Source organism: Pseudomonas sp. FG29 (assembly GCF_057809355.1).
In genome coordinates, this window is sequence record NZ_JBMDJU010000003.1 from 227993 (window position 1) to 281940 (window position 53948).

Below are 53948 nucleotides of genomic sequence, written 5' to 3' on the forward strand. Positions count from 1 at the left end.
CCGGCACAGGTGCTGACAGCCGAGCAACGGCGCCGCAGTTACTTGCTGGAAAGCCTGGCGCCCAGCCAGAAGCAACTGCTCGATCAGGCCTGGGCGCGGATCCGGGCGGGGCATCACTGAACGAGGCGCAGCCTGGCAGGCATCTACAAGAAGCTGTCCGCCATGATCAATTCTTTCTGCCGCGCCGCTGCTATGAATAGCGCCCAGATATCCCCGGGGCCGGATGTTTCCGCCCCGTATGCCCCCCGTTGGCCGTAGAGGCACAGAACCTCTGGGCCCCACACTCCGGAGCCTTCCATGAGCGAAATCCAGTTACTGCCTCAGGTGCGCGAATTTCTCCAGCGCCAGCATGCCCATTTCATCGACGGCCAATACCGTGCCAGCACCTCGGGCAAGCACGTCGTGATCGTCAACCCGGCCACCAGCGAAGCCATCGCCCAGATCACCTGCGCCACGGCTGATGAAGTCGATGTGGCCGTCGCCGCGGCCCGCCGCGCCTTCAAGGGCGAGTGGGCGCAGACCTCGCCTTATCAGCGAGGTGTGATTCTCAACCGCCTGGCTGATCTGATGGAAGCCAACGGCGAGGAACTGGCGCAGCTGGAAACCCTTTGCTCGGGCAAATCCATCCACCTGTCGCGCATGTTCGAAGTCGGCCAGAGCGCCATCTTCCTGCGCTACTACGCCGGCTGGACGACCAAGATCAACGGCGAGACCATGAGCCCGTCGTTCCCGTCCATGGCGGGCGAGCAGTACACCGCCTTCACCCGCCGCGAGCCGGTGGGCGTAGTGGCCGGCATCGTGCCGTGGAATTTCTCGGTGATGATCGGCGTGTGGAAAATCGCCGCCGCCCTGGCGACCGGCTGCACCCTGGTGCTCAAACCCAGCGAGTTCACCCCGCTGACTCTGCTGCGCCTGGCCGAATTGGCGATCGAGGCCGGTGTGCCGGCCGGTGTGTTCAACGTGATCAATGGCACCGGCGAGGTGGGCGCCAGCCTGATCGAACACCCGCAGGTGGCCAAGGTGTCGTTCACCGGCTCGGTACCCACCGGGCTCAAGGTCGGTCAGAGCGCCATGGCCGCCAACCTCACCCGCGTGACCCTGGAGCTGGGTGGCAAGAACGCTGCCGCGCTGCTGCCCGACGCCGATATCGACGGCGCGGTGGCTGGCCTGATCCAGACCGGCTACGTCCATCAGGGCCAGGTTTGCGCCGCGCCGGAGCGCATCTACGTACACCGTTCGCGTCTTGACGAAACCCTGGCCAAGTTCAGCGCGGCTCTGCAGGGCATGAACATCGGCTCGCCGCTGGATGAGAGCGTCAACTTCGGCCCGCTGGCCAACAAGCCGCAATTCGACAAGGTTTCACAGTTCCTGCAACTGGCTCGCGAAGAGAGCAAGGTAGTCTGCGGCGGCAAGCCGCTGGCCCGCGCCGGCTACTTCGTCGAGCCAACCGTGGTGCTGGCCAATGGGCCACAGGATCGCCTGCTGCACGAGGAAACCTTCGGCCCGATTCTCTGCGTACTGCCTTACGACGAAGTTGAGGAGTTGCCAGGGCTGATCAACGACTCGCCGTTCGGCCTCACCGCCAGCATCTGGACCAACGACCTGTCCCGCGCGTTGCGCCTGATCCCGCAGATCGAAGCGGGCACGGTGTACGTCAACATGCACACCTTCCTCGACCCTTCGGTGCCCTTCGGTGGCATCAAGGCCTCGGGCACTGGCCGTGAATTCGGCAGCGCCTTCATCGACGACTACACCGAGCTGAAGTCGGTGATGATCCGCTACTGACTGCCTGCAAGCGGGCCGCCTTCCTCGGCGGCCCCTCTCTCCCCGCGCCACCCACCTCTCCAAACGGCTCTCCGGCCTGCACCGGAATCGGCATTCGGCCGTCTGCGGAAAACCGACCGCTGATCTCACAGCGACATCAGCAGGCGTTTTCTGGCTCAAAAAATGCTTGAACATTCACGTTATTTGCCAAGTGTGCAGAAACAACACACACCGCGCACCAAAACATAAAAAATAAAGTGAGGCTGCCTCATGAGCGTGCATACATCCCGTGATTTCGAACGCTGGAACCACAGCGTTCACAGTGTTTGCGGGCGCTTCGAAACCCGACCGGCCTGGCATGACTCAGCCTTCATCGGCGAGATAGAGCGCATCGACCTGGGCGGCCTGGAAATCGCCGACATCAGCACCAACGCCCTGGCCATCCATCGCCAGCGCGGTAACAATGCCCGCGCGGATGATCGCTACTACTTCCTGGTGATGCAGCGCGAGGGGGTGATGGCCATCGACCAGGGCGATCAGGAGTTCGTGCTCTACCCCGGCGATATGGCCCTGCTGGATTCGGCACAGGCGTTCGAGATGAAGCCGCAGGGGCTGATTCGCCAGCTTTCGGTGCACCTGTGCCGGGATCTGGTCGACCCGCTGCTACCGGTGGCCGCACGCCGTTTCGGCAAGTTGGAGCAGGAGAGCCCGACCGGCCACCTGCTGCAGGGCATCCTGCAGCAGATCGCCAATGGTGAGCTGAACTCGGCCACCCAGCAGCACTACGGCTCGGCCTTGCAGAACGCCCTGATCGCCCTGCTGCCGCCAGCCTTTCACAACGAGCAACTGCTCGAGCCGGGTCGGCCTTTACGCCGCCTGGCGGAGAAGATCATCAGTGACTCGCTGCCAAACGCCCCGACGCCCGCCGAGCTGGCGGCGAAACTGAACGTGTCGGTACGCAAGCTGTACAGGCAGTTCGAGATCGATGGCGACAGCATCTGCCGCTACATCCAGCGCCAGCGCCTGGAACGCAGCGCGCGGGAACTGGCCGACACCGGCAGCCAGGCTCTGCCGATCACCACTATCGCCTACAAATGGGGCTTCACCGACTCGGCGCATTTCTCCCGCGTGTTCAAGCACTGCTACGGTGTGTCGCCCCGCGCCTACCGCGCTGATGCACTGGAACGCCAACAGAGCCATGCCCGCCTGAATGAATGAGCGGATGCCGCTCAGCTTTCCGAGAGGTTATCGAACATGGTCGCCAGGGTCTGGTTGAGCTTGCGAATCTGCGCCTCGGTCATGCCCTTGAAGCCGTCATGGAACACCTGCGCAGTGGCCTCGTGCATGGCGAAGTAGGCCTCACGCCCCTTGTCCGTGATGGAAACCTGGGTCACGCGGCCATCCTGCTCGCTCTGCCGAGTGTCGACCAGGCCGTCATCCTTCATGCGATAGACGATCTTGGTGATGGTCGACAGCTTGGCCACGGCGAACTCGGAAATTTCCGAGATGCTCGCTTGCTGAGCCTCATAAAGGATGTTGAGCACACGCCAGCGCGGAATGTCGAGATCGATCTTCTTCAGCAGCTTTTCCATGCTCAGCGTGTAACGGGCATGCACGCGCACCAGCCAATAAAACGGGAACTCTTCCTTGTGGAACTCTTCGCTGATCGGGTTATAGCGATTGCGACGTTTCTTCGGCACCTTCATGGACTGACCGCTGCGAGGGAACAAGCCGAGATAATAGATAATTCCCGTATTTGTTGCACCGTGACAGAGCGCCTCACAACTCCACAGGCCTTGCCGACAATGATCGGCAAGGCCTGCGTTCACGAGGCAGCGGGCGGTGCTGTCACGCCTCAGAAGTGGAAGGCGAAGACCAGTTGGCTGTACAGATTGCGGTCGTCGTTACCCAGCTGGGCACCACCTTCCTCGGCGCTTTTGCTGGGCTGGTAAAGGCCCACCACCGGCATCACCACCAGATTCTCGGTCAGCCCCAACTCGGCGTAGAAATCCAGCTCGCGCCCGGAGAAGTCGCCACGCGTCTGATCGATCGTGTCGAAGTCGAACCACAACGCACCGATGCTGAGATTCTCCAGCGGCGTGGCACGCAACCCGACATGGTGCACACGACTATTGGTGTTGAATGGGCCGGCGTAGTTACCCGCGACCTCGCCCTGGAACCAGGTACCGAAGCCACGACTGAAGCCGTAGAACAGCGGATCGAAACCTTCCGAGAAGCGGCTGTAGCGATAGGTCAGCGTCGGCGACCAGGCCACGTCGGCGAAGGTCCAGCCGGCCTCCAGGTACCAGGCCTTCTCGTCAGCACCCTGGTCGCGATCCTGCCAGGCGTACTCACCGGACAGCGACAGGTTTTCCACACCCGCATTGCCCGCTGCGCGCAGGCTGTAGGTCTCCATGCCCTTGCGCTGGAGCTGCGAGGGCGAAGCGTAGCGCTCGTCGACATCGCGAGTACGGATGTAGGTCAGCCCGACGGTACCGGCATCGGCCACGTGCTCCAGGGTGCCTACATACAGCTCGGTCTTGGCCTGCGCGCGGTTATCGGACTTCAGCCACATCAGGTCGCCACGCCAGCCCTGCTTGCCACCCAGGCGCAGCACAGCGGTCTGGTCGAAGGCCTTGCGCGGCGCCAGGTAGTAGCCTCCCCCGCGGTTGAATTCACCATCGTTCAGGCCCTTACCGATGTTCAGTGCATCACCGTTGATCAGGAAGCCATCGCCGACCATAACGTTCTGTCGGCCGAAGGAAACATCCACGCCGTCCTCTCCGAGCACCTCGAAGAGATTGCCCGAACGCCAGCCGAGATAGGCATCCTCGATCTTCGTGGTGCGCTCGGAGCCATCGGAGAAGCCCGCCGCGTCACCGTCGCCCCAACTCGCCGAGCTGAGCAGGGAGAAGGCGCCATAACTACTGCCCATGTTGCCCAGCCCCTGATCGAGACTCAGACCATACTTGACGTAGCCTTCGCGCCAGGACGAGCTGCCTTCCTGCAGGCGACCACTCGGCGCGTAGTTCTCACGGCTATGAAAAATGCCGAATGCGCCTTCGAGGCTGCCTTGCAGGTGCGTGTCGTCATCGGCATAGAGTTCGGCTGCAGCGGCCGGTAATGCGGTACCGATCAGCAAGGCAAGGGTGGACAGATGAAAGGATGGCAATTTGCGCATAACGGTCCCCAGTGTCATGAGTGGAGTTGGCGAAACTCGACGCTATGTCCTCTCCCCCTCGCGAACTTTCATCTGCCTGCCATTCATTTGCCGATGCCTGCCAGATCGTGCTGGGCAGTCGCCAGATGACTGGAGACTGGCAGGCAAATACAAGTTTCGTGCAGGCGCTTACAAGTCACGAGGCAGCGTTTTTAGGATCGTTGTGATGCCCATTCCCCAACATTCGCCTTCGGAGAAAGCCCGTATGTTCAGCATCCGCCCGGCCCGACCTTTGCAGCCTCCGAGGGCAACGCCTTGCATGCCCAAGAACAAGGAGAACTCCATGCGAACCCCCTGGATCATCCGGCAGACTGCCCTTGCCCTGGGTCTGTCCCTGGCAGGGCTCAGCGCCCATGCCGATCTGCCCAATGACACCATCGGCCAGGAAACTCTGCCTTTCCCCCCGTCACCTCATCGCGCCTATATCGTCGATGCCGAGTTCGAGAACCTGGTGACGGGCCGCATCACCGTGGTCGACCCCGAGAGCAAGCGCATGCTCGGCATGATCAGCACCGGTTTCGCAGCGCCCTCGACCCTGGGCCGTGACGGCAAGTACCTGTATACCGCCGACCTCTACTACTCGCGCGGCGTACGCGGCACCCGAACCGACGTACTCACTGCCTGGAACACCAGCACCCTGTCACCCGACTGGGAAGTGGTGATCCCCAGCAAGCGCGGCGTCATGCTGCCGGAGCCGCACGCACTGGGCACCAGCGCGGACGACCGCTTCGTCTACATCTACAACTTCACTCCATCCACCTCGGTCACGGTGGTCGACACCCAGGCCAGAAAAGTGGTCAGCGAGATCTCGATCCCGGGCTGCGTACTCAACTACCCGGTGGGCAAGCGTCGCTTCGCCTCGCTGTGCGGTGACGGCAACCTGCAGGTGGTGACGCTGAACGACGAAGGCCAGGAAACGGCCCGCAGCCACACCGCGTTCTTCGACCCCAACGCCGAGAAGCTGGTGGAACGCGCCTACGCCGTGGGCGACACCTACTACTTCGTCAGCACCACCGGCACCGTGCGCGCCGTGGACTTCTCCGGTGAACAACCGAAGATCATCCCGGCCTGGGAGCTGGTGACCGACGCTGCCGACAAAAAAGCCGGCTGGGCGCCCGGTGGCTGGCAGTTCGTCGCCGTGTCGCCGAAGCTCAACCGCCTCTACGCGCTGATGCACGACACCCATGAGTCGATGAAGTGGGAAGACCCGAGCCCGGTCATCTGGGTCTTCGACCTCAAGACGCACAAGCGCATCGGCACCCTGGAAGCCCCTGCCCCGGTCTGGAGCCTGCGCGCCACCACTGACGACAAGCCGCTGCTGCTCGGCGCCAACGTCACAGGTGGCCTGGAAGTCTTCGACCTGACCAGCGGCAAGCACAGTGGCACCGTGGAAAAGATCGCCAAGACCTCGATTTACGTCCTCAGCCACTGACGAGGTGCCGTCATGCAACCTGATCCGATCTTCGTCATTGCCGCCGCGCTTGCGGTAGCGGTGATCCTGGCCAGCGCCGCGACCCACAAGTTGCGTGCGCCGGCCCGCTTCGCCGGTCAGTTGGAGAACTACCAGCTACTGCCACAAGCCCTGGTGCGCCCGGTGGCACGGACGCTGCCCTGGCTCGAAGCGTTGCTGGCCTTCACCCTGCTGGTACCGGCAGGCCGCCACCTGGCGGCACTCGGCGCCGCAGCACTGCTCGCCGGTTACGCGCTGGCCATCGCCATCAACCTGTGGCGCGGCCGGCGTGACATCGACTGCGGTTGCGCCGGGCCGCAGCAGGATCAGCCGATCCGTCCGCTGCTGCTGGCACGCAATGCCGTTCTGGTGAGCCTGGCCCTGGTCGCCAGTCTTGCCCCACTGAGCCGCGACCAGGGCCTGTTCGACGGATTCGTCGTCATCGCCGCCAGCGCCGTGGCCCTGCTCATCTATGCCGCCGCTGATGGCCTGCTGGCCAACAGCCCCCGTCTGCTCAAACTCATCGGAAGGTGAATCATGGAAGCTCTGATCGTTTCTAACATCCTGTTGTGGTGCCTGCTGATCGCCCTGGCCTTCGCCGTCATGGGTCTGGTTCGTCAGATCGGCGTTCTGCACGGCCGCCTGGCGCCTGCCGGCGCGCTGATGGTCGACAAGGGCGTGGCCGTCAACGAGCCAGCCCCACAAGTGACCGCCGCCGACCGTAGCGGTCGCCCGGTCAACTTCGGCTATGCCGGCGAGAAGGCGCAACTGCTGTTCTTCCTCTCGCCGACCTGCCCGATCTGCAAATCGCTGCTGCCAGCGATCAAGTCCATCGCCAAGGAGCAGGCGCATCGCCTCGACGTGGTCTATGTCAGCGATGGCGACATGGACGCGCAGAAGGCGCTGATCGCCGAACACAAGCTGGAAGACGCGACTTACGTGGTCGGCCCGGAAGTGGGCATGACCTACCAGATCGGCAAGCTGCCCTACGCCGCCCTCATCGACAACGCCGGCGTGCTGCGCGCCAAGGGCCTGGTGAACTCCCGCGAGCACCTCGACAGCCTGTTCGAGACCGAGCACCTGGGCAGCGCCACCCTGCAGCAATACCTGCACAACAGCCAGCACGCCCACGGCGCGCACAACCACTGAGCCAGGGAGCCCTGACATGAAATTGCTAGACCGCCTGTTCGAACGCTCCACGCGCCATGTGGCCGACACCACCTCGCGGCGTAACTTCCTCGGTCGCCTCGGCTCGCTGATGGTGGCCGGTGCCGCCCTGCCCGTACTGCTGCCAATCGACCGTACCAGCAAGGCGCTGGCCGCCGAGGCCCCAAAAGCCGGTGATCCAGGGGATCCCAACAGCTGTGACTACTGGCGCTACTGCTCCATCGATGGCTTCCTCTGCAGTTGCTGCGGCGGCTCCGTCACTTCCTGCCCGCCGGGCACCGAGGTGTCACAGGTCAGCTGGATCGGCACCTGCCGCAACCCGGCTGACGGTAAGGACTACGTCATTTCCTACAACGATTGCTGCGGCAAGCACAGCTGCACCCAGTGCGCCTGCACCCGCAACGACAGCGAGGAGCCGCTGTACCGCCCCTTCAACAACAACGACATCAACTGGTGCCTGGCTGCCAAGTCGAACATCTACAACTGCACCATCGCCGTCATTCGCGGCGTCGCGATCTGAGTGGAGACGCCCCGCATGCGCGCGCTCATCATCGGACTGGCCTGCGCCATGGTCGCCCCCCTGGCCATGGCGCGGGCCATCCCAGATCCTAACCAGAAACACGCTCCGGGCAACGAGGCGCCACAAATGCCTATTGCCCAGGCCGGCTACAGCACACCAATCAACTACCAGTTGCAGTGTGCCGGTTGTCACCTCGGTGACGGTACGGGCTCGAAGGCCAATGACACGCCGAAGATGAAGGACTTCGTCGGAAACTTCCTCAAGGTCGAGGGGGGGCGTGAATTCCTGGTGCGCGTGCCGGGCATGTCGCAATCGGCGCTCAACGACGCGCAACTGGCCGATCTGCTCAACTGGCTGCTGCGCGAGGACGGCATGGCCGGCAAGAGCATGCCGGCTCATTACCAGCCCTACAGTGCCGAGGAAGTCGCCCGCCTGCGCAAGGTGAGCATGCTCAACCTGCCGGATACGCGCGCCCACCTGATCGAGCAGATGCGCGAACAGGGCATCGCGATCGATGACGGTATGAGCGACAAAGCACCCTGAGCCAATGGTCGGGCTGGCTGCATGAGAGACCAACTCTTATGCTGCACTCTTTTTGTGCGAGCCTGCCCGATGACTCTGTTCGATCTGCTGCTGTTGGCCCTCGCCGGTTTCGCCGCTGGGGGCATGAATGCCCTGGCCGGCGGCGGCACCTTCTTTTCCTTCCCTGCCCTGCTCGCCGCCGGCCTGCCGCCGGTGACGGCCAACGCCACCAACGCCGTGGCGCTGTGGCCGGCTAGCCTGGCCGGTGCCTGGGCCGCGCGCGCCTCGCTGCGGCCGTTGGGGCGTTATCTGATTCCACTGCTGTTGGCCGGGTTGGCCGGTGGCCTGCTCGGCGGTCTGTTACTGCTGGCCGGTGGCGACGATGTGTTCCGTGTGCTGATCCCCTGGTTATTGCTGGCAGCCACCGCCCTGTTCGCCGCCAGCCCCTGGCTGGGTCGCTGGCTGGCCGCACGGCGCAAGGAGTCAGAGCACCCGCCGCATACGCCTCTGTCGCTGGGCGCGCACATCAGCGTGTCGATCTATGGCGGCTACTTCGGCGCTGGCATGGGCATTCTGCAACTCGCCGCGTTCTCCATCGAAGGTCACCCGCTGGCCCGCGCCAATGCCCTGAAGAACCTGATCTCGGCCGTGATCTACAGCATCGCCACGCTGACCTTCATCATCGCCGGTCGGGTCAGCTGGTACGAGCTGGCCATTCTGCTGACCGGTGCCACACTCGGCGGCTATGCCGGCGGCGCGCTGGGCGAGAGACTGCCGCCGGCACTGCTGCGCAGCTTCGTCATCCTGGTGGGGAGCACGATGACCCTGTACTACTTCTGGAGCACTTACTTCTCTGCGTAATAAAGCGACTCCTTTGTAGGAGCGGCTGAAGCGGCATGCCGCCCAGCCGCTCCTACAAGCGCCTATCGATCAGCCCGCTGATTTGCCCGAGTGGCGCGCCTCTGCTAGTGTCGCGCGGTTTCCAAGCTGCCCGAGACCTGCCGCCATGGCCCGCAAGAAAGCCGCCCCCGACTTCGAACACTCCCTCGCCGAGCTGCAGGCTCTGGTCGAGCGCCTGGAGAGCGGCGAGCTGTCGCTGGAAGACTCGCTGACCGCCTTCGAACAGGGCATCGGCCTGACCCGCGAGTGCCAGGCCGCCCTGGCCCAGGCCGAGCAGAAGGTGCAGATCCTCCTCGAACGCGATGGAGAACTGCAGCCTGCTCCCTTCGAGGCAGGCGAGCCGACATGATCAAGGCGTACCAGACACGCTGCCAGGCGCGTGTCGACTCGGTGCTCGACCACCTCTTCCAACCGCCACGCGCCGAACTCGAACGCCTCTATCAGGCCATGCGCTACAGCGTGATGAACGGCGGCAAACGCGTACGCCCGCTGCTGGTCTATGCAGCCTGCGAAGCGCTGCAAGGCGATATCGAGCGCGCCGATGGCGCCGCCTGCGCCGTGGAGCTGATCCATGCCTACTCGCTGGTGCACGACGACCTGCCAGCCATGGACGACGATGACCTGCGCCGCGGCCAACCGACCACGCACAAGGCCTTCGACGAAGCCAGCGCCATCCTCGCCGGCGACGGCCTGCAGAGTCTGGCCTTCGAGGTGCTTGCCGACCGCCGCCGCAACCCGCACGACGCCGAGACGCGCCTGCAGATGATCAGCGCGCTTGGCGCCGCCGCCGGCCCCGCCGGCATGGTCGGCGGCCAGGCCATCGACCTCGGCTCGGTCGGCCTGCAGCTCGATCAGCAGGCGCTGGAAGTCATGCACCGGCACAAGACCGGCGCACTGATTGAGGCCAGCGTGCTGCTCGGCGCCCTGGCCAGCGGCAAGTCCGACGATCTCAGCCTCAAGGCCCTGCTGCAGTATGCCCGCGCTATCGGCCTGGCCTTCCAGGTGCAGGACGATATCCTCGACGTGGAAAGCGACACCGCCACGCTCGGCAAGACCCAGGGCAAGGACGAAGCCCACGACAAGCCCACCTATCCTGCCCTGCTCGGTCTCGACGCAGCCAAGCAGTACGCCATCGAGTTACGTGATCTGGCCCTGCATGCCTTGCGCCTGTTCGGCGACAGCGCCGAACCGCTGCGCGAGCTGGCGCGCTATATCGTCGAACGACGCAGCTAGGCCGTTCTTGTGGGAGCGGCTTCAGCCACGATGGCCGCCCCGCTCCATCATCATTTGCATCTATGTCGGCATGATCGCCGCATAAGGCTTGCTTTACCCCTGAGACCAGCCTCCTAAGATGGCTCCATAACGACAAGACGTCCGGAGCCGCCATGCCCTTTCCCGCCCTGCTGATCGCCAACCGTGGCGAGATCGCCATTCGCATCGCCCAGGCCTGTGCCGACCTAGGCATCCGCAGCGTTGCGGTGTACGCCGAAGACGACAGCACCTGCCTGCACACACGCAAGGCCGACCTGGCCGTGGCGCTGGTCGGTCGCGGTGTCGCGGCCTATCTGGACATGGATCAGCTCATCGCCATCGCCCGCGAACAGGGCTGCACGGCCATCCACCCCGGCTACGGTTTTCTCGCCGAGAACGCAGAATTCGCCCACCGTTGCCACAATGCCGGATTGACCTTCGTTGGGCCGACGCCAGAGACACTACAGCTGTTCGGCGACAAAGCCGCCGCCCGCGATCTCGCCGAGCGCTGCGACGTACCACTGGTGCCCGGTATCAACCAGGCGGTGACGCTGGAGCAGGCCGCCGCCTTCCTCGCCGAACACGGCAGCGTGATGATCAAGGCCCTGGCTGGTGGCGGCGGGCGCGGCATGCGTGCGGTGGACGAGCCAGCGCAACTGGCCGAGGCCTTCGCCCGCTGCGCCTCCGAGGCTCAGGGTGCCTTCGGCAGTGGCGCGCTGTACGTGGAAAAGCGCGTGCGCCGCGCCCGGCATATCGAAGTGCAGGTACTCGGTGACGGCAGCGGCGCGGTCAGCCACCTGTGGGAGCGCGACTGCAGCCTGCAGCGCCGCCACCAGAAGCTGGTAGAGATCGCGCCCAGCCCCGATCTGGATGCCGCCACCCGTGACGCCATCATCGCCAGCGCCCTGCGCCTGGCGGCCGAGGTGCAGTATCGCGGCATCGGCACCTTCGAATTCCTCCTCGACCTCGACCAGCCGGGGCGCTTCTATTTCATGGAGGCCAACCCGCGCGTGCAGGTGGAGCACACCGTTACCGAGCAGGTCACCGGCGTCGATCTGCTGCACACGCAACTGCACCTGGCCGCCGGCAGCAGCCTGGCCGAGCTGAACCTGCTCACGCCACCCACGCCGAACGGCTATGCCGTGCAGGTGCGTCTGAATCTGGAAACCCTGCTCGCCGATGGCAGCGCGCGCCCGGCCAGCGGCGTGCTCGGCGCTTACCAGCCGCCCTCCGGCCCGGGCCTGCGTGTGGATGGCTGCGGCTATGCCGGTTATGCCGTCAGCCCGGCCTACGACTCGCTGATCGCCAAGCTGATCGCCAGCGCCAGCGACTACCCCGGCGCCCTGCGCCGTGCCTACCGGGGGCTGTGCGAGTTCCGCCTCGACGGCGTGGCGAGCAACCTGCACCTGCTGCAGAACCTGCTGCAATGCGAGGCGGTGATCGCCAACCAGGTCGACACCACCTATGTCGAGCGGCATCTGAGCGAGCTGCTGGCTGCCCGCGAGCAGGCCCATCCACATCGCTACTTCGCCACTGACGCCTCGCTGCAAGGCGCCAGGGCCGCTGTCGACGCGCCGCCCGGCACCCTGGCGCTGAATGCGCCCAGCGCCGGCGTGCTGGTCAGCCTGGAGGTGGCCGAGGGCGATGCCGTGGCCGCTGGCCAGCGCATCGCCGTGCTGGAAGCGATGAAGATGGAATTCGAGGTCAAGGCCGAGCACAGCGGCATCGTCCGTGCGCTGGCCGTGGCCCCCGGTGACGCCATCGGTGAGGGCCAGCCGCTGGCGTTCCTGCAGCCTGCCGAGGTGGATGGCCTAGACACCCATGGCGAGCAGGCAGTCGACCTGGCGCATATCCGCGCCGACCTGGCCGAGGTGCTCGAGCGCCACGCACGCCTGACCGATGCACGTCGCCCCGAAGCTGTGGCGAAAAGGCGCAAGACCGGCCAGCGCACCGTAAGGGAAAATCTCGCGGACTTGCTCGATACCGACAGCTTCATCGAATACGGTGCCATGGCCCTGGCCGCCCAACGCCGGCGCCGTTCGCCCGAGGAACTGCTGGAGCTGAGCCCGGCCGATGGCCTGGTCGCCGGTATCGGCACGGTCAACGCCGCGAGCTTCGGTGCCGAGGCCGCGCGCTGCATGGCCATCGCCTACGACTACACGGTGTTCGCCGGCACCCAGGGAGTGATGAACCACAAGAAGACCGACCGCATGCTGGCCCTGGCCGAGCAGTGGCGCCTGCCCGTGGTGCTGTTCGCCGAAGGCGGCGGCGGGCGGCCGGGGGATACCGATTTCGTCGGCGTAGCCGGGCTGGACTGCCACACCTTCGTCGCCATGGCCAAACTCTCCGGCCTGGTGCCGACGGTGGGCGTCGCCTCCGGCCGCTGCTTCGCCGGCAACGCCGCGCTGCTCGGCTGCTGCGACGTGATCATCGCCACCCGCAATGCGAGCATCGGTATGGCTGGCCCGGCGATGATCGAAGGTGGCGGTCTCGGCAGTTTCACCCCCGAGCAGGTCGGCCCGACCAGCGTGCAAGGCCCCAACGGGGTGATCGATGTGCTGGTGGAAGACGAAGCCGCAGCAGTCGCCGTGGCCAAGCAATACCTGGGCTATTTCCAGGGCCCGGTGGCCGACTGGCAGTGCAGCGATCCCCGCGAGCTGCGCCATGTGATCCCGGAAAACCGCCTGCGCGTGTACGACATCCGCCAGGTGATCGAGCTGCTGGCCGACGACGGCAGCGTGCTGGAACTGCGCCGCCAGTTCGCCCCCGGCCTGGTCACCGCGCTGATTCGCATCGAAGGCAAGCCCTTCGGCCTGATCGCCAACAACCCCGCGCACCTGGGTGGCGCCATCGATGCCGTGGCCGGCGACAAGGCCGCGCGCTTCCTGCAACTGTGCGAGGCGCATGACCTGCCCATCGTCTCGCTGTGCGACACCCCCGGTTTCATGGTCGGCCCGGAGGCGGAGAAGCAGGCCACGGTGCGCCACGTCTCGCGCCTGTTCGTCACCGCCGCCAGCCTCACGGTGCCCTTCTTCACCCTGGTGCTGCGCAAGGGCTACGGCCTCGGCGCCCAGGCCATGGCGGCCGGCAGCTTCCATTCGCCGCTGTTCACCGCCGCCTGGCCCAGTGGCGAATTTGGCGCCATGGGCCTCGAAGGCGCGGTGCGTCTGGGTTTCGCCAAGGAGCTGGCGGCCCAGCCGGACGAGGCCGCGCGCCAGGCGCTGTTCGACAAGCTGGTGGCCAAGGCCTACGACAACGGCAAGGCGCTGAACATGGCCAGCTATCTTGAGATCGACGCAGTGATCGACCCGGCCGACAGCCGTGCCTGGCTGCTGCGCGGGCTCAATGCGGCGCCACGCCCGCCGCGACGCGACGGCAAGAAACGTCCCTTCATCGACACCTGGTAAACACCCATGCATATCGATCACCGCCTGCTCGCCGTCAACGGCATCGAACTCAGCCTGTACAGCGCCGGCCCCGAGCACGGCAAGCCGGTGTGGCTGCTGCATGGCTTTCCCGAATGCTGGTACGCCTGGCATCCGCAGATCGAGGCGCTGGCCGCCGCCGGCTATCGGGTGTTCGCCCCGGAAATGCGTGGCTATGGCGCCAGCAGCGCGCCAGCCGATCCGGCAGCCTATGACCTGCTCACCCTGTGCGGCGATATCCAGGCGGCGATGGACATGCTCGGCCAACGCGAAGTGGCGGTGGTCGGCCATGATTGGGGCGCGCCGGTGGCCTGGCACCTGGCGCTGCTGGAGCCCGAGCGGGTCAAGGCGCTCGGCGCGCTGTCGGTGCCCTTCGGTGGCCGCCCCAAACGCCCGGCCATCGAGATGATGCGCGAGGCCTACGCCGGGCGCTTCCACTATATCCTCTACTTCCAGCAACCGGGGCTGGCCGAGGCCGAGCTGGACGACGACATCGCCCGCAGCCTGCGCCTGCTGCTTGGTGGCCTCGGCGATGCCCTGCTGGCAGCGGACAAACCGGCCGATGCGCGGCTGTTCGATGGCATGCCGGACGACCTGCCGCTGCCGCCCTGGTGCAGCGAGGCGATGTTCGCCCACTACCTGCGCACCTTCGAGCGCCACGGCTTTCGCGGCGCACTGAACTGGTACCGCAACTTCGAGCGCAACTGGCAGCGCAGCGAGCCCCTGGCGGGTCTGCAAATCACGCAGCCAACACTGTTCCTGCTCGGGGAAAACGACCCGGTCGGCCGCTTCGAGGCACCGACGCTGAAACGCATGGGCGACAAGGTGCCGCACCTGGAACGCCACGACCTGCCCGGCGCCGGCCACTGGCTGCAGGCCGAATGCGGCGAGCGGGTCAGCGCCCTGCTGCTGGATTTCCTCGCACGCAACTACCGGTAACGCCGATGTGGTCAGCAGATTGGGCTGTTTTCCTGGCATCAGGTAAACTGCCGCATCTTTTACGCCTATAACGATTCGCCTGATGCCGACCACTTTCCACGAGATCCCCCGCGAGCGCCCGTTGACGCCGCTGCTCGACAGCGCCAACACGCCGGACGAACTGCGCCGCCTGGCCGAAGCGGACCTGGAAACCCTCGCTGACGAACTGCGCCAATACCTGCTCTACAGCGTTGGCCAGAGCGGCGGGCACTTCGGTGCCGGCCTCGGCGTGATCGAGCTGACCATCGCCCTGCACTACGTCTTCGACACCCCCGATGACCGCCTGGTGTGGGACGTCGGCCACCAGGCCTACCCGCACAAGATCCTCACCGGCCGTCGCGAGCGCATGGGCAGCCTGCGCCAGAAGGACGGCCTGGCCGCCTTCCCGCGGCGCAGCGAGAGCGAGTACGACACCTTCGGCGTCGGCCACTCCAGCACCAGCATCAGCGCAGCGCTGGGCATGGCCATCGCCGCCCGTCTGAAAGGCGAGAAGCGCAAGAGCGTAGCGGTGATCGGCGACGGCGCACTGACCGCCGGCATGGCCTTCGAAGCGCTCAACCACGCCACCGATGTCGGCGCCAACATGCTGGTGATTCTCAACGACAACGACATGTCGATCTCGAAGAATGTCGGCGGCCTGTCCAACTACCTGGCCAAGATCATCTCCAGCCGCACCTACGCCAGCATGCGCGAGGGCAGCAAGAAGATCCTCTCGCGCCTGCCCGGCGCCTGGGAAATCGCGCGCAAGGTCGAGGAACACGCCAAGGGCATGCTGGTGCCCGGCACCCTGTTCGAGGAGCTGGGCTGGAACTACGTCGGCCCCATCGACGGCCACGACTTGCCAACCCTGCTCGCGACGCTGCGCAATATGCGCGACCTCGACGGCCCGCAGTTCCTGCATGTGGTGACCAAGAAGGGCAAGGGTTTCGCCCCAGCCGAGGCCGACCCCATCGGCTACCACGCCATCACCAAGCTGGAGCCGGTAACGCCTGTCGCTGCACCGAAGAAGCCCAGCGGCCCGAAATACTCCAACGTGTTCGGCCAGTGGCTGTGCGACATGGCCGCAGCCGACAACCGCCTGGTCGGCATCACCCCGGCGATGAAGGAAGGCTCGGATTTGGTGGCCTTCAGCGAGCGCTTTCCCGATCGTTACTTCGACGTGGCGATTGCCGAGCAGCACGCCGTAACCCTGGCCGCCGGCATGGCCTGCGAAGGCGCCAAGCCAGTGGTAGCGATCTACTCCACCTTCCTCCAGCGCGCCTATGACCAACTGATTCACGACGTGGCCGTGCAGCACCTCGACGTGCTGTTCGCCATCGACCGCGCCGGCCTGGTCGGCGAAGACGGCCCGACCCACGCCGGCAGCTTCGACCTGTCCTACCTGCGCTGCATCCCCGGCATGCTGGTGATGACCCCGAGCGACGAGAACGAGTTGCGCCGCATGCTCACCACCGGCCACCTGTTCGACGGCCCGGCAGCGGTGCGCTACCCGCGTGGCACCGGCCCCAACGCGGCACTCGATGCCGGCCTGGAGCCGCTGGAGATCGGCAAGGCGGTCGTGCGTCGCCAGGGCAAGGGCGTCGCCCTGCTGGCCTTCGGCGTGCAACTGGCCGAAGCGCTGCGCGTAGGCGAAACGCTGGACGCCACGGTGGTCGACATGCGCTTCGTCAAACCGCTGGACGAAGCCCTGCTGCGCGAACTGGCAGGCAGCCACACGCTGCTGGTGACCATCGAGGAAAACAGCATCATGGGCGGCGCCGGCAGCGCGGTCAGCGAATTCTTCGCCGCCGAGAACCGCCAGGTGCCGATGCTGCACCTCGGCCTGCCCGACTACTACGTCGAGCACGCCAAGCCCAGCCAGATGCTCGCCGAATGCGGTCTCGACGAGGCCGGTATCGAACACGCGGTACGCGAACGCCTCGCCCACCTGCAGGCCTGATTTCACGCCCCTTTCGGCCCAATAGTTGCAGCGTGACTGGGCTACGCCAGACGGCAAGGATCGTCTGGCGACCGACAGGGGCGTAGTCATGCAGTTACGTAGTCACACGATGAATTTTCACGGCAGCGAACGACGCTGGCTGCCGTGGTTTGGCAAGACCGGCAAGCTGGCCATGCGCTGGTCTTGCCTGCTCAATGCCGGGCAGGCCGCGCAGGTCGAGAAGACCTTCAGTGGCCTGGCCAGAAGCCGCGTCGAACTTCTGGAAAACTGGGCGCGCCAGCACTGGCAGGCCCTGGAGCTGATCGCCGAGGGGCTGGTGGCCAGCTGGCCCAGCGCCAACCCGGAGCACCTCGAGCAGGCACGCCGCCACATGCCGGAAATCGCCGAGCTGTTCGTGGTCGATGCCAGTGGCATCATCCTCGCTTCCACCCATGCGCCACAGCAGGGCAAGCGCCATGACGCCAAGGCGCTCGCCGCCGGCCTGGAAGCACCGTTTCTGCTCGGCCCATACATCGACCCGCTCACCGCACAATTGCCGCCCACCACCTCGCAGTTCCACGACGCCGTGACGCTGATGTTCCATCAGCCTCTGCAACAGGCTGGCAAGCGCTTGGGTTGCCTCTGTGCGCGCATTCCCAACGATGTGATGAGCGACCTGATCCAGCGTGAAGCCGGCCATGTCTACCGCGACTCCGGCGACAACTACCTGTTCATGGTGGACAGCCGCTACGACCCGCAGATTGCCACCGGTACGGCGTTGTCGCGCTCGCGTTTCGAGGACGCCACCTTCAGCGGCGGAGACAACCTGAAACAGGGCATTCGCACCCCGTTCGGCACAGTTAAGGTGCAGAAACACACCGAATTCGAACTGCGCTTCACCGCTCCCGCCACCGGCGAGTTGCACCCGGGCGTGCGTGAGACCATCCGCCAGGGCAGCAATCTGTTCGTGCTCTACCCGGGCTACCCGGACTACCGCCACGTCCCGGTCATCGGCGCCGGCCAGACCCTGCAGATGCCCGGCTCGCCCGACACCTGGGGCCTGATGTGCGAAGGCGACCTGGAAGAGGTCTACCGCCAGCGCAGCCTCAGCTACAGCCTGTTCAGCCACCTGCTGCTGGGCCTGCTGGTACTGCTTGGCCTGCAATGGCAACTGCAGCAATGGCTACCGGCCTATTCCAGCGTGCTAGGGCTGGCCTGCACGGCACTGATGCTGCTGGCCTTCTGGACGTTCAGCCTGCGCCCACGCACGCGCAAGCTGCAGGCACTCTCCGAGTTTTTCCTCGACACCGCCGAATGCGGCGCCCCCCTGAGCAACCGTTTGCCTCTGCAGCGTTTCGCCAACGACGAGACCGGCGCTTTAGCCGGCTGGGTCAACAGCTTCGTCGACAAGATGGATCAGACCATGCAGGGCATCGTCGCAGCTGGCGGCGCCCTGCAGCACACCTCGGACAGCCTCGGAAAGACTTCCATGGCGGCCAGCCAATATGCGGCCCAGGGCCAGGCGGCCGCAGTCACCGCTGCGCGCGCCATGGTCGAGGTCAACCACAACATCGGTGAAGCCACGGAGCACATCCTCGACAGCGAGCGCGCCTCGCGCCTGGCCATGGAGATGACCCAACAGGGCAGCGCGGCAGTGCTGCAGAACGCACAGGATGTCGCGCAACTGGCCGAACGCATCGAACAATCCAGCGTCGCCCTGCAAGCACTCAACCGGCAGACCGAGGAGGTGCAGCACATCAGCGAATCGATCCGCAGCATCGCCGACCAGACCAACCTGCTGGCCCTCAATGCGGCCATCGAAGCGGCACGGGCCGGCGACAGCGGACGTGGCTTCGCCGTGGTCGCCGATGAAGTACGCAACCTGGCCCAGCGCACGGCTCAGGCCACCCAGGAAATCGCCAGCACGCTCAGTGGCGTGCGTCAGCAGACACTGGAAACCATGCACAGCATGCAGACCTGCCAGGAGGCCGCACGCCGCAGCGTCGACCGTTCCGACGAAGCCAATACCGCCCTGGCGCGTATCCACAGCGAAGTGGAGGGGATGCAACGGCGCCTTGGCCAGCTCAGCCAGAGCATGCAGGCGCAACTGGCGCAGGCCCGCGCAGTGAGCGAACAGGCCCAGGCCATCACCGGCGCCGCCGAGCGCAGCAGCCAGAGCGCCGCCGACACCCTGCAGACGGCCCAGGCTCTGGCGCAACTGGTGCTTGATCTGCACAAGACCGCCAGCCGCCTCAGCCGCCAGGAGCGCCCGCGCGAAAGCCCGGGCGTGCGCATGCGCTCGGCCAACGTGCAGCCGGCACTGGTGATGCGTTAGGGCACCTCTAAAAACGTAGGCGAGGTAGCCAGCGCAATACCGATGGCGGCCCCACAAAAACAGGCGAAAAACGCTCGGAGTCGCGTTCGACTTTACGCGCTGTAAATGAGCATTTTGACTGGGCTCGCACGCGAGCCTATTTCTAACGCAGCGATGGCAACGCAGGTAGTTTTTAGAAGTGCCCGTTAGGGCTCAGGCGAGCTGGCGAGGAATGCGGTAAAGCAGGTGGATGACGACGCTGGAGAAGGTCAGCAGCACCAGCGGTACCGCTTCGAGGCCGGCGAAGACCGCCAGCGCGGCGATCCAGGCCGGGGCGGCGGCACCGAGCAGCGCGCGCAGGCGCACGCGGTCGAGTTCCAGCCAGGCTGCCGGCTCATCGGCCGTATCGAGCGCCTTGCCCGTGGCGATCAGGGCACGCTTGTAGGCATGGAACAGGGGCAGGCTGATGAACATCGAGGCCATGCCGGCGACGAACAGTGGCATGGCCAGCACACTGCGCTCGCCATCGCCGAACAACAGGTTGAAGACCAGCACCGGGGCCACGGCAACAGCCAGTTGCCGCCACCAGGCCAAAGCCAGGCGGCGCTTGACCTGAGCCCGCGTCACACGGCCTCCTCAGCCTCGCCCTGGTGCAGGTTGCCGAGCATGTGCCCGAGCTTGCCGGCCTTGGTCGCGAGGTATCTGCGATTGTGCGGGTTCTGCCCCACCTGCAGTGGTTTGCGCTCGGCCACACACAGGCCGAAGCCTTCCAGGGCCTTCACCTTGCGTGGATTGTTGGTCATCAGCTTGAGGCTGTTGATGCCCAGGTGCTCGAGCATGGGCAGGCAGATGGCGTAATCACGCTGGTCGGCCCCGAAGCCCAGGCGCTCGTTGGCCTCGACGGTATCGGCGCCACCATCCTGCAGCTCATAGGCGCGGATCTTGTTCAGCAAGCCGATGCCACGGCCCTCCTGGCGCAGGTACAGCAATACCCCCCGCCCTTCTTCGGAGATGGCCTGCAACGCGGCTTCGAGCTGCGCACCGCAGTCGCAGCGCAGGCTGAACAGGGCGTCACCGGTCAGGCACTCGGAGTGCAGGCGACCCAGTACCGGCTTGCCATCGGCCACATCGCCGAAGGTCAGGGCGACGTGTTCCTTGCCGGTCGCCTCGTCGAGAAAACCGTGCATGGTGAACACGCCGAAAGGCGTAGGCAGTTGGGAGGCGGCGACGAAGACGACGGACACCGGATGCTCCTGGCAGTGAATACGAAACGGGCCGGCATTGTAGCAGCAGGCCCCGTCGGCGGGTCAGTCAGAATTGCCGATCATCGGCATCGAAACAGCCAATAACGGCCTCAAAGCTTGGACTCCAGCACCAGCATGCCCTGCTCCTCGCGCCAGCCCACGCGACTCATGAAGCTCATGCCGAGCAGGGCTTCGGCGGGCGCACCGCCCTCCAGCACCACGGCCTCGACACCCAGCACCTCGATGTCGCCGATCTTCACCCGATCCAGGCTGACCCGCCAGCCACGCGCATTACCGCTGGCCGTGCTCACCGTCAGCGGTTGCCCTTTGACGCGAAAGTCGATGCCCAGGCGACGCGCCTGGCCTTCATTGAGGGCAACCGACGTGGCACCGGTATCGACCAGGAACGGTACGCTCTGGCCGTTGATCGAACCGGTGATCCAGTAGTGGCCGCCCGGCCCCTTGGCAATGCTCAGGCGTTTCTTAACCGGTTCGGCAAAGCCGCTGCTGTACTCACGGCTGAGGGGATAGAGACGCTCGACGCCATCGACACGCAGGATCGCGCCCTGCTTGTCGACCCGTACGACCATGACATCGCCAGGGCCGCTCTGGCCCTCGCGAACCAGCTTGCGCTGGCCGTCGACATTGATCACGGCCGCCCCCGGGAACAACCCGACGACCTGCACCTGAGAGGCCGGACATGCGGCCGCTACGCCCAGCAGAGAAAGGGCGAGGATGGCACGACGCAACATGGACACAGCCTCCTGACTCAGAACGGATAGGGTTGTTGCCAGCGCTCGAAGATCGGCCGCAGCTCGCCACTGGCGACCAGCAGCTCCATGCGCTGGTCGAAGGTCGCAGCCAGTTGACGGCCGCGCGAGGTCGCGGAGAAGCCAAGGAACAGCGGCAGATCGGTCAGCCGGGTCACGTGATAGCGCTCGGGCTGCTGGGCATCGCCCAGCACATCCGTGACCTCGGTGATCGAGTCGACATAGAAGTCGGCATAGCCGAGATCGAGCATACCGAGGATACCGCCTCGCCGCCGCACTTCCCGGTAATCGCGCACACCGGGCAGATATTCCTGAAATCCGTAACCGTGTATCCAGGCCAGGCGATAGCGGCCGAGCGTATCCAGGGTCGGTTCAGGCTTGCTCTTGAGCCCCAGCGCGACGATATGGTCATTGTCGTAGTGCCACTTGGGGTAGATCACGTTCTCCACTTCGTCACGGTAGGAGCCAACCCAGGCGTCGGCCTCGCCGCGCTGCACCAGACCGATCGAACGGGTGTAGGGCTCGCTCTGAATGCGCAGGCGCACGCCAGCAGGCTCGAACACCTTGCGCAGTACGTCCCAGGCCAGACCACTGCCATCCGCGTTGCTGTAATCGCGCCAGACCTCGCTTACGAGGTGGATATCCTTCGGCGGCTCGCTCGTGTGCGCCAGGGGCGCCAGGCAGAGGCACAGCAGCGGGATCAGCCAGCGACGCTTCATGACCTAGAACCCCAGCAAAGAACCATAGCGGGCCCAGCCCCAGACCAGCCCCTGCATGGCCAGCCAGGCGAACACACCGGCGATCACGTCATCGAGCATGATGCCGACACCGCCATGCACATGCCGGTCGATCCAGCGAATCGGCCAGGGTTTAACGATGTCGAACAGGCGGAACATGAGGAAACCGGCCAATAGCCAGCCCCAGCCCTCGGGCACCAGCCACAGGGTGATCCACATGCCGACCATCTCGTCCCAGACGATGCCCTCGTGGTCGTGCACGCGCAGGTCATCGGCGACCTTGCCGCACAGCCAGAAGCCGAACAGCATGGTCACGCCGAGCATCAGCCAGTAGCCCCAGTCCGGCAGCATCTGCCACAGCGGCACGAAGGGCAGCGCCACCAGCGAGCCCCAGGTACCTGGCGCCTTGGGCAGGGTGCCGGAGCCGAAGCCGAAGGCGAGAAAATGCCAGGGGTTGCGCCATACCGAGGGCGGTACGTATTCGGCGGGAACCTGGTTGGGGTGATCGGTCACACGCACTCCGCTCTGTCAGAAATGTTGGTAGCCGCCACGCGGCACTTCGATAGCCTGCCCCGCCGCATCCAGCAGCTGCACACCTTGCCCGGCCAGCACCTGGCCGATCATACGCACTTCGGGCCACTGTGCCTGAACGGCAGACAAGCGTTCGGGCGGCACGGTAAAGGCTAGACGGTAGTCGTCGCCACCGGACAAGGCGCAGGCTAACGCGTGTTCATGACCGGCCAGCGCACACAAGGCGGCAGACAGCGGAACACGGGCGGCCTCGATCTGCAGGGCGACGCCGGAGGCCTTGGCGATATGCCCGCAATCGGCCAACAGGCCATCGGAAATATCCAGAGCCGCCGTCGCCAGACCACGCAATGCCTGGCCCAGCGCCAATTGCGGCGTGGGCGACCAGTAACGCGCGAGCAAGGGCTCGGCAATCTCGGCAACTGCCTGGCGCTGGCCCAGCACCAGCGGCAAGGCGCCAGCGGCATCGCCCAGCTCACCGCCCACGCAAAGCAGATCGCCCACTCGGGCGCCAGCACGGGTCAGCGCCTGCCCAGCCGGCACCCGGCCGAATACCGTAAGGGTCATGCTCAGCGGGCCGCGGGTGGTATCGCCACCGACCAGCGCCAGCGTGCAGGCTGCTGCCATCTGCTGCAGGCCCTTGGCAAAGGCCTCCAGCCAGGCGGCATTGGCCTGGTCGAGGGTCAGCGCGAGGGTGAAGGCCATCGGCGTCGCACCCATGGCGGCCAGATCACTGGCTGAAACTGCCAGGGCCCGCTGGCCCAGCAGAAAGGGATCGCAAGCGGTAGGAAAATGCACCCCCGCCACCAGGGTGTCGGTAGACACCGCCAGTTGCTCAGCGGGCGGCAACGCCAGCAGTGCACAATCGTCACCGATGCCCCGCACCACGCCGTCACCACCCTGCGCGCAGGGGGCAGCGGCGAAGTAACGCTGGATCAGCTCGAACTCACCCACGGGCCATGCCTGTCGCCTGGAGTGTCGGACTCAACGCTTGTTGGCGCCGACTTCCGCTGCACGCAGCTTGGGCGCCAGCTTGTCCAGTACGCCGTTGACGAACTTGTGCCCGTCGGTGGCGCCGAACACCTTGGCCAGCTCGATGCCCTCGTTGATCACGACCTTGTAAGGCACGTCGACACGGTTCATCAGCTCATAGGTGGACAGGCGCAGGATCGACAGTTCGACCGGATCCATGTCTTCCAGCGGACGATCGAGTAGGGGTGCGAAGGCTGCGTCCAGCTCGGTCTTGTTGCGCGGCACACCGTGCAGGATCTCGTGGAAGTAGGCCCCGTCGACCTTGCTGAAATCGTTGTCGACGCGGAACTGCGCTTCGATCTCGTTCAGCGGCTGCCCGGCGATATGCCAGGAGTACAGGGCCTGCATGGCCAGGGTACGGGCTTCGCGACGAGCGAGAATCTTGCCGCTGGGGCCTTTCTTGGCCGGCTGGCCGTTGCCGGAATTGCTCACTTGGCCTCCAACTGCGCCAGCAGGCTGACCATTTCCAGAGCAGACAGCGCCGCTTCGGCACCCTTATTACCCGCCTTGGTGCCGGAACGTTCGATGGCTTGCTCGATGGAGTCGACGGTCAGTACACCGAAGGCGACCGGTACGCCGTATTCCATGGAGACCTGGGCCAGGCCCTTGGTGCACTCGCCGGCCACGTACTCGAAGTGCGGAGTGCCGCCACGGATGACCGCGCCGAGGGCGATGATCGCCGCGTACTCGCCACGCTGGGCGACTTTCTGGGTAACCAGCGGAATTTCGAAGGCACCCGGCGCACGGATGATGGTGATGTCGCTTTCCTGCACGCCATGGCGCACCAGGGCGTCGATGGCGCCGCTGACCAGGCTCTCGACGACGAAGCTGTTGAAACGGCCTACCACCAGGGCGTATTTGCCCTGCGGGGCGATGAAGGTACCTTCGATGGTCTTCAGGGTCATGACGGGTCTCACATGGGTTAAAGAGCCGGGGCGGTTTGGCCCCGAAAAATAAATTCATTCGGTCACGTAGCCCGGATGCAATCCGGGGCCACTGTGCCGATCTTCCCGGATTGCATCCGGGCTACATGCTTTTGCTCCCCTCTCCCATTTATGGCAGAGGGGCCGAGGGAGAGGGTTCGGCGTAGGCCATAACACCCTCTCCCGCCCTTCAGGCACCCTCTCCCATGAATGGGAGAGGGCCATCAGCTTTGGCCCTTCGGGCCGCTTTTAGTCAGCCGGCAGGTATTCTACAACCTCGAGATCGAAGCCGGATATCGCGTTGAACTTCATCGGCGAACTCATCAGGCGCATCTTGCGCACACCTAGGTCACGCAGAATCTGCGAACCAGCACCCACCGTACTGTAGGTGGCTGGCGTGCTCGGCTGCTGACGCCCCAGCAAGGACAGCAACTCCGGCCCTGTCAGCGGGTTGCCGAGCAACAGCACCACGCCGCTGCCAGCCTTGGCCACCTCGGCCATGGCCGCGCGCATGCTCCAGCGCCCCGGCTGGTTGACCAGGAACAGATCGCGCAGCGGATCCATGTTGTGCACCCGCACCAGGGTCGGTTCTTCGGCGCAGAGCGTGCCCAGGATCAGCGCCATGTGCGCGGTGTCTTCCACCGCGTCGCGGTAGGTTACCAGGTTGAATTGACCCAGCTCGGTATCTAGCGGCTGCTCGCTGATGCGCTCGACGGTGCGCTCGTGGATCAGGCGGTAGTGGATCAGGTCGGCGATGGTGCCGATCTTCAACCCATGCTGCTCGGCGAATTTCTCCAGCTCCGGGCGACGGGCCATGGTGCCGTCGTCGTTCATGATCTCGCAGATCACCCCGCTCGGCTCGAAACCGCCCATGCGCGCCAGGTCGCAGGCCGCTTCGGTATGGCCGGCGCGGGCCAACACGCCGCCCGGCTGCGCCATCAACGGGAAGATATGGCCCGGGCTGACGATGTCGGCGGCCACGGCATTACGCGCCACGGCGGCCTGCACGGTGCGCGCGCGGTCGGCGGCGGAGATGCCGGTGGTCACGCCCTCGGCGGCCTCGATGGAGACGGTGAACTTGGTGCCGAAACCGGAACCGTTGCGCGGCGCCATCAGCGGCAGGTTGAGCAGCTCGCAGCGCTCGCGGGTCATCGGCATGCAGATCAGGCCACGGGCGAAGCGGGCCATGAAATTGATGTGCTCGGCGGTGACGCATTCGGAGGCGATGATGATGTCGCCTTCGTTCTCGCGATCCTCGTCATCCATGAGGATGACCATCTTGCCGGCGCGGATGTCTTCGATCAGTTCTTCAGCGGTGTTGAGCGCCATCAGGGCGTCTCCTCAATTCTTCAGGTAGCCGTGTTCGGCGAGAAAGCTTTCGGTGAGGCCCGAGGCCTTGGGCTCGGCGGCCTTGTCACCGAGCAGCAGGCGCTCCAGGTAACGCGCCAGCAGGTCGACCTCGAGGTTGACCTTACGCCCGGCCTGGTAGTCGACCATGATTGTCTCGGCCAGGGTGTGCGGCACGATGGTCAGCTCGAACTCGGCGCCATCGATGGCGTTGACCGTCAGGCTGGTGCCGTCGACAGTGATCGAGCCCTTGTGCGCGATGTACTTGGCCAGCTCACGCGGGGCGCGCACCTTGAATTGCACGGCACGAGCGTTGTCGGCGCGCGAGACGATCTCGCCGACGCCATCGACGTGGCCGCTGACCAGGTGCCCGCCAAGGCGGCTGGTGGGCGTCAGGGCTTTCTCCAGGTTCACGGCACTGCCGGGCTTGAGGTCGACGAAGGCGGTACGCGCCAGCGTTTCGCGGCTGACATCGGCCCAGAAGCCGTCGCCAGGCAGCTCAACGGCCGTCAGGCACACGCCGTTGACGGCAATGCTGTCGCCGAGTTTGACGTCGCCCAGATCGAGTTTGCCGGTGGCCACGTAGACACGTACGTCGCCGCCCTTGGGCGTCATGGCACGGATGCTGCCGATGGCTTCGATTATGCCGGTGAACATGCGTCCTCCGAACCTCGCTTGAAGATGATGCACAGCATGGATGAACTCCTGTTTTGGTCAAAAACAGGGCAAATGCCGATCGATAGGGATTTCACGGGCAGGCACAGGCCACCCGAGGAGGGAATCCCGCTCTCTCTTTATCCGGACTATACCGTCGGCCCCGGAATCGCACCGGGTCTGCTTGACCTCGCGCGGCAGGTGCCGTGGCGAGCGCTCGCGGGCTAGGCAGAAGCTGCCATCACCGCCGGTGGGGAATCGCACCCCGCCCTGAGAACGTTGCGGCCAATCGATTGGCCGCGTGGCGTTTTACCATATTTATCGCTGTGGCGCATGGTGCCAGCAGCGGCTACTAGCGGCGATGTCGCGCATGCCCATGCGCTTGCCGGATCTCGGGCGGCGTTGCGCTTCATTCGCGATCCTGGCGGTGCCGACGTCAGCCCTCTTCGCGGATAAATCCGCTCCCACCAACAGAGCTAACTGCGCGCCTTGGGCACCGCGGTGATTTGCCAATCCTCGCCCACCGCGCGGATATCGAGAATCTGCAGCTCGGGCGCTTCGGCCATACGGTTGAGCGGCAGGTCGAGCAAGGGGCGCGCGCTGGAGCCAAGCAGTTTCGGCGCCATGAAGATGCGGAACTCGTCGACCAACCCGGCGCGCGCGAAGGCGCCGGCCAGGCGCGGCCCGGCCTCGACCAGCACCTCGTTGGCGCCACGCCCGGCCAGTTCGCGCAGCAGCTTGCGCAGGTCGACATGGCCATTGCTGCCCGGCACGGCCAGCAACTCATGGCCGTCGGCAAGATAGCGGTCACGTGCGGCCGCCGCCGCACAGGTCGCCACCAGCGCCGGGCCGGCCTGGAAGAAGGCTTTATCCAACGGCACGCGCAAACGTCCGTCGACCAATACGCGCAGTGGCGGACGGCGCTGCGCCAGGGCGGTCAGCTCGGCGCCGAGGCCCAGCTCGTCCGGGCGCACGGTCAAGCGCGCATCATCGGCCAGTACCGTGTCGGCGCCACTCAGCACCACGCTGGCGCGGGCGCGCAGGCGCTGCACCTCGGCACGTGCGGCCGGACCGGTGATCCACTGACTCTCGCCGCTGGCCATGGCAGTGCGCCCGTCCAGGCTCATCGCCAGCTTGACCCGCACGAACGGCAGCCCCTGCTCCATGCGCTTGATGAAGCCGGCATTGAGCGTACGCGCCTCGCTTTCCAGCACGCCGCTGCTGACCTCGATGCCTGCGTCCCTGAGGCGCTGCAGGCCGTTGCCAGCCACCTGTGGGTTGGGATCCTGCATGGCCGCGACCACACGGCTGACACCGGCTGCGATCAGGCCATCGGCGCAAGGCGGCGTGCGCCCATGATGGCTGCAGGGCTCCAGGGTGACATAGGCCGTGGCGCCGCGCGCCTTGTCGCCGGCCTGGCGCAGCGCGTGCACTTCTGCATGCGGCTCACCGGCACGGGCATGCCAGCCTTCGCCGACGATCTGTCCGTCACGGACGATGACGCAGCCGACACGCGGATTGGGATGGGTGGAATACAGGCCTTTGCGCGCCAGCTTGAGGGCGCGCGCCATATACAGCTGATCGCGCTCGCTCATCGGCTTTTCGACGGCTCGCGCGCCAGACGCTCGATCTCTTCACGGAACTCGTTGAGATCCTGAAAGCGCCGGTAGACCGAAGCGAAGCGGATATAGGCCACTTCATCGAGCTTGCTCAGCTCGGTCATCACCAGCTCACCGAGCACAAGCGACTTCACCTCGCGCTCACCGGTGGCGCGCAGTTGCTGCTTGATGCGGGCGATGGCCTCTTCCAGGCGCTCGACACTCACCGGGCGCTTTTCCAGCGCACGCTGCATACCGGCGCGCAGCTTCTCCTCGTCGAAGGGCTGGCGGCTGCCGTCCTGCTTGATCAGGCGCGGCATGACCAGTTCGGCGGTTTCGAAGGTGGTGAAACGCTCACCGCAGGCCACGCACTCGCGGCGGCGGCGTACCTGATCGCCCTCGGCAACCAGGCGCGAATCGATGACTTTGGTGTCGTTGGCGGCGCAGAACGGACAGTGCATGGAAAAATGCTGGCAAATGGCGGCAAAGGCGCCATGGTAGCGCATAGAAGCGGCAAGACAAATTAAGCTATACCCGCACACCCCAGAGCCGAAAACGCCATGATTCGATACCTGCCCGTCCTCCTTCTCCCTCTGCTTGGCGCCTGCTCCAGCGCCCCTGAGACGCCCCCAGCTGCAGCAGCGGCGCCAGCCACGCCCCTACAGACGCCGGTTGCACCGCAGCCTGGCCTGCACGGGCAACTGCTCGGCGTGGCCCAGGGCGCCGACGTCGATCTGGCGCTGCTGGCCGTCGATCTGCGTGGCCGCCCCCAGCAACTGCTGGGCCAGGTACGCCTGAGAGGTGACGGCGAACCGCTGTCGTTCCACCTGCCCTTCGTCAGCGACATGCCACCTGCCGGCCAGCGTCTCGAACTGCGTGGTCGCGTCAGCCAGTCCGGGCGCCTGGTGCAGCGCCTGCCCGCGCGCACCATCGCCAACCTGAACGACCAGGATCTCGGCCAACTGCAACTGGTACCGGCACCATGAATGCACCGCAGCACCTGCAGGACGCCTTGAGCGAACTGCTTGGCGATGCCCGCCTGGTCGCCGAACCCCTTCCGGATACTGATATCGCTCTGTGGCTGATCGACGCCAGCAATATGGATCGTGCGTTCAACCCCGAGGAAACCCGGCGCATCCTCGAAGAACCGCCGTACTGGTGCTTCTGCTGGGCCAGCGGCCTGGTGCTGGCGCGCTGGCTGGCCGAGCGCCCCAAATGGGTACGCGGCAAACGCGTGCTGGATTTTGGCGCAGGTTCAGGCGTGGCGGCCATCGCTGCGGCCAGGGCCGGCGCCGCCGAAGTGGTGGCCTGCGACCTCGATCCGCAGGCCCTGGCGGCCTGCCGCGCCAATGCCGAGCTGAACGGAGTGACGCTGAACTACTCGGCGGACTTCTTCGCCGAAGCCGATCGTTTCGACCTGATTCTGGTGGCCGACGTGCTCTACGACCGCGCCAACCTACCGCTGCTGGATCATTTTCTCAGCCGTGGCCGCGAGGCGCTGGTGGCCGATTCACGGGTCAAGGATTTCCAGCATCCCCTGTACCAGCGCATGGCCCTGCTCGATGGCTGCACCTGGCCGGATCTGGCCGAGCCCGCCGAATTCCGCGAAGTCAGCCTGTATCACGCCGTGCGCCCCTTGTAACCGCGCGGCACTGCCCGCATTAATAGTCCATTGCCCTGCCTTTCGAGACCGACCATGAGCGCCTCTCCCTACATCTTCGACATCTCCGGCACCGCCAACTTCGAGCAACTGGTGATCGAGAACTCCTTCCACAAGCCGGTACTGGTGGATTTCTGGGCCGAATGGTGCGCGCCGTGCAAGGCGCTGATGCCGATGCTGGCGAAGATCACCGAGGAATACGCCGGCGAGCTGCTGCTGGCCAAGGTCAACTGCGATATCGAGCAGGACATCGTCATGCGCTTCGGCATTCGCAGCCTGCCGACCGTGGTGCTGTTCAAGGACGGCCAACCGGTGGACGGCTTCGCCGGTGCTCAGCCGGAAGCGGCGATTCGCGAGATGCTCAAGCCACATGTCGCCGAGCCGGCGCCAGCCGCTGCCGACCCGATGGAAGCCGCTCAGGCGCTGTTCGCTGAAGGTCGCTTCGCCGACGCCGAAGCGCTGCTCAAGCAAATCCTGACCGAAGACAACGAGAACGGTGCGGCGCTGATCCTTTACGCCCGCTGCCTGGCCGAGCGCGGGGAACTGGGCGAAGCCCAGGTGGTGCTCGATGCGGTGAAAGGCGACGAACACAAGCAGGCCCTGGCCGGCGCCAAGGCGCAACTGACCTTCCTGCGCCAGGCCGCCGACTTGCCCGACGCGGCCACCCTGAAGAGCCGCCTGGCGCAGAATGCCGAGGACGACGAAGCAGTTTACCAACTGGCCGTGCAGCAACTGGCGCGCCAGCAGTACGAAGCCGCGCTGGACGCCCTGCTCAAACTGTTCGTGCGTAACCGCAGCTATCAGGAAGGCCTGCCGCACAAGACCCTGTTGCAGATCTTCGACCTGCTCGGCAACGACCACCCGCTGGTCACCACCTACCGCCGCAAGCTGTATCAGGCGATCTATTAAGAGCGGCTACAGGTCTCAGATAAAAGCCAGAGCGGATCGGTATGCCGACCGCTCGTAGGGCGGACTCAGGAGCGCCAGCGAACAGTCCGCCGCCTGCACCGCAACTCACGCCCAACACGCCCCTCAACGGCGTACTGCTTCCGATCGGCTCGAACTCCGGCACGCTCTAGGATATGAAGCCCTCTTAGCCTGCGGCCTATGGCTGCCCCTGCCAGTGATAGATCGGCGCATCCACGCCGGTCTCCATACGGATCTGTTCGCAATGCCGCAAGCGCACCAGCAGACGCTTGCCGGCCGCGTCACCGCCAGCCAGAGCGGACAATTGCGTCAACAGCCTCGGGCCTTCGATCTGCCCGGCATCACGCACCAGTTGTAGCGCGGTCTGCCACAGGCCATCGCTCGCAACCGCCGGAGCCGCCGCTGTAGCGACGTCACCGGACTGCGGCGCGCTCTGTAGCGCTTGCGCCAGCTGTGCCCAATCCTCGCGCTCCAGTTCCAGCGTCAGGTCGACAGGCCAGTCGCCTATGCGTCCACGTATTCGCACCATGATTGCCCTCCAGTCGTGGCGCGCATGCTCCCACGAGCTGAACGAAGCGCCAAGTCGCACTGGTCAGCCGCACAAAAAAGTTGTTATAACGTAACGCTCAACTTCAACCGTCACGGAGCCACTCATGCGCCGCCTACTGCTCGCCCTCCCCTTCGCCCTGCTGCCCCTGGCCGTCGCCCAGGCTCATGACGATCACGACCATGAACACGGCAGCCTCGGCGCGCACGAGCATGGCGTGGCCAGCCTCAACGTGGCCCTCGACGGTCAGAACCTGGAACTGCAGGTCGACAGCCCGGCGATGAACTTCGTCGGCTTCGAGCATGCCGCCAAGAGCGATGCGGACAAGGCCAAAGTCGCCGCTGCCAAGGCCGAGCTGGAGAAACCCATCGAGCTATTCGGCCTGGCCGCTGGCGCCTGCCAGGTGACCAAGCAGGAACTGGAAAGCCCGCTGTTCGGTGGCCAGGCTCATCACGACGATGATGCCGATGAACACGAGCATGAGCATGAGCATGAGCATGAGCATGCCGACGATGACGAGCACGAGCACGAGCACAGTGATATCGAAGCCAGCTACCAGCTCTCCTGCAAGCAGGTCGACGCACTCAAGCAACTGGATCTGAGCGAGCTGTTCAAGCGCTTCCCCGCGACTCACAAGGTCAACGTGCAACTGATCGGCCCGAGCGGCCAGCAAGGCGCCGAACTCAGCGCCGCGCAACCGCGCCTGAGCTTCTGACGCCTACCGCCCCTGGCACGCCTGCGTGCCAGGGCTGCAGGACGCGGTTTCGCGCTGAATAACTGCGTAATATCCCTGCACCTGTCAGATGCAGCGCCATCCAAGACGTCCAATGAGTGTGCAATGAGTTCAGCCCTGATCGAACTGTCCGACCTCGGTTTCGCCTGGCCTGGCCAGCCCGAGTTACTCGACATCCCCGCCTTCACCCTGGGACAGGGCGAAACCCTGTTCCTCAAAGGCCCCAGCGGTAGCGGCAAGACCACCCTGCTGGGCCTGCTCGGCGGCGTGCAGAAGGCCCAGCGCGGCCATATCCGCCTGCTCGGCCAGGATCTGGCCGCGCTCTCAGCCAGCGCCCGTGATCGCTTTCGCGTCGACCACACCGGCTACATCTTCCAGCAGTTCAACCTGCTGCCCTTTCTCTCGGTGCGCGAGAACGTCGAGCTGCCCTGCCGCTTCTCGCAGGCACGGGCGCAGCGGGCGATCCAGCGCCATGGCAGCGTCGACGCGGCAGCCACCGGCCTGCTTGAGCACCTGGGCCTGCGCGCCGATTTGCTCGAACGCCGCGCCGACAGCCTGTCCATCGGCCAGCAACAGCGTGTTGCCGCTGCCCGCGCACTGATCGGCCAGCCGGAGCTGGTGATTGCCGACGAGCCCACCTCGGCGCTGGATGCCGACGCCCGCGAGGCCTTCCTGCAATTACTCTTCGCCGAATGCCGCGGTGCCGGCGCCAGCTTGCTGTTCGTCAGTCACGACCAGAGCCTGGCCACCCTGTTCGACCGCAGCCTATCGCTGGCCGAACTCAACCGCGCCGCCAAGCCTGTCGAGGTCTGAGATGCACCTTCTGCGTATCGCCCTGGCCAGCCTGGCCAACCGTCGTTTCACCGCGCTGCTCACGGTGTTCGCCATCGCCCTGTCGGTCTGCCTGCTGCTGGCCGTCGAGCGCGTGCGTACCGAGGCACGTGCCAGCTTCGCCAACACCATCAGCGGCACCGACCTGATCGTCGGTGCCCGCTCCGGCAGCGTGAATCTGCTGCTGTACTCGGTGTTCCGCATCGGCAACGCCACCAACAACATCCGCTGGGACAGCTTCGAGCACTTCGCTAATCACCGGCAGGTGAAGTGGGCCATCCCCATCTCCCTCGGCGACTCGCACCGCGGCTACCGGGTGATGGGCACCAGCACCGCCTATTTCGAACATTACCGCTACGCCCGCACCCAGGCGCTGAAGCTGGCCCAGGGCCGGCCGTTCGCCGACGATCCATTCGAGGTAGTGCTCGGCGCCGAAGTCGCCAGCGCCCTGGGCTATGGCCTGGGGCAAAAGATCGTCCTGGCCCATGGTGTCTCCACCATCAGCCTGGTGCAGCACGACGACAAACCCTTCACCGTGGTCGGCATCCTCGAACGCACCGGCACACCGGTGGATCGCACCCTGCACATCTCGCTGGCCGGTATGGAGGCGTTGCACATCGACTGGCAGAACGGCATGCCAGCCCGAGGCGATGCGCGCGTCAGCGCCGATCAGGCCCGCGCCATGGATCTGCAGCCCAAACAGATCACCGCCTTCATGCTCGGCCTCAATAGCAAAATCGCCACCTTCAGCCTGCAGCGCGAGATCAACGAGTTCCGTGGCGAACCGCTGCTGGCGATCCTCCCCGGCGTGGCCCTGCAGGAGCTGTGGAGCCTGATGGGCACGGCCGAGCAGGCGCTGTTCGTGGTCTCGCTGTTCGTCGTGCTGACCGGCCTGATCGGCATGCTCACGGCGATTCTCACCAGCCTCAACGAACGTCGCCGGGAAATGGCCATCCTGCGTTCGGTGGGCGCACGCCCCTGGCATATCGCCAGCCTGCTGGTGCTGGAGGCCTTCGCCCTGGCTCTGGCCGGCGTGGCCTTCGGTCTGGCCTTGCTCTACCTGGGCATCGCCGGGGCACAGGGCTTCGTGCAGGCCAACTACGGCCTATATCTGGCGCTGAGCGCACCGACCCGCTACGAATGGACGCTGCTCGGCGGCATCCTGCTGGCCGCCCTGCTGATGGGCAGCGTGCCGGCCTGGCGCGCCTACCGACAGTCGCTGGCCGACGGCCTGTCGATCCGTCTGTAAGGCAATAACGGAGCGCCTCGCGTAGACTGCGCGGGCGCTCCTGCAACGAGGTATTCCATGTCCCGCCGCCTGCTCGCCACCCTGCTGCTGACGCTGTGCCTGCCGCTGTCCGCCGCCGAGGTGCGTGAACTGAACTGGTCCGATCTGATTCCCCCGGACGCCCCGCCAGAGAAGGTCGATCCCACGCCCATCCACGATCTCTCGCAACTGGCCAACACCCTCTCCGAGTCTGGCCCTGCAGCCACTCAGCAGTCGCCCGCAGCGCCCGTGGTCAAGGCACTCAATGGTCAGCACATCAAGCTGCCCGGCTACATCGTGCCGCTGGACGTGACCGACGAAGGCCGCGTCACCGAGTTTCTCCTGGTGCCCTACTTCGGCGCCTGCATCCACGTACCGCCACCGCCGTCCAACCAGATCGTGCACGTCACCAGCGAGCTGGGCGTGATGCTCGATGCGCTGTACCAGCCGTTCTGGGTCGAAGGTGTGGTGAAGGTAGAACACATGAGCAGCGAACTGGCGGAGGTCGGCTACCAGATGGAAGCGGACAAGATCTACGTCTACGAACTGCCCGACAGTTGAATCTTGCCGCGACCGACAGTGACTGACAAAACGCCACACCACTCCACGCCGATCTATTGAGCCAGGTCAAAAAGCGAATTGTTGCGTGGCTTAGCATTGATTCCAGCCAAGACACTCGACTCGACTGGAGTTCGCTATGTACAAGTCACTGTTCACTGCCTCACTGCTCGCCCTCGCTGTCGCCGCTCCCGTGGCACAGGCTCACCAGGCCGGCGATATCCTCATCCGTGCCGGTGCCATCACCGTCAATCCGGACGCCGACTCCTCCAGCGTCAAGGTCGACCGCGGCGGCCTGGCCGGCACCAACCTGGGCGGCAAGGCAACCATGAGCAGCGACACTCAGTTGGGCCTGAACTTCGCCTACATGATGACTGATCACCTGGGTATCGAACTGCTCGCCGCCACACCGTTCGAGCATGACGTGAAGATCAAGGGCACCGTGCTCGATGCTGCCAATGGCAAGCTGGGTACTCTCAAGCACCTGCCGCCGACCCTGAGCCTGGTGTACTACCCGCTCGACGCCAAGTCGGCCTTCCAGCCGTACGTGGGCGCCGGCATCAACTACACCTGGATCTATGACGAGCACGTCGGCAGCGCTGCCAGCGCCAACGGTTTCGACAACTTCCGCGCCAAGAACTCCTGGGGCCTGGCCTGGCAGGTAGGTGCCGACTACATGCTGACCGACAACCTGCTGATCAACGCCCAGGTGCGCTACATCGACATCGACACCACCGCCTATGTCGACAACACCGCTCTCGGCGTGCGCGCCAAAGTGGACGTGGATGTCGACCCGTACGTGTACATGGTCGGCCTGGGCTACAAGTTCTAAGAACCTGTTCATGATCTGCTGCGCGTCGGCCCTACTGCGTTAAAAACAGGCTCGGACTGCTCATTTACAGCTCGTAAACTCCGCGTCCTCGCCTGTTTTTGCCTTGTATGGCTCTAGCTCGCGAGATCGTGAACAGGCTCTAAGCCACCCGAAAACCAAGAAGCCGGCAATCGCCGGCTTCTTGCATTCTGGGTGCAGGCTTTGGCGTCAAAGGCCTAGCAGGCGCGCCAGTCCTTCACGCAGCGGCGTCTGCAGCGGCAAGCGATATTGCGTACTGAGCCGGGTGATATCGGCACGCGAATGGCGGATATCACCGGCACGCGGTGGCAGATGCGTCACCGCCGGCAACCCGCCACACAACGCACCGATCTCGGCAAGCAACTGCTTGAGGCTGACCGCCTGGCTCCAGCCAACATTCACCGGCAGCGGTTCGACCTGCTCGGCGGTCAGCGCCTGCTGCAAGAGTGCCACCAGATCGCCGACGTAGAAAAAGTCGCGGGTCTGCTCGCCGTCGCCGAACACGCTGATCGGCAGGCCTTGCTGCGCGCGCTGGGTGAAGATGCTGATAACGCCGGAGTACGGCGAGGACGGATCCTGACGCGGCCCGAAGATATTGAAGAAGCGGAACACCGCCGGCTCCAGACCGTGCTGGCGGCGATAGAAGTCCAGGTAATGCTCGCTGGCCAGCTTGTCCGCCGCGTAGGGCGTCAGCGGCGCCTTGGCGGTATCCTCATCGATAGCGCAGCCTTCCCCATTGTTGCCATACACCGCGGCGCTGGAGGCGAACAGCACGCGGCGTACGCCGTGACGACGCATGGCCTCGCAGACGTTCAGGGTGCCAATGAAATTGCTCTGGTGCGTCGCCACCGGATCATCCACCGACGCCTGCACCGAAGCGACCGCCGCCAGGTGCGCCACAGCATCGCAGCCGGCCATGGCCTGCTCGACCTGAGCGGCATCCGCCACGTCCCCCTCGATGAACTGCAGTTGCGGGTTGGCCAACGGCAGATTTTCGCGCTTGCCCATGGACAGGTTGTCCAGCACACGCACGCGATTGCCAGCGGCCAGCAAGGCATCGACCAGATGCGAACCGATGAAGCCGGCACCGCCGGTTACGAGAATCTCAGCCATGGCGGTAATAGTGATCCAGCAGGCTCGGCAGACCGGAGCGCCAGGCACGCGGCTTGATACCGAAGGTATGGAAGATTTTCTTGCAGGCGAGCACGGCATGCTGCGGCTCATCTGCGGCGTCCGGGCGAGCCGCATGTGCCTGCGCCAATACTTCGCCGACGAGGTTGCTGCGGTAGTGGCGCGCTTCGCTGAGCACGGCCTGGCCAAGACTCAGCGAGGTGCTGGCCTCATGCCCGCCGTAGTGATAAGTGCCCCATAGCGGCGACTCGCAATCGAGCTGCTTGAGCACGGCCAGGATGATCCGCGCCGCATCGTCCACGGGTGTCGGGTTGCCCCGCCGATCATCGGCCAGGCACAGCGCCTCGCCCTGCTCGGCGCGCTGCAGAAAGCGTCCGAGCAGGCCCTCACGACTGTCGTCGAGCAGCCAGCCGAAGCGCAGCAGCACGTGTCGCGGGCAGATCGCCCGGACGCTCTGCTCCAGACGCCACAACGCCTGGCCACGCAGACCAAGCGGTACGGGTTCTTCCTTCTCGCTGTAGGCAGTGGCGCGAGCGCCGTCGAACACGCGGTAGCTGGAGGGTTGCAGCAGCAGGATGCCGTGATGCTGGCAGAGCTCTGCCAGGCGTTCGACCGCACGCTCCTGGGTCTGCAGGCGCTGCTCAGCAACCGACTCGGCCTGGAACCAGTCGAAGTAGTAAGCCAGGTTGACCAGCGCATCCGGCCGGGTGTCGTCGAGCAGTTCGGTGAGGTTGGCGGCGTTCCAGCCGCCTTCCGGCGGACGAGGCGCCAGGAAGCCGATGTCTTCCTCGGCACCGAGACGGATCAGCGCTTGCCCCAGGGCACTACCGCCGCCCAGCAGCATCAGGCGCATACGCATGGTGGTTCGGGTGACTCCAGAATTGTTCTGCCGGCCGGTGTGGCGGCGATGATGGTCGATATTCTGCTGGTTTTACCGGGTGGCGTCACCCTGCAATCGCGCGTTGCCCAGGATCGACGGCAGCTTCGCCGGCCTGATCGAAGGCCTGCTGCGCCTGAGCGATCCTGGCGACGTTGCACTCGATCCAGTGGTCGATGGCGCGAATCGGCTCGCTGAGCGAATGGCCCAGCGGCGTCAGCGAATATTCCACCCGTGGCGGCACTTCAGCGTAAGCCTGTCTGGAAACCAGGCCGAAACGTTCGAGGCGGCGAATCGTCTGGATCAGCATCTTTTCCGAAATGCCCTCGACACGGCGGCGCAACTCGGCGGTGCGCAAGGTGCCCCCATGCGCCAACGCGTGAATCAGCAGCAGCGACCATTTGTCAGCAATCACCGCGAGAATATGGCGCGCAGGGCAAACGCCGCTGAATACATTGCCAGGGCAAGCGTCATCGGACATCGAAGCGGCTCCAATACTTACCAAAAGGTTGGTACTTGTCGAAATGAAAGCAAAGAGTAAGCTCTTTCGCGTCCATCCTCCACCCACGCACTCAAGGAATCTCGCATGAAGCTGTACTACAAAGCTGGCGCCTGCTCGCTCTCGCCGCATATCGCCCTGCGCGAAGCCGGAATTGAATTCGAGATGGAAGCCGTCGACCTGCAGACCAAGCGTACCGCCTCGGGCGCCGACTTCACCCAGATCAACGGCAAGGGCTATATCCCCGCGCTGGTACTGGACAATGGCAAGGTGCTGACCGAAGGCGCGGCCATCGTCCAATACATCGCCGACCTCAAGCCCGAGAGCGGCCTGGCCCCGGCCAATGGCAGCGAGGCCCGCTACGAACTGCAAAGCTTGCTGAGCTATATCTCCAGCGAACTGCACAAACCCATGGGCAGCCTGTTCAACCCGGCGCAGAGCCAGGACTGGAAAGCGGCGGCGCAGGCCCTGCTGAGCAAGCGCCTGGACTGGCTGGTTGGTGAACTCGGCGAGCGCGAGTACCTGCTTGGTGATCGCTTCAGCGTGGCCGACGGCTACCTGTTCACCGTGCTGGGCTGGGCCGGCCTGGTCGGCTTCTCCCTCGACCCGTGGCCGAGCCTGCAGGCCTACCGCGCCCGCATTGGCGCCCGCCCGAAAGTGGTCGAAGCACTGAAGGCCGAAGGCCTGATCTGAGGCTAAAAAGAAAACCCCGAGCTAGCTCGGGGTTTTCGTATCGGCTCGAGCGCTTAGAACGGAATATCGTCGTCGAAGCTGTCGTAGTCCGGTGCCGGCTGCTGAGATTGTTGCGGCGCAGGGCGCTCCTGACGCGGGGCCGACTGTTGCGGCTCACGCTGCGGCGCCGGACGCGACTGACGCGGCGCACCGCCTTCATCGCCACCCGGACGGCCACCGAGCAGTTGCATCTGGCCGTTGATGTCCACCACGATCTCGGTGGTGTAACGATCCTGACCATCCTGGCCCTGCCACTTGCGCGTGCGCAGGCTGCCTTCGACATACACCTGCGAGCCCTTGCGCAGGTATTCACCGGCGATTTCCGCCAGACGCCCGAAGAACACCACGCGGTGCCATTCGGTACGTTCCTGCTGCTGACCGGTCTGCTTGTCCTTCCAGCTCTCGGAGGTGGCCAGGGTGATGTTGGTCACGGCGTTGCCGTTGGGCATGTAGCGAGTTTCCGGGTCGCCACCGACGTTACCCACCAGAATGACTTTGTTAACCCCACGGGCCATAACGTTCTCCTACTAGGCTTGGCACGCCGCCGGTGCTGCCGTGATCAGGCGCTCCAGAGACGTGCGATCCAATTGTTGGGTATCCACTTTGATATAGATGGCCGCTTCATCGACCACCACGATGGCGTCCGCCACACCTGGCGTCGCCTTCAGGCGTTCGACCAGTCCGACATCGGCCAGTGCCGCAGCATCGAGCGGCAGGCGCAGGCTGGTTACATACGGCGGTTCGCGCATAGTAACAGCAATGGCCAGCCAAATCGCACAGAGCAGGGCGCAACCGATGAACACACCGTTCAGACCGACATGCTGGTACAACCAGCCGCCAAGGATGCCACCCAAAGCGGCGCCGAGGAACTGGCTGGTGGAGTAGACGCCCATCGCCGTGCCCTTGCCACCGGCCGGCGCCACCTTGCTGACCAGCGACGGCAGCGAGGCTTCGAGCAGGTTGAAGGCGGTGAAGAACACCACGATGCCCACCACCAGCATCCGCAGACTGTGGCCCAGCATGACGAAATACAGTTCGCAGGCCAGCAGCACCGCCACCGCCCCCTGCAGCACGCGCTTCATCTGGCGTTTCTTCTCGCCGTAGATGATGAACGGCACCATGCCGAAGAAGCCGACCAGCAGCGCGGTGAGATAGACCCACCAATGCTGCTCCTTGGGCAGACCGCCCTGCTCCACCAGCGCCAGTGGCAAGGCCACGAAGCTGGCCATGAGCACGGCGTGCAGCGCCAGGATGGCGAAATCCAGGCGTAGCAGGTCGGCATGCCGCAGAGTCGGCCACAGCGCTTGCGCCGCCACGCCGGACTCACGGTGCTGCAACGGCCCGGCACTCTTCGGCACGATGCCGGCGACGATGACGATACCCAGCAGCGCCATGCCCGCCGTCACCCAGAACAGGCCCGACAGGCCAAACGCGCGCGTCAGCAGCGGGCCGACCACCATGGCCACGGCGAACGACAGGCCAATGCTCATGCCGATCATGGCCATGGCCTTGGTGCGGTGCTGTTCACGGGTCAGATCCGACAGCAGCGCCATCACGGCCGCCGAGATGGCACCGGCGCCCTGCAACACCCGCCCGGCGATCACGCCCCAGATCGAGTCGGCATTGGCCGCCAGCACGCTGCCGGCGACGAAGATCAGCAGCCCGACATAGATCACCGGTCGTCGGCCGATGCGATCGCTGATGATGCCGAAGGGAATCTGCAGCACGGCCTGGGTCAGGCCGTAGGCGCCGATGGCCAGACCGATCAGTGCCGGGGTGCTGCCGGCCAGATCCATGCCATAGGTGGCCAGTACCGGCAGCACCATGAACATGCCCAGCATGCGGAAGGCGAACACCAAGGCCAGACCACCGGCAGCGCGCGTCTCGCTGCCACTCATGCGGTCGCTATGGGAATCGTGCATGAAAAATGCCCCATGAAAATCAGCCGCGGATTCTAGCAGCCCTCACAGCGCCGATACAGGCACGCACTTTGCCGCAGGGCGCCACCTACCTCTATACTCGACCGTTTTCCGCTCGCCGGGCGCAGCCAAGGCTCGCCGCCTGAACAATCTGGCGAGACCGTAGAAGCAAGCAGCGCATGCTCACGCGACGGCCTCAGGCCGCTGCTCCAGAGCAACGCAGAAACACTCAAGGACGACGCCCAGACTTGCAGCGAAGCGACGGCAATGCAAACCGCTTTTAGAGGTTTTTCCGTGGACAAGATTCTGATTCGTGGCGCCCGCACCCATAACCTCAAGAACATCGACCTGACCCTGCCACGCGACAAGCTGATCGTGATCACCGGCCTGTCCGGCTCCGGCAAGTCGTCGCTGGCCTTCGACACGCTCTACGCAGAAGGGCAGCGCCGTTACGTCGAATCGCTGTCGGCCTATGCCCGGCAGTTTCTGTCGATGATGGAAAAGCCCGACGTCGATACCATCGAGGGGCTTTCCCCAGCGATTTCCATCGAACAGAAATCCACCTCGCACAACCCGCGCTCGACCGTCGGCACCATCACCGAGATCTACGACTACCTGCGTCTGCTCTATGCCCGCGTCGGCACACCGCGTTGCCCGGATCACGACGTCCCGCTGGAGGCGCAGACCGTCAGCCAGATGGTCGATCAGGTGCTGGCCCTGCCGGAAGGACGCAAGCTGATGCTCCTCGCCCCGGTCATCCGCGAACGCAAGGGCGAGCACCTGTCAGTGTTCGAGGAACTGCGCGCGCAGGGCTTCGTCCGCGCCCGGGTCAACGGCAAGCTGCATGAGCTGGACGAGCTGCCCAAGCTGGACAAGCAGAAGAAGCACAGCATCGATGTGGTGGTGGATCGCTTCAAGGTGCGCGAAGACCTGCAGCAGCGCCTGGCCGAATCCTTCGAGACCGCCCTCGGTCTAGCCGACGGCATCGCCCTGATCGCCCCGATGGATGACGAAGAAGGCGAAGAAATCATCTTCTCCGCGCGCTTCGCCTGCCCGCACTGCGGCCATTCGATCAGCGAGCTGGAGCCCAAGCTGTTCTCCTTCAACAACCCGGCCGGCGCCTGCCCGACCTGCGACGGCCTGGGCGTCAAGCAGTTCTTCGACGTCAAGCGCCTGGTCAACGGCGAGCTGACCCTGGCCGAAGGTGCCATTCGCGGCTGGGATCGACGCAACGTCTACTACTTCCAGATGCTCGGCTCACTGGCCAGCCACTATGGCTTCAGCCTGGAAGTGCCGTTCGACGAGCTGGCCGCCGAGCACCAGAAGGTCATCCTGTTCGGCAGCGGCACGCAGAACGTCGACTTCAAGTACCTCAATGATCGTGGCGACATCGTCAAGCGCTCGCACCCGTTCGAGGGCATCGTGCCTAATCTCGAGCGCCGCTACCGCGAAACCGAGTCGACCAGCGTGCGCGAGGAACTGGCTAAGTTCCTCAGCACGCAGCCCTGCCCCGATTGCCGTGGCACCCGCCTGCGTCGCGAAGCACGACACGTCTGGGTCGGCGAGAAGACCCTGCCGGCGGTCACCGGCCTGCCGGTGGGCGATGCCTGCGACTACTTCGGCGAACTGCACCTGACCGGCCGACGCGGCGAGATTGCCGAGAAGATCCTCAAGGAAATTCGCGAGCGCCTGCAGTTCCTGGTCAACGTCGGCCTCGACTACCTGACCCTCGACCGCAGCGCCGACACCCTGTCCGGCGGCGAGGCGCAGCGCATCCGTCTGGCCAGCCAGATCGGTGCTGGTCTGGTTGGCGTCATGTACATCCTCGACGAGCCGTCCATCGGCCTGCATCAGCGCGATAACGAGCGCCTGCTGGGCACCCTCACCCACCTGCGCAACCTGGGCAATACAGTGATCGTGGTCGAACATGACGAGGACGCCATTCGCCTGGCCGATTATGTGGTGGATATCGGCCCTGGCGCTGGCGTACACGGCGGGCAGATCGTCTCCCAGGGCACACCGGACGAGGTGATGGCCGACCCGCAGTCCTTGACCGGCAGCTACCTGTCCGGACGCAAGAAGATCCAGTACCCGGCCACACGCACCCCGCGCGACAAGAAAAAGTCGCTGAAGCTCAAAGGCGCGCGCGGCAACAACCTGCGCAATGTCGACCTGGAGATCCCGGTCGGTCTGCTTACCTGCATCACCGGGGTGTCCGGCTCGGGCAAGTCGACGCTGATCAACAACACCCTGTTCCCGATCACCGCCACCGCGCTCAACGGTGCCACCACCCTGGAAGTGGCAGCGCACGACTCGTTCGACGGCCTGCAGCACCTGGACAAGGTGGTGGACATCGACCAAAGCCCGATCGGCCGCACGCCACGCTCCAACCCGGCTACCTACACCGGCCTGTTCACGCCGATCCGCGAGCTGTTCGCCGGCGTGCCGGAGTCCCGCTCGCGCGGCTACGGTCCGGGCCGCTTCAGCTTCAACGTCAAAGGCGGGCGCTGCGAGGCGTGCCAGGGCGACGGCGTGATCAAGGTGGAGATGCACTTTTTGCCGGACATCTACGTGCCCTGCGATGTGTGCAAAGGCAAGCGCTACAACCGCGAAACCCTGGAAGTGAAGTACAAGGGCAAGAGCATCACCGAGGTGCTCGACATGACCATCGAAGACGCCCGTGCCTTCTTCGATGCCGTGCCCGCCATCGCGCGCAAACTGCAAACGCTGATGGACGTCGGCCTGTCCTATATCAAGCTGGGGCAGAGCGCGACGACGTTGTCCGGCGGTGAGGCGCAGCGCGTCAAGCTCAGTCGTGAGCTGAGCAAACGCGACACCGGCAAGACCCTGTACATCCTCGATGAACCAACCACCGGCCTGCACTTCGCCGATATCCAGCAACTGCTCGACGTGCTGCACCGCCTGCGCGACCACGGCAACACCGTGGTGGTGATCGAGCACAACCTGGATGTGATCAAGACCGCCGACTGGCTGGTCGATCTCGGCCCGGAAGGCGGCTCCAAGGGCGGCATGATCATCGCCACCGGTACGCCGGAAGAGGTGGCGGCCAACCCGGCGTCGCACACCGGGCACTTCCTCAAGCCGTTGCTGGAACGCGACCGCGCCTGAAACGAAAGAGCCCCGCACATGCGGGGCTCTTTTTTGGCAGGTCAGCTCACATCTGACTCTGCAGGTACTTCTCCAGCCCCAGCTTGTCGATCAGCTGTAGCTGAATCTCCAGCCAGTAGGCATGGTCTTCCTCGGTGTCCTTCAACTGAGCGAGGAGGATGTCACGGCTCTGGTAGTCCTGATGCTTCTCGCAGAGCTCGATGCCCTTGCTCAGGGCCGCGCGCACTTCGTACTCCAGCGCCAGATCCAGCTTCAGCGCCTCGGGCACGGTCTGGCCGAATTTGAAGGCATTGGGCGCCATGTCCGGCACGCCTTCGAGGAAGATGATGCGCTTGAGCAACGCATCGGCGTGCTCGGTTTCTTCTTCCATCTCGTGATTGATGCGCTCGTAGAGCTTGCTGAAGCCCCAATCCTCATAGAGCCGCGAGTGGATGAAATACTGGTCGCGGGCGGCCAGTTCACCCTTGAGCAGGTGTTTGAGGTAATCGATGACTTCGGTATGGCCTTTCATGCCGGCGATCCTTGTTGCATTCATGAGCAGGCTGTAATGCTCCGCCTCACGCCGGAATCGGTCAAGCAAAAGCACAACGCCTCCACGAAGGAGGCGTTGCGGTTCACTGACGCACCCGAGGTGCGTGGCTCAGTTTCAGGCCAGGTCGAAACGATCCAGGTTCATCACCTTGTCCCAGGCGGCGACGAAGTCCTTGACCAGCTTTTCCTTGCCATCAGCACTGGCATATACCTCGGCATAGGCACGCAGGATCGCGTTGGAGCCGAATACCAGGTCGTTGCGCGTCGCGGTGTGCTTTACTGCGCCAGTCTTGCGGTCACGCCCTTCGAACAACTCGCTGGAGCTATCGGTAGCCTTCCACTCGGTTCCCATATCCAGCAGGTTGACGAAGAAGTCGTTGGACAGCACGCCGACCTGGTTGGTGAACACGCCATGCTGGCTGCCATCATGGTTGGCGCCCAGCACACGCAGACCACCCACTAGCGCGGTCAGCTCTGGCGCAGTCAGGGTCAGCATCTGCGCCTTGTCGACCAGCATCGCTTCGGTCGGCACGCCCAGGTTGCCCTTGCTGTAGTTGCGGAAGCCATCGGCAACCGGCTCCAGCACATCGAAGGACTCCACGTCGGTCTGATCCTGACGTGCATCGACGCGGCCAGCAGCGAACGGCACGTCCACCGCCACACCGGCAGCCTTGGCTGCCAGCTCGACACCAACATTACCGGCGAGCACGATTACATCGGCCAACGACGCCTTGCCGGAGGCCTGCTGGATCGCCGCCAACGTCGGCAGCACCTTGATCGCCCGTTGGTTGACGGCCCAATCCTTCTGCGGCGCCAGAGCCAGACGCGCACCGTTGGCACCACCACGCTTGTCACCACCGCGGAAGGTGGAGGCCGAAGCCCAGGCCACGGACACCAGATCACCGACAGACAAGCCGGAAGCGGCGATCTTCGCCTTCAGGTCAGCGATATCGGCAGCGCTCGGATTATGCGTGGCAGCCGGCAGCGGGTCTTGCCAGAGCAGATCCTCTTTCGGTACTTCCGGGCCCAGGTAACGCGCCTTCGGCCCCATATCGCGGTGCGTCAGCTTGTACCAGGCGCGGGCGAATGCATCGGCAAAGGCCTGCGGATCATCATGGAAGCGTTTGGAGATCTTGCCGAACTCCGGGTCGAAACGCAGGGTCAGGTCGGTGGTGAGCATGGTCGGCTTGTGGAACCTGCCCGGCACATGAGCGTCCGGAATGATCTCCGGTGCATCCTTGGCCACCCACTGCTTGGCACCAGCCGGCGAATGGGTCAGCTCCCACTCGAAACCGAACAGGTTCTCGAAGAAGTTGTTGCTCCACTGCGCTGGCGTCTTCGTCCAGGTCACTTCCAGGCCACTGGAAACGGTGTCCTTGCCGAAGCCGCTGCCGAAGTTGCTGGCCCAACCCAGACCTTGCGCCTCGATCGGTGCTGCCTCAGGCTCGGGGCCCTTGTGCGACTCAGGCGCGGCACCGTGGCACTTGCCGAAGGTGTGACCGCCGGCGATCAGCGCGACGATTTCCTCGTCGTCCATGGCCATGCGGTAGAAGGTGGCGCGAATGTCCTTGGCTGCAGCCAGGTAATCGCCGCTGGCATTCGGGCCTTCCGGGTTCACATAGATCAGGCCCATGTGGGTAGCGCCAAACGGAGCGGTCAGCTCACGCTCGTCGTTGACCCGCTTGGGATCGACGCCCAGCCAGGCGACCTCGGCGCCCCAGTTGACGTCCTGATCCGGTTCCCACACGTCTTCACGGCCACCCGCGAAACCGAAGGTACGGAAGCCCATGGACTCCAGCGCAACGTTACCGGCGAGAATGTACAGGTCAGCCCAGGAGATCGACTGGCCATACTTCTGCTTGATCGGCCACAGCAGGCGACGCGACTTGTCGATATTGACGTTATCCGGCCAGGAGTTGAGCGGCGCGAAGCGCTGCTGGCCACGACCACCACCGCCACGGCCATCAGTGGTCCGATAGGTGCCGGCGGAGTGCCAGGCCATACGGATGAACTGCGGGCCGTAGTGGCCGAAGTCTGCCGGCCACCAGTCCTGGCTATCGGTCATCAGCTTGACCAGGTCGGCCTTGAGCGCCTTGTAGTCGAGCTTCTTGAAGGCTTCGGCGTAGTTGAACTTCTCGCCCAACGGATTGGATCGATCCGAGTGCTGATTGAGCAAATCGACACGCAGTTGATTCGGCCACCAATCCTTGTTGGTCGTACCGCCACCCGCGACGTGATTGAACGGACATTTACCTTGGTTCGACATGCTTCTCTCCTTCTCCTCATCGGGTCAGTCGCAGCTTGTGCGACCAACGATGGGACAAGCCTAGACGCGCTTCGCTTAGCGAACCAATTCATCAAGCGTAACGGCTCGATAGTAAATTTCTTTCGTGAGCCCAAACCTCATGCCGAGGCCAGAGCCTGCCTGCATATACACCGGCAGCAGCAATCGCATCGGCAAATTTCAGGCAACAAAAAACCGGGCACTAGGCCCGGTTCTTCGTACAACCAGCAACTTACTCGGCAGCTTCTACCGAACCGCCGACCGGACGGTCGACCAGTTCAACGTAAGCCATCGGAGCGTTGTCGCCAGCGCGGAAACCGCACTTGAGGATGCGCAGGTAGCCGCCGTTACGGGTGGCGTAGCGCTTGCCCAGATCGTTGAACAGTTTGCCAACGATGGCTTTCGAACGGGTACGGTCGAAGGCCAGACGACGGTTAGCAACGCTGTCTTCCTTGGCCAGGGTGATCAGCGGCTCGGCAACGCGACGCAGTTCCTTGGCTTTCGGCAGGGTAGTTTTGATCAGCTCGTGCTCGAACAGCGAGACCGCCATGTTCTGGAACATGGCCTTGCGGTGAGCGCTGGTGCGGCTGAGGTGACGGCCACTTTTACGATGACGCATGGTTCAATTCCTTACCAAACTTGTTCGTTCGGTGATGATGACGATCAGGCAGTCGCCTTGTCGTCTTTCTTCAGACTTGCCGGCGGCCAGTTATCGAGGCGCATACCGAGGGACAGACCACGAGAAGCCAGAACGTCCTTGATTTCGGTCAGGGACTTCTTGCCCAGGTTCGGAGTTTTCAACAGCTCTACTTCGGTGCGCTGAATCAGATCGCCGATGTAGTAGATGTTCTCCGCCTTCAGGCAGTTGGCCGAACGAACAGTCAGCTCCAGGTCATCGACCGGGCGCAGCAGGATCGGATCGATCTCGTCTTCCTGCTCGACCACGACCGGCTCGCTGTCACCTTTGAGATCCACGAACGCGGCCAGCTGCTGTTGCAGGATGGTCGCGGCACGACGGATGGCCTCTTCAGGATCGAGGGTGCCATTGGTCTCCAGATCGAGAACCAGCTTGTCCAGGTTGGTACGCTGCTCGACGCGGGCGTTCTCCACCACGTAGGCAACCCGGCGAACTGGGCTGAACGAAGCATCGAGCTGCAAGCGACCAATGCTGCGGCTCTCGTCTTCGTCGCTCTGACGCGCATCAGCCGGCTCATAGCCGCGGCCACGGGCCACGGTGAGCTTCATGTTGAGCGCGCCATTGTCGGCCAGGTTGGCGATTACGTGGTCGCCGTTGACGATTTCGACATCGTGATCCAGCTGAATATCGGCAGCGGTAACGACGCCCGGGCCCTTCTTGGACAGAGTCAGGGTCACTTCGTCACGACCGTGCAGCTTGATGGCCAGACCTTTCAGGTTCAGGAGGATCTCGATGACATCTTCCTGAACACCTTCGATCGCGGAGTACTCATGGAGTACGCCATCGATCTCGGCCTCGACTACTGCACAGCCAGGCATGGAGGACAACAGGATGCGACGCAGCGCGTTGCCCAGGGTATGGCCGAAACCACGCTCGAGAGGCTCGAGGGTGATCTTGGCGCGGGTCGGACTGACCTCCTGCACATCAATGTGGCGGGGGGTCAGGAACTCATTTACCGAAATCTGCATGGATGCACCTATTTTCTAGCCCTTACTTGGAGTAGAGCTCGACAATCAGGCTCTCGTTGATGTCAGCGGACAGATCGCTACGAGCCGGGACGTTCTTGAACACACCCGACTTCTTCTCGGCGTCTACTTCTACCCACTCAACGCGGCCGCGCTGGGCGCAAAGCTCGAGAGCCTGAGCGATGCGCAGCTGGTTGCGCGACTTCTCGCGAACAGCAACGACGTCGCCAGCCTTAACCTGGTAGGACGGTACGTTTACGGTCTGACCGTTGACGCTGATGGCTTTGTGCGAAACCAGCTGACGGGATTCGGCACGAGTGGCACCAAAGCCCATACGGTAAACCACGTTATCCAGACGGCACTCCAGCAGTTGCAGCAGGTTTTCGCCGGTGGCGCCCTTCTGGCTGGCAGCTTGCTTGTAGTAACCGCTGAACTGACGCTCCAGAACGCCGTAGATACGACGAACTTTCTGCTTCTCACGCAGCTGGGTGCCGTAGTCGGATTGACGACCGCGACGCTGACCGTGGATGCCGGGAGCGGATTCGATGTTGCACTTGGATTCCAGCGCGCGAGCACCACTCTTCAGGAAGAGATCGGTGCCTTCACGGCGAGACAGTTTGCACTTGGGACCAATGTAACGAGCCATTTCTCACTGTCTCCTGTTTACACGCGACGCTTCTTCGGCGGACGGCACCCGTTGTGCGGGATAGGCGTCACGTCGGTGATGCTGGCGATTTTGTAGCCGCAGGCGTTCAGAGCACGCACAGCGGATTCGCGACCAGGACCCGGCCCCTTGACGTTCACGTCGAGGTTCTTCAGGCCATACTCCAGAGCGGCTTGACCAGCACGCTCAGCGGCGATCTGGGCAGCGAACGGAGTGGACTTACGCGAGCCGCGGAAGCCCGAACCACCAGAGGTAGCCCAGGACAGAGCATTGCCCTGACGGTCGGTAATGGTCACGATGGTGTTGTTGAAAGACGCGTGGATGTGGGCGATACCGTCCACCACCGTCTTTTTGACTTTTTTACGAGTACGAGCAGCAGGTTTTGCCATGACTAAATTCCTGTCGATTCGCGAATGCGATTACTTGCGGATCGGCTTACGCGGGCCCTTACGGGTGCGAGCGTTGGTCTTGGTGCGCTGACCGCGAACCGGCAGACCTTTACGATGACGCAGGCCACGGTAGCAGCCCAGATCCATCAAGCGTTTGATCTTCATATTCACTTCACGACGCAGGTCGCCTTCGGTATTCACCTTGGCTACTTCGCCACGCAGTTGCTCGATCTGCTCGTCAGTCAGATCCTTGATTTTCGCAGCCGGGTTTACACCGGTAGCGGCACAGATTTTCTGTGCAGTAGTGCGACCAACACCGAAGATGTAGGTCAACGAGATAACAGTGTGCTTGTTATCCGGAATGTTAACGCCTGCAATACGGGCCATTCAGTGGAACTCCAATTGACAGCTACCTACGCCCCGGAAGCCAAGAAATAGGGCGCGAGATATTAACGCTGTAAAAACAAATAATCAACCCGGCAGCGCACTAGCTGCCGGGCTTATCACGCGTGGTTCACACTCAGCCTTGGCGCTGCTTGTGACGCGGCTCTGCGCTGCAGATCACCCGCACGATACCTTCGCGACGGATAATTTTGCAGTTACGGCACAGCTTTTTCACCGATGCACGAACTTTCATTACCAACTCCTCGAACCTTACGGGTAGATCAGCGGAGCATGCCGCTGCCATAGCCCTTCAGGTTGGCTTTCTTCATCAGGGAATCGTACTGGTGAGATACGAGGTGCGATTGCACTTGGGACATGAAGTCCATGACAACCACGACCACGATCAGCAACGAGGTCCCGCCAAGGTAGAACGGAACGTTGGCCGCCACCACCAGGAACTGGGGCAACAGGCACACGGCCGTCATGTACAGAGCACCGAACATGGTCAAGCGGGTCAGTACGCCATCGATATAGCGCGCCGACTGCTCGCCCGGACGGATGCCCGGAATAAAGGCACCGGACTTCTTCAGGTTTTCCGCTACGTCTTTCGGGTTGAACATCAGCGCCGTGTAGAAGAAGCAGAAGAAAATGATCCCTGCACTAAACAGCAAGATATTCAACGGCTGACCGGGAGCGATCGCCTGCGCAATGTCCTGCAGCCAGCCCAGACCTTCGGACTGACCGAACCAGGAACCCAGCGAGGCCGGGAACAGCAGAAGGCTGCTGGCGAAAATGGCCGGAATGACGCCCGCCATGTTCACCTTCAACGGCAAGTGGCTGGTCTGCGCAGCGAAGACCTTGCGGCCCTGCTGACGCTTGGCGTAGTGCACCGCAATGCGACGCTGACCACGCTCAATGAACACCACGAAACCGATGATCGCTACCGCCAGCAAACCGATGGCAACCAGAGCGAAGATGTTGATATCGCCCTGACGAGCAGACTCGAAAGACTGCCCAATCGCCCTCGGCAGACCGGCCACGATGCCAGCAAAAATCAGCATCGAGATACCGTTGCCGACACCACGCTCAGTGATCTGCTCGCCCAACCACATCATGAACATCGCGCCCGCCACGAAAGTGGTGACCGCCACGAAGTGGAAACCGAAACCGACCGAGAACGCGACGCCCTGACTGGCCAGACCCACGGACATGCCGGTGGCCTGAACCAATGCCAGGACGAGAGTGCCGTAGCGGGTGTACTGGCTGATCTTGCGACGGCCAGCTTCACCTTCCTTCTTCAACTGCTCCAGCTGCGGGCTGACGGCGGTCATCAGCTGCATGATGATCGATGCCGAGATGTACGGCATGATCCCCAGTGCAAAGATGCTCATCCGCTCCAGCGCGCCGCCGGAAAACATGTTGAACAAGCTAAGAATGGTCCCCTCATTCTGGCGGAACAAGTCCGCCAGGCGGTCCGGGTTGATGCCGGGCACCGGGATGTGTGCGCCTATCCGATAGACGATGATCGCCAGGAACAGAAAACGCAGACGAGCCCAGAGTTCGGACAACCCGCCACCTGCCAACGCAGAGAGAGCACCTTGCTTAGCCATTTAGTCCTCGAACTTACCGCCAGCTGCTTCGATAGCCGCACGCGCACCTTTGGTGGCTGCGATACCTTTCAGGGTGACCGCACGGGTAACCTCGCCGGACAGCATGACTTTCACACGCTGTACGTGATGGCCAACCAGATTGGCATCCTTCAGAGCCTGCAGAGTTACGACGCCTTCGACCTTGTTCAGCTCGGAGGTGCGAACTTCCGCACGATCCATAGCTTTCAGGGAAACGAAGCCGAACTTCGGCAGACGACGGTGCAACGGCTGTTGACCACCCTCGAAGCCCGGAGCGATGGAACCACCGGAGCGGGAGGTCTGACCCTTGTGGCCACGGCCACCGGTCTTGCCCAGACCGCTACCGATACCACGGCCCGGACGGTGCTTTTCGCGACGGGCACCCGGCGCGGAACGCAGATCGTTCAGTTGCATGATTAACCCTCCACCTTCAGCAGGTAGTAAGCCTTGTTGATCATGCCGCGGTTTTCAGGAGTGTCCTGAACTTCGACGGTGTGACCAATGCGACGCAGGCCCAGGCCCTTGACGCAAGCTTTGTGATTGGCCAGACGGCCATTGGTGCTCTTGATCAGAGTCACTTTGACGGTGTTAGCCATGGTTAGAGAATCTCCTCGACGCTCTTGCCACGCTTGGCCGCAACGGACGCAGGGGACTGCATGGCCTTCAGACCTTCGAAAGTGGCATGCACCACGTTCACCGGGTTAGTGGAGCCGTAGCACTTGGCCAGAACGTTCTGCACGCCAGCCACTTCCAGCACGGCACGCATGGCGCCGCCGGCGATGATGCCGGTACCTTCGGATGCCGGCTGCATGTACACCTTGGAGGCGCCATGAGCGGACTTGACCGGGTACTGCAGAGTGGTGCCGTTCAGATCAACCTGGATCATGTTGCGACGAGCAGCTTCCATCGCTTTCTGGATGGCAGCCGGCACTTCACGGGACTTGCCACGGCCGAAACCGACGCGACCCTTGCCATCACCCACCACGGTCAGTGCGGTGAAGGTGAAGATACGGCCACCTTTAACGGTCTTGGCAACGCGGTTCACCTGAACCAGCTTCTCGATGTAGCCTTCGTCGCGCTTTTGGTCGTTATTTGCCATAACTTAGAACTCCAGCCCGCCTTCACGAGCAGCATCGGCCAGCGCCTTGACGCGACCGTGGTACTTGAAGCCAGAACGGTCGAATGCAACCTGGGTCACACCAGCGGCTTTCGCACGCTCGGCTACCAGCTGACCAACTTTCTTGGCGGCGTCGACGTTGCCAGTGGCGCCGTCGCGCAGTGCTTTGTCCAAAGTCGAGGCGCTGGCCAGGACCTTGCTGCCGTCGGCCGAGATGACCTGGGCATAGATGTGCTGCGAGGAGCGGTACACGCACAGACGCACGGCTTCGAGCTCGTGCATTTTCAGGCGTGCTTTGCGAGCGCGACGCAGACGAGTAACTTTTTTCTCGTTCATATCTCAGCCCCTTACTTCTTCTTGGCTTCTTTACGACGGACAACTTCGTCCGCGTAACGAACACCCTTGCCCTTGTACGGCTCAGGACGACGGAAATCACGGATTTCCGCAGCCACCTGACCCACCAGCTGCTTGTCGATCCCTTTGATCAGGATCTCAGTCTGGTTCGGGGTTTCGGCCACGACACCTTCCGGCAGTTCGTAGTCGATCGGGTGGGAGAAGCCCAGCGCGAGGTTCAGCACCTGACCTTTGGCCTGAGCTTTGTAGCCCACGCCGACCAGTTGCAGTTTACGCTCGAAGCCTTGGCTGACACCGATGACCATGTTGTTGACCAGGGCACGAGTAGTACCGGCCATGGCGCGGTTCTGCTGATCGCCATTGCGAGCGGCGAAACGCAGCTCAGAGCCTTCCTGGATCACTTCCACGGACGAGTGAACGTTCAGTTCCAGAGCGCCCTTGGCACCCTTCACCGAAAGCTGCTGACCGGCGAGTTTGACCTCGACACCGGCAGGCAGCACAACGGGGTTCTTAGCAACGCGAGACATGCTTATCCCCCCCTTAGAACACGGTGCAGAGCACTTCGCCGCCGACACCGGCAGCGCGCGCAGCGCGATCCGTCATCACACCTTTGTTGGTGGAGACGATGGAAACACCGAGACCGCCGCGAACCTTCGGCAGGTCATCGACGGATTTGTATTGACGAAGGCCGGGACGGCTCACGCGCTTGACTTCCTCGATGACCGGACGGCCTTCGAAGTACTTCAGCTCGATGGACAACTGCGGCTTGGCTTCGCCATTGACTTCGTAACCCGCAATGTAACCTTCGTCCTTCAGAACCTTGGCTACAGCCACCTTCAGAGTGGAAGACGGCATGCTTACGACGGACTTTTCAGCCATCTGGGCATTACGGATACGAGTTAGCATGTCCGCTAACGGGTCCTGCATACTCATGGGCTAGACGCTCCTGATACAAATAAAACAGCCCGAAGGCTGTGGGATCTTCCAAAAGCTCGACACCAAAATGCCAGGCT

The 53948-nt window shown here is 63.9% G+C and carries 60 protein-coding genes and 1 riboswitch (1 of these 61 cut by a window edge); of the genes, 25 read left to right on the forward strand and 35 right to left on the reverse strand.

Translation table 11 applies throughout. From position 1 onward, the window contains the following. The 3 genes from ACODS1_RS06305 to feaR all read left to right on the forward strand — a co-directional run. Positions 1 to 120 carry the final stretch of an extracellular solute-binding protein gene (locus ACODS1_RS06305; protein WP_489084982.1) on the forward strand. The gene continues 936 nt to the left of window position 1, outside the view, so 120 of the gene's 1056 nt are visible here — the last part of the coding sequence; its start codon lies off the left edge, out of view; it ends in the stop codon at positions 118 to 120. Between the two features lie 177 nt (positions 121 to 297). Further along, positions 298 to 1785: an aldehyde dehydrogenase family protein gene (locus ACODS1_RS06310; protein ID WP_489084983.1), complete on the forward strand. Its 1488-nt coding sequence runs from the start codon at positions 298 to 300 to the stop codon at positions 1783 to 1785. Between the two features lie 249 nt (positions 1786 to 2034). Continuing rightward, the gene (gene feaR / locus ACODS1_RS06315; protein ID WP_489084984.1) at positions 2035 to 2982 is read left to right on the forward strand and encodes a transcriptional regulator FeaR; all 948 of its coding nucleotides are present in this window, start codon (positions 2035 to 2037) and stop codon (positions 2980 to 2982) included. 11 nt (positions 2983 to 2993) lie between these two features. Here feaR and ACODS1_RS06320 read toward each other — a convergent pair whose 3' ends face one another. Continuing rightward, the gene (locus ACODS1_RS06320; RefSeq protein WP_489084985.1) at positions 2994 to 3470 is read right to left on the reverse strand and encodes a MarR family winged helix-turn-helix transcriptional regulator; all 477 of its coding nucleotides are present in this window, start codon (positions 3468 to 3470) and stop codon (positions 2994 to 2996) included. Between the two features lie 149 nt (positions 3471 to 3619). Then, positions 3620 to 4945: an alginate export family protein gene (locus ACODS1_RS06325; protein ID WP_489084986.1), complete on the reverse strand. Its 1326-nt coding sequence runs from the start codon at positions 4943 to 4945 to the stop codon at positions 3620 to 3622. Positions 4946 to 5267: 322 nt separating this feature from the next. Between ACODS1_RS06325 and ACODS1_RS06330 the strand changes: the two genes are divergently transcribed. From ACODS1_RS06330 to ACODS1_RS06385, 12 genes are all read left to right on the forward strand, one after another. Continuing rightward, positions 5268 to 6416: an amine dehydrogenase large subunit gene (locus tag ACODS1_RS06330; protein ID WP_489084987.1), complete on the forward strand. Its 1149-nt coding sequence runs from the start codon at positions 5268 to 5270 to the stop codon at positions 6414 to 6416. A gap of 12 nt (positions 6417 to 6428) precedes the next feature. After that, positions 6429 to 6968 carry a MauE/DoxX family redox-associated membrane protein gene (locus tag ACODS1_RS06335; RefSeq protein ID WP_489084988.1) on the forward strand — a complete coding sequence of 180 codons (540 nt, stop codon included), beginning with the start codon at positions 6429 to 6431 and terminating at the stop codon, positions 6966 to 6968. Between the two features lie 3 nt (positions 6969 to 6971). Further along, positions 6972 to 7583 (forward strand): methylamine dehydrogenase accessory protein MauD, encoded by a 612-nt coding sequence (mauD, locus tag ACODS1_RS06340; protein WP_489084989.1) that lies wholly within the window; start codon positions 6972 to 6974, stop codon positions 7581 to 7583. A 16-nt stretch (positions 7584 to 7599) separates the two neighbouring features. Then, complete coding sequence (locus ACODS1_RS06345; protein ID WP_489084990.1) at positions 7600 to 8121, forward strand: methylamine dehydrogenase light chain; 522 nt, start codon at positions 7600 to 7602, stop codon at positions 8119 to 8121. Between the two features lie 15 nt (positions 8122 to 8136). Further along, positions 8137 to 8664: a cytochrome C gene (locus tag ACODS1_RS06350; RefSeq protein WP_489084991.1), complete on the forward strand. Its 528-nt coding sequence runs from the start codon at positions 8137 to 8139 to the stop codon at positions 8662 to 8664. Positions 8665 to 8733: 69 nt separating this feature from the next. Then, positions 8734 to 9504, forward strand: coding sequence for a sulfite exporter TauE/SafE family protein (locus tag ACODS1_RS06355; RefSeq protein WP_489084992.1), 771 nt, complete (start codon positions 8734 to 8736; stop codon positions 9502 to 9504). 145 nt (positions 9505 to 9649) lie between these two features. Beyond that, the gene (locus ACODS1_RS06360; protein WP_322980313.1) at positions 9650 to 9892 is read left to right on the forward strand and encodes an exodeoxyribonuclease VII small subunit; all 243 of its coding nucleotides are present in this window, start codon (positions 9650 to 9652) and stop codon (positions 9890 to 9892) included. Continuing rightward, positions 9889 to 10776 carry a polyprenyl synthetase family protein gene (locus ACODS1_RS06365; protein WP_322980314.1) on the forward strand — a complete coding sequence of 296 codons (888 nt, stop codon included), beginning with the start codon at positions 9889 to 9891 and terminating at the stop codon, positions 10774 to 10776. Before ACODS1_RS06360 ends, ACODS1_RS06365 begins: the two co-directional genes overlap by 4 nt. A gap of 152 nt (positions 10777 to 10928) precedes the next feature. Then, on the forward strand, positions 10929 to 14201 hold the full coding sequence (locus tag ACODS1_RS06370; protein WP_489084993.1) for a carboxyl transferase domain-containing protein: 3273 nt from the start codon (positions 10929 to 10931) through the stop codon (positions 14199 to 14201). 6 nt (positions 14202 to 14207) lie between these two features. Continuing rightward, a complete protein-coding gene (locus tag ACODS1_RS06375; RefSeq protein ID WP_489084994.1) occupies positions 14208 to 15158 on the forward strand; it encodes an alpha/beta fold hydrolase in 951 nt (316 codons plus the stop codon). 82 nt (positions 15159 to 15240) lie between these two features. After that, positions 15241 to 17136 (forward strand): 1-deoxy-D-xylulose-5-phosphate synthase, encoded by a 1896-nt coding sequence (gene dxs / locus ACODS1_RS06380; protein ID WP_489084995.1) that lies wholly within the window; start codon positions 15241 to 15243, stop codon positions 17134 to 17136. A gap of 88 nt (positions 17137 to 17224) precedes the next feature. After that, a complete protein-coding gene (locus tag ACODS1_RS06385) occupies positions 17225 to 19450 on the forward strand; it encodes a methyl-accepting chemotaxis protein (RefSeq protein ID WP_489084996.1) in 2226 nt (741 codons plus the stop codon). Positions 19451 to 19642: 192 nt separating this feature from the next. Here the strand turns inward: ACODS1_RS06385 and ACODS1_RS06390 are convergent, their stop codons facing one another. The 12 genes from ACODS1_RS06390 to nrdR form a co-directional block, all read right to left on the reverse strand. Continuing rightward, the gene (locus tag ACODS1_RS06390) at positions 19643 to 20056 is read right to left on the reverse strand and encodes an MFS transporter (RefSeq protein WP_489084997.1); all 414 of its coding nucleotides are present in this window, start codon (positions 20054 to 20056) and stop codon (positions 19643 to 19645) included. Continuing rightward, on the reverse strand, positions 20053 to 20673 hold the full coding sequence (ribA, locus tag ACODS1_RS06395) for a GTP cyclohydrolase II (protein ID WP_322980320.1): 621 nt from the start codon (positions 20671 to 20673) through the stop codon (positions 20053 to 20055). Before ribA ends, ACODS1_RS06390 begins: the two co-directional genes overlap by 4 nt. A 110-nt stretch (positions 20674 to 20783) precedes the next feature. After that, the gene (locus ACODS1_RS06400; protein ID WP_322980321.1) at positions 20784 to 21425 is read right to left on the reverse strand and encodes a TIGR02281 family clan AA aspartic protease; all 642 of its coding nucleotides are present in this window, start codon (positions 21423 to 21425) and stop codon (positions 20784 to 20786) included. 17 nt (positions 21426 to 21442) lie between these two features. Next, the gene (locus ACODS1_RS06405) at positions 21443 to 22162 is read right to left on the reverse strand and encodes an ABC transporter substrate-binding protein (protein WP_489084998.1); all 720 of its coding nucleotides are present in this window, start codon (positions 22160 to 22162) and stop codon (positions 21443 to 21445) included. Between the two features lie 3 nt (positions 22163 to 22165). After that, entirely contained in the window at positions 22166 to 22693 is a 528-nt protein-coding gene (locus tag ACODS1_RS06410) for a phosphatidylglycerophosphatase A family protein (protein ID WP_322980323.1), read from the reverse strand. Between the two features lie 15 nt (positions 22694 to 22708). After that, positions 22709 to 23662 (reverse strand): thiamine-phosphate kinase, encoded by a 954-nt coding sequence (gene thiL, locus ACODS1_RS06415; RefSeq protein WP_489084999.1) that lies wholly within the window; start codon positions 23660 to 23662, stop codon positions 22709 to 22711. 30 nt (positions 23663 to 23692) lie between these two features. Beyond that, positions 23693 to 24172 (reverse strand): transcription antitermination factor NusB, encoded by a 480-nt coding sequence (nusB, locus tag ACODS1_RS06420; RefSeq protein ID WP_322980325.1) that lies wholly within the window; start codon positions 24170 to 24172, stop codon positions 23693 to 23695. Further along, complete coding sequence (gene ribH / locus ACODS1_RS06425; RefSeq protein WP_074858119.1) at positions 24169 to 24645, reverse strand: 6,7-dimethyl-8-ribityllumazine synthase; 477 nt, start codon at positions 24643 to 24645, stop codon at positions 24169 to 24171. Before ribH ends, nusB begins: the two co-directional genes overlap by 4 nt. 267 nt (positions 24646 to 24912) lie before the next feature. Then, positions 24913 to 25992, reverse strand: coding sequence for a bifunctional 3,4-dihydroxy-2-butanone-4-phosphate synthase/GTP cyclohydrolase II (gene ribBA, locus ACODS1_RS06430; protein WP_489085000.1), 1080 nt, complete (start codon positions 25990 to 25992; stop codon positions 24913 to 24915). A 12-nt stretch (positions 25993 to 26004) separates the two neighbouring features. Next, the gene (locus ACODS1_RS06435) at positions 26005 to 26667 is read right to left on the reverse strand and encodes a riboflavin synthase (RefSeq protein ID WP_322980327.1); all 663 of its coding nucleotides are present in this window, start codon (positions 26665 to 26667) and stop codon (positions 26005 to 26007) included. A gap of 124 nt (positions 26668 to 26791) precedes the next feature. Continuing rightward, positions 26792 to 26946, reverse strand: a riboswitch (FMN riboswitch). A gap of 194 nt (positions 26947 to 27140) precedes the next feature. Further along, a complete protein-coding gene (gene ribD, locus ACODS1_RS06440) occupies positions 27141 to 28259 on the reverse strand; it encodes a bifunctional diaminohydroxyphosphoribosylaminopyrimidine deaminase/5-amino-6-(5-phosphoribosylamino)uracil reductase RibD (protein WP_489085001.1) in 1119 nt (372 codons plus the stop codon). Further along, a complete protein-coding gene (gene nrdR, locus ACODS1_RS06445; RefSeq protein WP_003243991.1) occupies positions 28256 to 28723 on the reverse strand; it encodes a transcriptional regulator NrdR in 468 nt (155 codons plus the stop codon). Before nrdR ends, ribD begins: the two co-directional genes overlap by 4 nt. 99 nt (positions 28724 to 28822) lie before the next feature. Between nrdR and ACODS1_RS06450 the strand changes: the two genes are divergently transcribed. Genes ACODS1_RS06450 through trxA form a run of 3 tightly spaced genes read left to right on the forward strand, consistent with a single transcriptional unit; the run spans position 28823 to position 30831 of the window. Further along, a complete protein-coding gene (locus tag ACODS1_RS06450) occupies positions 28823 to 29248 on the forward strand; it encodes a YbaY family lipoprotein (RefSeq protein WP_489085002.1) in 426 nt (141 codons plus the stop codon). Beyond that, positions 29245 to 29904 carry a class I SAM-dependent methyltransferase gene (locus tag ACODS1_RS06455; RefSeq protein ID WP_489085003.1) on the forward strand — a complete coding sequence of 220 codons (660 nt, stop codon included), beginning with the start codon at positions 29245 to 29247 and terminating at the stop codon, positions 29902 to 29904. The genes ACODS1_RS06450 and ACODS1_RS06455 overlap by 4 nt, the downstream gene beginning before the upstream one ends. A 54-nt stretch (positions 29905 to 29958) precedes the next feature. Next, the gene (trxA, locus tag ACODS1_RS06460) at positions 29959 to 30831 is read left to right on the forward strand and encodes a thioredoxin (protein WP_489085004.1); all 873 of its coding nucleotides are present in this window, start codon (positions 29959 to 29961) and stop codon (positions 30829 to 30831) included. 196 nt (positions 30832 to 31027) lie between these two features. Here trxA and ACODS1_RS06465 read toward each other — a convergent pair whose 3' ends face one another. After that, positions 31028 to 31378 carry a hypothetical protein gene (locus tag ACODS1_RS06465; protein ID WP_489085005.1) on the reverse strand — a complete coding sequence of 117 codons (351 nt, stop codon included), beginning with the start codon at positions 31376 to 31378 and terminating at the stop codon, positions 31028 to 31030. A 124-nt stretch (positions 31379 to 31502) separates the two neighbouring features. On the opposite strand from ACODS1_RS06465, the gene ACODS1_RS06470 reads away from it, so the two are divergent. The 5 genes from ACODS1_RS06470 to ACODS1_RS06490 all read left to right on the forward strand — a co-directional run bounded on the left by ACODS1_RS06470 (position 31503) and on the right by ACODS1_RS06490 (position 35617). Then, positions 31503 to 32111 (forward strand): DUF2796 domain-containing protein, encoded by a 609-nt coding sequence (locus ACODS1_RS06470; RefSeq protein ID WP_489085006.1) that lies wholly within the window; start codon positions 31503 to 31505, stop codon positions 32109 to 32111. A 123-nt stretch (positions 32112 to 32234) separates the two neighbouring features. Further along, entirely contained in the window at positions 32235 to 32942 is a 708-nt protein-coding gene (locus ACODS1_RS06475; protein ID WP_489085007.1) for an ABC transporter ATP-binding protein, read from the forward strand. Between the two features lies 1 nt (position 32943). Next, positions 32944 to 34209, forward strand: coding sequence for an ABC transporter permease (locus ACODS1_RS06480; RefSeq protein ID WP_489085008.1), 1266 nt, complete (start codon positions 32944 to 32946; stop codon positions 34207 to 34209). Positions 34210 to 34266: 57 nt separating this feature from the next. After that, complete coding sequence (locus tag ACODS1_RS06485) at positions 34267 to 34788, forward strand: DUF3299 domain-containing protein (RefSeq protein ID WP_322980336.1); 522 nt, start codon at positions 34267 to 34269, stop codon at positions 34786 to 34788. 136 nt (positions 34789 to 34924) lie between these two features. After that, positions 34925 to 35617: an OmpW/AlkL family protein gene (locus ACODS1_RS06490; RefSeq protein ID WP_489085009.1), complete on the forward strand. Its 693-nt coding sequence runs from the start codon at positions 34925 to 34927 to the stop codon at positions 35615 to 35617. A gap of 207 nt (positions 35618 to 35824) precedes the next feature. Here the strand turns inward: ACODS1_RS06490 and ACODS1_RS06495 are convergent, their stop codons facing one another. The 3 genes from ACODS1_RS06495 to ACODS1_RS06505 form a co-directional block, all read right to left on the reverse strand. Beyond that, entirely contained in the window at positions 35825 to 36748 is a 924-nt protein-coding gene (locus tag ACODS1_RS06495) for an SDR family NAD(P)-dependent oxidoreductase (RefSeq protein ID WP_489085010.1), read from the reverse strand. Next, on the reverse strand, positions 36741 to 37625 hold the full coding sequence (locus tag ACODS1_RS06500) for a sugar nucleotide-binding protein (RefSeq protein WP_489085011.1): 885 nt from the start codon (positions 37623 to 37625) through the stop codon (positions 36741 to 36743). The genes ACODS1_RS06495 and ACODS1_RS06500 overlap by 8 nt, the downstream gene beginning before the upstream one ends. Positions 37626 to 37710: 85 nt before the next feature. Continuing rightward, positions 37711 to 38124, reverse strand: a complete 414-nt coding sequence (locus ACODS1_RS06505) for a winged helix-turn-helix transcriptional regulator (protein ID WP_322980340.1) — start codon at positions 38122 to 38124, stop codon at positions 37711 to 37713. 105 nt (positions 38125 to 38229) lie between these two features. On the opposite strand from ACODS1_RS06505, the gene gstA reads away from it, so the two are divergent. After that, entirely contained in the window at positions 38230 to 38835 is a 606-nt protein-coding gene (gstA, locus tag ACODS1_RS06510; RefSeq protein WP_322980341.1) for a glutathione transferase GstA, read from the forward strand. Between the two features lie 53 nt (positions 38836 to 38888). On the opposite strand, the gene ssb is transcribed toward gstA, so the two are convergent. Next, positions 38889 to 39389, reverse strand: coding sequence for a single-stranded DNA-binding protein (ssb, locus tag ACODS1_RS06515; RefSeq protein WP_159973752.1), 501 nt, complete (start codon positions 39387 to 39389; stop codon positions 38889 to 38891). A gap of 12 nt (positions 39390 to 39401) precedes the next feature. Further along, a complete protein-coding gene (locus ACODS1_RS06520) occupies positions 39402 to 40796 on the reverse strand; it encodes an MFS transporter (protein WP_489085012.1) in 1395 nt (464 codons plus the stop codon). A gap of 291 nt (positions 40797 to 41087) precedes the next feature. Between ACODS1_RS06520 and uvrA the strand changes: the two genes are divergently transcribed. Beyond that, positions 41088 to 43922, forward strand: coding sequence for an excinuclease ABC subunit UvrA (gene uvrA / locus ACODS1_RS06525; RefSeq protein WP_489085013.1), 2835 nt, complete (start codon positions 41088 to 41090; stop codon positions 43920 to 43922). 46 nt (positions 43923 to 43968) lie between these two features. Here the strand turns inward: uvrA and bfr are convergent, their stop codons facing one another. From bfr to rpsH, 15 genes are all read right to left on the reverse strand, one after another. Next, the gene (bfr, locus tag ACODS1_RS06530; protein ID WP_322980344.1) at positions 43969 to 44433 is read right to left on the reverse strand and encodes a bacterioferritin; all 465 of its coding nucleotides are present in this window, start codon (positions 44431 to 44433) and stop codon (positions 43969 to 43971) included. Between the two features lie 135 nt (positions 44434 to 44568). Beyond that, entirely contained in the window at positions 44569 to 46719 is a 2151-nt protein-coding gene (gene katG, locus ACODS1_RS06535) for a catalase/peroxidase HPI (protein WP_489085014.1), read from the reverse strand. A gap of 250 nt (positions 46720 to 46969) precedes the next feature. Further along, positions 46970 to 47356: a 50S ribosomal protein L17 gene (gene rplQ / locus ACODS1_RS06540; protein ID WP_003243945.1), complete on the reverse strand. Its 387-nt coding sequence runs from the start codon at positions 47354 to 47356 to the stop codon at positions 46970 to 46972. 44 nt (positions 47357 to 47400) lie between these two features. Beyond that, positions 47401 to 48402, reverse strand: a complete 1002-nt coding sequence (locus tag ACODS1_RS06545) for a DNA-directed RNA polymerase subunit alpha (RefSeq protein WP_159973757.1) — start codon at positions 48400 to 48402, stop codon at positions 47401 to 47403. Between the two features lie 22 nt (positions 48403 to 48424). Further along, positions 48425 to 49045, reverse strand: coding sequence for a 30S ribosomal protein S4 (gene rpsD / locus ACODS1_RS06550; RefSeq protein ID WP_322980346.1), 621 nt, complete (start codon positions 49043 to 49045; stop codon positions 48425 to 48427). A 17-nt stretch (positions 49046 to 49062) separates the two neighbouring features. Next, complete coding sequence (gene rpsK / locus ACODS1_RS06555; RefSeq protein ID WP_003243933.1) at positions 49063 to 49452, reverse strand: 30S ribosomal protein S11; 390 nt, start codon at positions 49450 to 49452, stop codon at positions 49063 to 49065. A 30-nt stretch (positions 49453 to 49482) separates the two neighbouring features. Further along, on the reverse strand, positions 49483 to 49839 hold the full coding sequence (gene rpsM, locus ACODS1_RS06560; protein WP_003463275.1) for a 30S ribosomal protein S13: 357 nt from the start codon (positions 49837 to 49839) through the stop codon (positions 49483 to 49485). 133 nt (positions 49840 to 49972) lie between these two features. Further along, complete coding sequence (gene rpmJ / locus ACODS1_RS06565; protein WP_011531897.1) at positions 49973 to 50089, reverse strand: 50S ribosomal protein L36; 117 nt, start codon at positions 50087 to 50089, stop codon at positions 49973 to 49975. Positions 50090 to 50117: 28 nt separating this feature from the next. Beyond that, positions 50118 to 51446 (reverse strand): preprotein translocase subunit SecY, encoded by a 1329-nt coding sequence (gene secY / locus ACODS1_RS06570; protein ID WP_322980347.1) that lies wholly within the window; start codon positions 51444 to 51446, stop codon positions 50118 to 50120. Then, positions 51447 to 51878, reverse strand: a complete 432-nt coding sequence (gene rplO / locus ACODS1_RS06575) for a 50S ribosomal protein L15 (RefSeq protein ID WP_017675610.1) — start codon at positions 51876 to 51878, stop codon at positions 51447 to 51449. A 2-nt stretch (positions 51879 to 51880) separates the two neighbouring features. Next, positions 51881 to 52060 (reverse strand): 50S ribosomal protein L30, encoded by a 180-nt coding sequence (gene rpmD, locus ACODS1_RS06580; RefSeq protein WP_159973761.1) that lies wholly within the window; start codon positions 52058 to 52060, stop codon positions 51881 to 51883. Positions 52061 to 52062: 2 nt separating this feature from the next. Continuing rightward, positions 52063 to 52563: a 30S ribosomal protein S5 gene (rpsE, locus tag ACODS1_RS06585; RefSeq protein ID WP_268181171.1), complete on the reverse strand. Its 501-nt coding sequence runs from the start codon at positions 52561 to 52563 to the stop codon at positions 52063 to 52065. Positions 52564 to 52566: 3 nt separating this feature from the next. Further along, positions 52567 to 52917 (reverse strand): 50S ribosomal protein L18, encoded by a 351-nt coding sequence (rplR, locus tag ACODS1_RS06590; protein WP_268181169.1) that lies wholly within the window; start codon positions 52915 to 52917, stop codon positions 52567 to 52569. An 11-nt stretch (positions 52918 to 52928) separates the two neighbouring features. Further along, the gene (rplF, locus tag ACODS1_RS06595; RefSeq protein ID WP_197855601.1) at positions 52929 to 53462 is read right to left on the reverse strand and encodes a 50S ribosomal protein L6; all 534 of its coding nucleotides are present in this window, start codon (positions 53460 to 53462) and stop codon (positions 52929 to 52931) included. Positions 53463 to 53475: 13 nt separating this feature from the next. Further along, positions 53476 to 53868 (reverse strand): 30S ribosomal protein S8, encoded by a 393-nt coding sequence (gene rpsH / locus ACODS1_RS06600; RefSeq protein ID WP_003243915.1) that lies wholly within the window; start codon positions 53866 to 53868, stop codon positions 53476 to 53478. Positions 53869 to 53948 lie beyond the last annotated feature (80 nt).

Coding starts and splice junctions, on each gene's coding strand:
- ACODS1_RS06455 (WP_489085003.1), top strand. CDS start 29,245: ATGAATGCACCGCAGCACCTGCAGGACGCCTTGAGCGAACTGCTTGGC.
- ACODS1_RS06450 (WP_489085002.1), top strand. CDS start 28,823: ATGATTCGATACCTGCCCGTCCTCCTTCTCCCTCTGCTTGGCGCCTGC.
- rpsE (WP_268181171.1), bottom strand. CDS start 52,563: ATGGCAAATAACGACCAAAAGCGCGACGAAGGCTACATCGAGAAGCTG.
- rpsM (WP_003463275.1), bottom strand. CDS start 49,839: ATGGCCCGTATTGCAGGCGTTAACATTCCGGATAACAAGCACACTGTT.
- ACODS1_RS06320 (WP_489084985.1), bottom strand. CDS start 3,470: ATGAAGGTGCCGAAGAAACGTCGCAATCGCTATAACCCGATCAGCGAA.
- ACODS1_RS06495 (WP_489085010.1), bottom strand. CDS start 36,748: ATGGCTGAGATTCTCGTAACCGGCGGTGCCGGCTTCATCGGTTCGCAT.
- rplO (WP_017675610.1), bottom strand. CDS start 51,878: ATGCAACTGAACGATCTGCGTTCCGCGCCGGGTGCCCGTCGCGAAAAG.
- ACODS1_RS06360 (WP_322980313.1), top strand. CDS start 9,650: ATGGCCCGCAAGAAAGCCGCCCCCGACTTCGAACACTCCCTCGCCGAG.
- ACODS1_RS06470 (WP_489085006.1), top strand. CDS start 31,503: ATGCGCCGCCTACTGCTCGCCCTCCCCTTCGCCCTGCTGCCCCTGGCC.
- mauD (WP_489084989.1), top strand. CDS start 6,972: ATGGAAGCTCTGATCGTTTCTAACATCCTGTTGTGGTGCCTGCTGATC.
- ACODS1_RS06375 (WP_489084994.1), top strand. CDS start 14,208: ATGCATATCGATCACCGCCTGCTCGCCGTCAACGGCATCGAACTCAGC.
- ACODS1_RS06355 (WP_489084992.1), top strand. CDS start 8,734: ATGACTCTGTTCGATCTGCTGCTGTTGGCCCTCGCCGGTTTCGCCGCT.
- ssb (WP_159973752.1), bottom strand. CDS start 39,389: ATGGCCCGTGGGGTTAACAAAGTCATTCTGGTGGGTAACGTCGGTGGC.
- ACODS1_RS06330 (WP_489084987.1), top strand. CDS start 5,268: ATGCGAACCCCCTGGATCATCCGGCAGACTGCCCTTGCCCTGGGTCTG.
- ACODS1_RS06345 (WP_489084990.1), top strand. CDS start 7,600: ATGAAATTGCTAGACCGCCTGTTCGAACGCTCCACGCGCCATGTGGCC.
- ACODS1_RS06435 (WP_322980327.1), bottom strand. CDS start 26,667: ATGTTCACCGGCATAATCGAAGCCATCGGCAGCATCCGTGCCATGACG.
- ACODS1_RS06400 (WP_322980321.1), bottom strand. CDS start 21,425: ATGTTGCGTCGTGCCATCCTCGCCCTTTCTCTGCTGGGCGTAGCGGCC.
- ACODS1_RS06520 (WP_489085012.1), bottom strand. CDS start 40,796: ATGCACGATTCCCATAGCGACCGCATGAGTGGCAGCGAGACGCGCGCT.
- ACODS1_RS06500 (WP_489085011.1), bottom strand. CDS start 37,625: ATGCGTATGCGCCTGATGCTGCTGGGCGGCGGTAGTGCCCTGGGGCAA.
- ribH (WP_074858119.1), bottom strand. CDS start 24,645: ATGACCCTGAAGACCATCGAAGGTACCTTCATCGCCCCGCAGGGCAAA.
- dxs (WP_489084995.1), top strand. CDS start 15,241: ATGCCGACCACTTTCCACGAGATCCCCCGCGAGCGCCCGTTGACGCCG.
- trxA (WP_489085004.1), top strand. CDS start 29,959: ATGAGCGCCTCTCCCTACATCTTCGACATCTCCGGCACCGCCAACTTC.
- ACODS1_RS06405 (WP_489084998.1), bottom strand. CDS start 22,162: ATGAAGCGTCGCTGGCTGATCCCGCTGCTGTGCCTCTGCCTGGCGCCC.
- ribD (WP_489085001.1), bottom strand. CDS start 28,259: ATGAGCGAGCGCGATCAGCTGTATATGGCGCGCGCCCTCAAGCTGGCG.
- ACODS1_RS06335 (WP_489084988.1), top strand. CDS start 6,429: ATGCAACCTGATCCGATCTTCGTCATTGCCGCCGCGCTTGCGGTAGCG.
- bfr (WP_322980344.1), bottom strand. CDS start 44,433: ATGAAAGGCCATACCGAAGTCATCGATTACCTCAAACACCTGCTCAAG.
- katG (WP_489085014.1), bottom strand. CDS start 46,719: ATGTCGAACCAAGGTAAATGTCCGTTCAATCACGTCGCGGGTGGCGGT.
- gstA (WP_322980341.1), top strand. CDS start 38,230: ATGAAGCTGTACTACAAAGCTGGCGCCTGCTCGCTCTCGCCGCATATC.
- secY (WP_322980347.1), bottom strand. CDS start 51,446: ATGGCTAAGCAAGGTGCTCTCTCTGCGTTGGCAGGTGGCGGGTTGTCC.
- ACODS1_RS06350 (WP_489084991.1), top strand. CDS start 8,137: ATGCGCGCGCTCATCATCGGACTGGCCTGCGCCATGGTCGCCCCCCTG.
- ACODS1_RS06310 (WP_489084983.1), top strand. CDS start 298: ATGAGCGAAATCCAGTTACTGCCTCAGGTGCGCGAATTTCTCCAGCGC.
- rpsH (WP_003243915.1), bottom strand. CDS start 53,868: ATGAGTATGCAGGACCCGTTAGCGGACATGCTAACTCGTATCCGTAAT.
- ACODS1_RS06465 (WP_489085005.1), bottom strand. CDS start 31,378: ATGGTGCGAATACGTGGACGCATAGGCGACTGGCCTGTCGACCTGACG.
- rpsK (WP_003243933.1), bottom strand. CDS start 49,452: ATGGCAAAACCTGCTGCTCGTACTCGTAAAAAAGTCAAAAAGACGGTG.
- ribBA (WP_489085000.1), bottom strand. CDS start 25,992: ATGGCGCTCAACACCGCTGAAGAACTGATCGAAGACATCCGCGCCGGC.
- rpsD (WP_322980346.1), bottom strand. CDS start 49,045: ATGGCTCGTTACATTGGTCCCAAGTGCAAACTGTCTCGCCGTGAAGGC.
- rplR (WP_268181169.1), bottom strand. CDS start 52,917: ATGAACGAGAAAAAAGTTACTCGTCTGCGTCGCGCTCGCAAAGCACGC.
- rpmD (WP_159973761.1), bottom strand. CDS start 52,060: ATGGCTAACACCGTCAAAGTGACTCTGATCAAGAGCACCAATGGCCGT.
- ACODS1_RS06505 (WP_322980340.1), bottom strand. CDS start 38,124: ATGTCCGATGACGCTTGCCCTGGCAATGTATTCAGCGGCGTTTGCCCT.
- ACODS1_RS06475 (WP_489085007.1), top strand. CDS start 32,235: ATGAGTTCAGCCCTGATCGAACTGTCCGACCTCGGTTTCGCCTGGCCT.
- ACODS1_RS06365 (WP_322980314.1), top strand. CDS start 9,889: ATGATCAAGGCGTACCAGACACGCTGCCAGGCGCGTGTCGACTCGGTG.
- rplQ (WP_003243945.1), bottom strand. CDS start 47,356: ATGCGTCATCGTAAAAGTGGCCGTCACCTCAGCCGCACCAGCGCTCAC.
- ACODS1_RS06480 (WP_489085008.1), top strand. CDS start 32,944: ATGCACCTTCTGCGTATCGCCCTGGCCAGCCTGGCCAACCGTCGTTTC.
- feaR (WP_489084984.1), top strand. CDS start 2,035: ATGAGCGTGCATACATCCCGTGATTTCGAACGCTGGAACCACAGCGTT.
- ACODS1_RS06490 (WP_489085009.1), top strand. CDS start 34,925: ATGTACAAGTCACTGTTCACTGCCTCACTGCTCGCCCTCGCTGTCGCC.
- ACODS1_RS06325 (WP_489084986.1), bottom strand. CDS start 4,945: ATGCGCAAATTGCCATCCTTTCATCTGTCCACCCTTGCCTTGCTGATC.
- rpmJ (WP_011531897.1), bottom strand. CDS start 50,089: ATGAAAGTTCGTGCATCGGTGAAAAAGCTGTGCCGTAACTGCAAAATT.
- ACODS1_RS06545 (WP_159973757.1), bottom strand. CDS start 48,402: ATGCAGATTTCGGTAAATGAGTTCCTGACCCCCCGCCACATTGATGTG.
- ACODS1_RS06385 (WP_489084996.1), top strand. CDS start 17,225: ATGCAGTTACGTAGTCACACGATGAATTTTCACGGCAGCGAACGACGC.
- ACODS1_RS06485 (WP_322980336.1), top strand. CDS start 34,267: ATGTCCCGCCGCCTGCTCGCCACCCTGCTGCTGACGCTGTGCCTGCCG.
- rplF (WP_197855601.1), bottom strand. CDS start 53,462: ATGTCTCGCGTTGCTAAGAACCCCGTTGTGCTGCCTGCCGGTGTCGAG.
- ACODS1_RS06370 (WP_489084993.1), top strand. CDS start 10,929: ATGCCCTTTCCCGCCCTGCTGATCGCCAACCGTGGCGAGATCGCCATT.
- nrdR (WP_003243991.1), bottom strand. CDS start 28,723: ATGCACTGTCCGTTCTGCGCCGCCAACGACACCAAAGTCATCGATTCG.